Annotated in this window: 51 protein-coding genes and 2 pseudogenes; 29 read left to right on the plus strand and 24 right to left on the minus strand. The window is 70.5% G+C overall.

Going from position 1 to position 57,296, the window contains the following annotated elements; genetic code table 11:
- The 3 genes from CRP55_RS25270 to CRP55_RS25280 all read left to right on the plus strand — a co-directional run.
- Nucleotides 1-280 (plus strand): integrase core domain-containing protein (locus tag CRP55_RS25270; RefSeq protein ID WP_143234871.1); only part of this gene is annotated, 280 nt, incomplete at its 5' end.
- Nucleotides 281-443: 163 nt separating this feature from the next.
- Nucleotides 444-962, plus strand: coding sequence for a helix-turn-helix domain-containing protein (locus tag CRP55_RS25275; protein ID WP_218854699.1), 519 nt, complete (start codon nt 444-446; stop codon nt 960-962).
- Nucleotides 962-1,525, plus strand: a complete 564-nt coding sequence (locus tag CRP55_RS25280; protein WP_097322630.1) for a DUF6036 family nucleotidyltransferase — start codon at nt 962-964, stop codon at nt 1,523-1,525. Before CRP55_RS25275 ends, CRP55_RS25280 begins: the two co-directional genes overlap by 1 nt.
- A 46-nt stretch (nt 1,526-1,571) precedes the next feature.
- Here CRP55_RS25280 and CRP55_RS53220 read toward each other — a convergent pair whose 3' ends face one another.
- The 9 genes from CRP55_RS53220 to eno all read right to left on the minus strand — a co-directional run bounded on the left by CRP55_RS53220 (nt 1,572) and on the right by eno (nt 8,643).
- Nucleotides 1,572-2,351 (minus strand): LppU/SCO3897 family protein, encoded by a 780-nt coding sequence (locus CRP55_RS53220; protein WP_097322631.1) that lies wholly within the window; start codon nt 2,349-2,351, stop codon nt 1,572-1,574.
- Nucleotides 2,352-2,450: 99 nt separating this feature from the next.
- On the minus strand, nt 2,451-3,653 hold the full coding sequence (locus CRP55_RS25290) for an HAAS signaling domain-containing protein (RefSeq protein ID WP_101536214.1): 1,203 nt from the start codon (nt 3,651-3,653) through the stop codon (nt 2,451-2,453).
- The gene (locus tag CRP55_RS25295; RefSeq protein ID WP_097322856.1) at nt 3,650-3,979 is read right to left on the minus strand and encodes a PadR family transcriptional regulator; all 330 of its coding nucleotides are present in this window, start codon (nt 3,977-3,979) and stop codon (nt 3,650-3,652) included. The genes CRP55_RS25290 and CRP55_RS25295 overlap by 4 nt, the downstream gene beginning before the upstream one ends.
- 33 nt (nt 3,980-4,012) lie before the next feature.
- On the minus strand, nt 4,013-4,837 hold the full coding sequence (gene nadE, locus CRP55_RS25300; protein ID WP_097322632.1) for an NAD(+) synthase: 825 nt from the start codon (nt 4,835-4,837) through the stop codon (nt 4,013-4,015).
- Entirely contained in the window at nt 4,834-5,742 is a 909-nt protein-coding gene (locus CRP55_RS25305; protein WP_097322633.1) for a Ppx/GppA phosphatase family protein, read from the minus strand. Before CRP55_RS25305 ends, nadE begins: the two co-directional genes overlap by 4 nt.
- Nucleotides 5,739-6,233: an amino-acid N-acetyltransferase gene (locus tag CRP55_RS25310; RefSeq protein WP_245923367.1), complete on the minus strand. Its 495-nt coding sequence runs from the start codon at nt 6,231-6,233 to the stop codon at nt 5,739-5,741. The genes CRP55_RS25305 and CRP55_RS25310 overlap by 4 nt, the downstream gene beginning before the upstream one ends.
- Nucleotide 6,234: 1 nt before the next feature.
- Nucleotides 6,235-6,720, minus strand: a complete 486-nt coding sequence (locus CRP55_RS25315; protein WP_143234873.1) for a DUF501 domain-containing protein — start codon at nt 6,718-6,720, stop codon at nt 6,235-6,237.
- Nucleotide 6,721: 1 nt separating this feature from the next.
- Nucleotides 6,722-7,270, minus strand: a complete 549-nt coding sequence (locus CRP55_RS25320) for an FtsB family cell division protein (RefSeq protein ID WP_097322635.1) — start codon at nt 7,268-7,270, stop codon at nt 6,722-6,724.
- An 89-nt stretch (nt 7,271-7,359) separates the two neighbouring features.
- Nucleotides 7,360-8,643 carry a phosphopyruvate hydratase gene (eno, locus tag CRP55_RS25325; protein WP_097322636.1) on the minus strand — a complete coding sequence of 428 codons (1,284 nt, stop codon included), beginning with the start codon at nt 8,641-8,643 and terminating at the stop codon, nt 7,360-7,362.
- An 86-nt stretch (nt 8,644-8,729) separates the two neighbouring features.
- Between eno and CRP55_RS25330 the strand changes: the two genes are divergently transcribed.
- From CRP55_RS25330 to CRP55_RS25340, 3 genes are read left to right on the plus strand one after another with little or no spacing between them, the layout of a single operon-like run.
- Nucleotides 8,730-9,419 carry a PilZ domain-containing protein gene (locus CRP55_RS25330; RefSeq protein WP_245923368.1) on the plus strand — a complete coding sequence of 230 codons (690 nt, stop codon included), beginning with the start codon at nt 8,730-8,732 and terminating at the stop codon, nt 9,417-9,419.
- A 38-nt stretch (nt 9,420-9,457) separates the two neighbouring features.
- Nucleotides 9,458-10,096: a hypothetical protein gene (locus CRP55_RS52260; RefSeq protein WP_143234875.1), complete on the plus strand. Its 639-nt coding sequence runs from the start codon at nt 9,458-9,460 to the stop codon at nt 10,094-10,096.
- Entirely contained in the window at nt 10,096-10,488 is a 393-nt protein-coding gene (locus tag CRP55_RS25340; RefSeq protein ID WP_097322639.1) for a hypothetical protein, read from the plus strand. The genes CRP55_RS52260 and CRP55_RS25340 overlap by 1 nt, the downstream gene beginning before the upstream one ends.
- 54 nt (nt 10,489-10,542) lie before the next feature.
- Here the strand turns inward: CRP55_RS25340 and CRP55_RS25345 are convergent, their stop codons facing one another.
- Nucleotides 10,543-11,685, minus strand: a complete 1,143-nt coding sequence (locus tag CRP55_RS25345) for a serine hydrolase domain-containing protein (protein ID WP_097322640.1) — start codon at nt 11,683-11,685, stop codon at nt 10,543-10,545.
- A gap of 159 nt (nt 11,686-11,844) precedes the next feature.
- Here CRP55_RS25345 and CRP55_RS25350 point away from each other — a divergent pair, with 159 nt between their 5' ends.
- Together CRP55_RS25350 and CRP55_RS25355 are read left to right on the plus strand one after the other, a co-directional pair.
- A complete protein-coding gene (locus CRP55_RS25350) occupies nt 11,845-12,372 on the plus strand; it encodes an RNA polymerase sigma factor (protein ID WP_097322641.1) in 528 nt (175 codons plus the stop codon).
- Nucleotides 12,369-12,794: a transmembrane transport protein gene (locus tag CRP55_RS25355; RefSeq protein ID WP_097322642.1), complete on the plus strand. Its 426-nt coding sequence runs from the start codon at nt 12,369-12,371 to the stop codon at nt 12,792-12,794. Before CRP55_RS25350 ends, CRP55_RS25355 begins: the two co-directional genes overlap by 4 nt.
- A 99-nt stretch (nt 12,795-12,893) precedes the next feature.
- Here CRP55_RS25355 and CRP55_RS25360 read toward each other — a convergent pair whose 3' ends face one another.
- From CRP55_RS25360 to mfd, 7 genes and pseudogenes are all read right to left on the minus strand, one after another.
- On the minus strand, nt 12,894-14,156 hold the full coding sequence (locus CRP55_RS25360; RefSeq protein WP_097322643.1) for an RICIN domain-containing protein: 1,263 nt from the start codon (nt 14,154-14,156) through the stop codon (nt 12,894-12,896).
- A 119-nt stretch (nt 14,157-14,275) separates the two neighbouring features.
- On the minus strand, nt 14,276-14,971 hold the full coding sequence (locus CRP55_RS25365; protein ID WP_097322644.1) for a hypothetical protein: 696 nt from the start codon (nt 14,969-14,971) through the stop codon (nt 14,276-14,278).
- Between the two features lie 230 nt (nt 14,972-15,201).
- A complete protein-coding gene (locus tag CRP55_RS25370; protein ID WP_097322645.1) occupies nt 15,202-16,818 on the minus strand; it encodes a DUF885 domain-containing protein in 1,617 nt (538 codons plus the stop codon).
- A 10-nt stretch (nt 16,819-16,828) separates the two neighbouring features.
- Nucleotides 16,829-17,772, minus strand: a pseudogene (locus tag CRP55_RS25375) (nucleoside triphosphate pyrophosphohydrolase).
- Between the two features lie 481 nt (nt 17,773-18,253).
- Nucleotides 18,254-18,418, minus strand: a pseudogene (locus CRP55_RS25380) (nucleoside triphosphate pyrophosphohydrolase); the annotation flags it as partial.
- Nucleotides 18,419-18,438: 20 nt separating this feature from the next.
- Nucleotides 18,439-19,137, minus strand: coding sequence for a hypothetical protein (locus CRP55_RS25385; RefSeq protein WP_097322646.1), 699 nt, complete (start codon nt 19,135-19,137; stop codon nt 18,439-18,441).
- Nucleotides 19,138-19,220: 83 nt separating this feature from the next.
- On the minus strand, nt 19,221-22,817 hold the full coding sequence (mfd, locus tag CRP55_RS25390; protein ID WP_097322647.1) for a transcription-repair coupling factor: 3,597 nt from the start codon (nt 22,815-22,817) through the stop codon (nt 19,221-19,223).
- Nucleotides 22,818-22,955: 138 nt separating this feature from the next.
- Between mfd and CRP55_RS25395 the strand changes: the two genes are divergently transcribed.
- The 6 genes from CRP55_RS25395 (at nt 22,956) to CRP55_RS25420 (ending at nt 31,491) form a co-directional block, all read left to right on the plus strand.
- Nucleotides 22,956-24,689 carry an enoyl-CoA hydratase-related protein gene (locus CRP55_RS25395; protein WP_097322857.1) on the plus strand — a complete coding sequence of 578 codons (1,734 nt, stop codon included), beginning with the start codon at nt 22,956-22,958 and terminating at the stop codon, nt 24,687-24,689.
- Between the two features lie 120 nt (nt 24,690-24,809).
- Nucleotides 24,810-27,605 (plus strand): phosphoenolpyruvate carboxylase, encoded by a 2,796-nt coding sequence (gene ppc, locus CRP55_RS25400; RefSeq protein ID WP_097322648.1) that lies wholly within the window; start codon nt 24,810-24,812, stop codon nt 27,603-27,605.
- A gap of 117 nt (nt 27,606-27,722) precedes the next feature.
- On the plus strand, nt 27,723-29,060 hold the full coding sequence (locus tag CRP55_RS25405) for a cellulase family glycosylhydrolase (RefSeq protein WP_097322649.1): 1,338 nt from the start codon (nt 27,723-27,725) through the stop codon (nt 29,058-29,060).
- Nucleotides 29,061-29,158: 98 nt separating this feature from the next.
- A complete protein-coding gene (locus CRP55_RS25410; protein WP_097322650.1) occupies nt 29,159-30,346 on the plus strand; it encodes an MFS transporter in 1,188 nt (395 codons plus the stop codon).
- 2 nt (nt 30,347-30,348) lie between these two features.
- Complete coding sequence (locus CRP55_RS25415) at nt 30,349-31,086, plus strand: GntR family transcriptional regulator (protein WP_179855333.1); 738 nt, start codon at nt 30,349-30,351, stop codon at nt 31,084-31,086.
- 21 nt (nt 31,087-31,107) lie between these two features.
- Nucleotides 31,108-31,491 carry a hypothetical protein gene (locus CRP55_RS25420; RefSeq protein ID WP_097322652.1) on the plus strand — a complete coding sequence of 128 codons (384 nt, stop codon included), beginning with the start codon at nt 31,108-31,110 and terminating at the stop codon, nt 31,489-31,491.
- A gap of 21 nt (nt 31,492-31,512) precedes the next feature.
- Here CRP55_RS25420 and CRP55_RS25425 read toward each other — a convergent pair whose 3' ends face one another.
- A complete protein-coding gene (locus CRP55_RS25425) occupies nt 31,513-31,905 on the minus strand; it encodes a hypothetical protein (RefSeq protein WP_143234878.1) in 393 nt (130 codons plus the stop codon).
- 275 nt (nt 31,906-32,180) lie between these two features.
- Nucleotides 32,181-32,825 (minus strand): GNAT family N-acetyltransferase, encoded by a 645-nt coding sequence (locus CRP55_RS25430; RefSeq protein ID WP_097322654.1) that lies wholly within the window; start codon nt 32,823-32,825, stop codon nt 32,181-32,183.
- A 103-nt stretch (nt 32,826-32,928) separates the two neighbouring features.
- Here CRP55_RS25430 and CRP55_RS25435 point away from each other — a divergent pair, with 103 nt between their 5' ends.
- From CRP55_RS25435 to CRP55_RS25455, 5 genes are read left to right on the plus strand one after another with little or no spacing between them, the layout of a single operon-like run.
- Nucleotides 32,929-33,843 carry an ABC transporter ATP-binding protein gene (locus CRP55_RS25435; protein ID WP_097322655.1) on the plus strand — a complete coding sequence of 305 codons (915 nt, stop codon included), beginning with the start codon at nt 32,929-32,931 and terminating at the stop codon, nt 33,841-33,843.
- The gene (locus CRP55_RS25440; RefSeq protein ID WP_097322656.1) at nt 33,836-34,702 is read left to right on the plus strand and encodes an ABC transporter permease; all 867 of its coding nucleotides are present in this window, start codon (nt 33,836-33,838) and stop codon (nt 34,700-34,702) included. Before CRP55_RS25435 ends, CRP55_RS25440 begins: the two co-directional genes overlap by 8 nt.
- Complete coding sequence (locus CRP55_RS25445; protein WP_097322657.1) at nt 34,699-35,610, plus strand: ABC transporter ATP-binding protein; 912 nt, start codon at nt 34,699-34,701, stop codon at nt 35,608-35,610. The genes CRP55_RS25440 and CRP55_RS25445 overlap by 4 nt, the downstream gene beginning before the upstream one ends.
- Nucleotides 35,610-36,320 (plus strand): ABC transporter permease subunit, encoded by a 711-nt coding sequence (locus tag CRP55_RS25450; protein WP_097322658.1) that lies wholly within the window; start codon nt 35,610-35,612, stop codon nt 36,318-36,320. The genes CRP55_RS25445 and CRP55_RS25450 overlap by 1 nt, the downstream gene beginning before the upstream one ends.
- A gap of 55 nt (nt 36,321-36,375) precedes the next feature.
- Nucleotides 36,376-36,918 (plus strand): DUF4352 domain-containing protein, encoded by a 543-nt coding sequence (locus CRP55_RS25455; protein WP_179855334.1) that lies wholly within the window; start codon nt 36,376-36,378, stop codon nt 36,916-36,918.
- Here the strand turns inward: CRP55_RS25455 and CRP55_RS25460 are convergent.
- Nucleotides 36,911-39,049, minus strand: a complete 2,139-nt coding sequence (locus CRP55_RS25460) for an MMPL family transporter (protein WP_097322660.1) — start codon at nt 39,047-39,049, stop codon at nt 36,911-36,913. The two genes, CRP55_RS25455 and CRP55_RS25460, sit on opposite strands and share 8 nt — an antisense overlap.
- Before the next feature lie 176 nt (nt 39,050-39,225).
- On the opposite strand from CRP55_RS25460, the gene CRP55_RS25465 reads away from it, so the two are divergent.
- Together CRP55_RS25465 and CRP55_RS25470 are read left to right on the plus strand one after the other, a co-directional pair.
- The gene (locus CRP55_RS25465) at nt 39,226-40,383 is read left to right on the plus strand and encodes a sensor histidine kinase (protein WP_097322661.1); all 1,158 of its coding nucleotides are present in this window, start codon (nt 39,226-39,228) and stop codon (nt 40,381-40,383) included.
- Nucleotides 40,358-41,035 (plus strand): response regulator, encoded by a 678-nt coding sequence (locus tag CRP55_RS25470; RefSeq protein ID WP_097322662.1) that lies wholly within the window; start codon nt 40,358-40,360, stop codon nt 41,033-41,035. The genes CRP55_RS25465 and CRP55_RS25470 overlap by 26 nt, the downstream gene beginning before the upstream one ends.
- Here the strand turns inward: CRP55_RS25470 and CRP55_RS25475 are convergent.
- From CRP55_RS25475 to CRP55_RS25485, 3 genes are all read right to left on the minus strand, one after another.
- A complete protein-coding gene (locus CRP55_RS25475; protein ID WP_097322663.1) occupies nt 41,032-42,744 on the minus strand; it encodes an MOSC and FAD-binding oxidoreductase domain-containing protein in 1,713 nt (570 codons plus the stop codon). The two genes, CRP55_RS25470 and CRP55_RS25475, sit on opposite strands and share 4 nt — an antisense overlap.
- 759 nt (nt 42,745-43,503) lie before the next feature.
- Nucleotides 43,504-44,361: a hypothetical protein gene (locus CRP55_RS25480; RefSeq protein ID WP_097322664.1), complete on the minus strand. Its 858-nt coding sequence runs from the start codon at nt 44,359-44,361 to the stop codon at nt 43,504-43,506.
- A 9-nt stretch (nt 44,362-44,370) separates the two neighbouring features.
- Nucleotides 44,371-45,693: a glycoside hydrolase family 26 protein gene (locus tag CRP55_RS25485; protein ID WP_097322665.1), complete on the minus strand. Its 1,323-nt coding sequence runs from the start codon at nt 45,691-45,693 to the stop codon at nt 44,371-44,373.
- Nucleotides 45,694-45,839: 146 nt separating this feature from the next.
- Between CRP55_RS25485 and cysC the strand changes: the two genes are divergently transcribed.
- From cysC to CRP55_RS25525, 8 genes are all read left to right on the plus strand, one after another.
- The gene (cysC, locus tag CRP55_RS25490) at nt 45,840-47,345 is read left to right on the plus strand and encodes an adenylyl-sulfate kinase (protein ID WP_097322666.1); all 1,506 of its coding nucleotides are present in this window, start codon (nt 45,840-45,842) and stop codon (nt 47,343-47,345) included.
- A 94-nt stretch (nt 47,346-47,439) separates the two neighbouring features.
- Entirely contained in the window at nt 47,440-49,185 is a 1,746-nt protein-coding gene (locus CRP55_RS25495) for a Wzz/FepE/Etk N-terminal domain-containing protein (RefSeq protein WP_097322667.1), read from the plus strand.
- Complete coding sequence (locus tag CRP55_RS25500) at nt 49,182-50,549, plus strand: hypothetical protein (RefSeq protein ID WP_097322668.1); 1,368 nt, start codon at nt 49,182-49,184, stop codon at nt 50,547-50,549. Before CRP55_RS25495 ends, CRP55_RS25500 begins: the two co-directional genes overlap by 4 nt.
- Nucleotides 50,546-51,775, plus strand: a complete 1,230-nt coding sequence (locus tag CRP55_RS25505; RefSeq protein ID WP_097322669.1) for a hypothetical protein — start codon at nt 50,546-50,548, stop codon at nt 51,773-51,775. Before CRP55_RS25500 ends, CRP55_RS25505 begins: the two co-directional genes overlap by 4 nt.
- A gap of 2 nt (nt 51,776-51,777) precedes the next feature.
- Nucleotides 51,778-52,656, plus strand: a complete 879-nt coding sequence (locus CRP55_RS25510; RefSeq protein WP_097322670.1) for a sulfotransferase — start codon at nt 51,778-51,780, stop codon at nt 52,654-52,656.
- Entirely contained in the window at nt 52,653-54,188 is a 1,536-nt protein-coding gene (locus CRP55_RS25515) for a lipopolysaccharide biosynthesis protein (protein ID WP_245923369.1), read from the plus strand. Before CRP55_RS25510 ends, CRP55_RS25515 begins: the two co-directional genes overlap by 4 nt.
- Entirely contained in the window at nt 54,185-54,919 is a 735-nt protein-coding gene (locus tag CRP55_RS25520; RefSeq protein WP_097322671.1) for a methyltransferase domain-containing protein, read from the plus strand. Before CRP55_RS25515 ends, CRP55_RS25520 begins: the two co-directional genes overlap by 4 nt.
- Nucleotides 54,912-55,910 (plus strand): glycosyl hydrolase, encoded by a 999-nt coding sequence (locus tag CRP55_RS25525; RefSeq protein WP_097322672.1) that lies wholly within the window; start codon nt 54,912-54,914, stop codon nt 55,908-55,910. Before CRP55_RS25520 ends, CRP55_RS25525 begins: the two co-directional genes overlap by 8 nt.
- Here CRP55_RS25525 and CRP55_RS25530 read toward each other — a convergent pair.
- Nucleotides 55,900-56,274, minus strand: coding sequence for a VOC family protein (locus CRP55_RS25530; protein ID WP_097322673.1), 375 nt, complete (start codon nt 56,272-56,274; stop codon nt 55,900-55,902). The genes CRP55_RS25525 and CRP55_RS25530 overlap by 11 nt on opposite strands.
- Between the last annotated feature and the right edge of the window lie 1,022 nt (nt 56,275-57,296).

A 57,296-nucleotide genomic window follows, 5' to 3' on the forward strand; every position in this document is an offset into this window, starting at 1 on the left:
CGCCCGCCTCGCCAAACGACACCACGTCCGGCTCTCCGTCGGCCGGCGCGGCCAGTGCTGGGACAACGCCGTCGCCGAATCGTTTTTCTCGACCATCAAAACCGAACTCATTCACCGGCAGGCCTGGCCCACCCGGGCTGCGGCCCGACAGGCGATATTCGAGTACATCGAAGGTTGGTACAACATCCGCCGCCGGCACTCCAGCCTTGGCTACCAAAGCCCAGCCGCCTACGAGACTGGCACCAATACCCGGCCGCTAACCGTTCTCAAGGTAGCTTGAGGATCAACACATCGACCCTGTCCGTCGAATCGGGTCAGGCCCAAAGATCTCCAGGAAGTGCTGACCCTGCTGCGGACGGAAGGGCCGGTTCATGGGCGGCAGCCGGTGCAGTGAGGGCCTAAACGCGGCGGTCGACCATAGCAATTTTTGCTATAGTCGAATCATGACGAACCGTGGCGAGGTTCTGCGGGACGTGATGCGGGATACCGGCATCACTCAGTCCGAGCTGTCCCGGATCAGTGGGGTCCGTCAGCCGAGCATCAGCCAGTACCTCTCCGGGCACGGGCACCTGAGCGACGACATGCTCGATCGCCTCCTGTCCTGCATGGGATACCGGCTAGAGGTCATTCGGCGCCCCGTCAGGCAGGAGCTGGGCCGCTCACCGAGACGCTCCTGGGAGCTGCACCGCCGGCTCAGCAGCCATCTGACGTCCACAACGTTGGATGAGTGGCGGCCCATCATGCTGCACAATCTCGAACGCTTGCGAGAGGGCACCCGCGGCCAACCCCACCTGCGGAATCTGGACCGATGGCAACACCTCGTCGACGAGGGCGACCTGACAGGGTTGCACCGCGTGATGACAGGACTCGACACCGACTCGATAGAGATGCGCGAGGTCTCGCCGATGCGCGGTCTGCTGCCTCAGTCCGAGCGCTCCGCGGCTCTGAAGCTGGCGAGCTGATGCGACGCGATCAACTCGAACATGCAATCCGGACCGCTTGTCAGATCATCGGACACGACGCTGTGGTCGTCGTCGGTTCCCAATCCATCCTCGGATCCTTCACCGAGGACGAGCTTCCCGCCGAGGCCACCATGTCGACCGAGATCGACATTCTTCCGCTCGGCGACGACGGCGGGGACGTCGCAAGACTCGCCGACCTGATCGAAGGCGTCGCCGGTGAATGGTCACCCTTCGAGGAGCAGCACGGCTTCAGCATCGACGGCGTCGACCTCGACACGGCGATCCTGCCGACCGGCTGGCGGGAGCGGCTGGTCAAAGTCCAAAACGCGAACACCGCTGCGCTGACCGGAAACCCTCAGTACACGGGCTGGTGCCTCGACAAAGAGGACCTATGTGTCGCGAAGCTGTGCGCTCTCCGCGAGAAGGACCGGAACTTCGTGGGCGCACTACTCGACGCCGGGCTCGTCGACGCCGACGTCATCGGAGTACGGCTCTCCGAGGTGCCGGCGAAGCACCAGGCCTCCGCCGGTCACGCGATCGCATGGCTGGCGGCGAGGTCCTGAAGAAACAGACCGGCGAGGACCTGGGAAGGTCCTCGCCGGGGATGCCTCAGGACGCCTTGGTGGGGCGCAGGCAGAGGAGGTAGCCGCCGTCGCTGGCGCTGCCCAGGACGAGGAAGCGCTCGCCCTCCTTGAAGAACTTGTCGCAAGACGTGGACTTGGGGTCGCTTTCGCCCTCTACGCGGGCCACGACCGAGTAGGCGGCGTCGGAGTCGGCGCAGTCGACCACGTTGGCCTGGGTGCGTTCGGTCTTGTCCTCGGGGATGTCGGTGTCGGCGGAGATGCAGTCGCCGGCCTTGGCCTCCTTGGCGTCGTCGCCGCCGAAGAGGGCCGAGCCGATGCCGACCTTCAGGGCGATGACGATGATGCCGACGACGATCGCGCCGAAGACGCGCAGGAGCACCTTGCCGGCGCCGCCGCTCTTCTTCTCGACCGGGAAGGCCACGTAGTTGGGCGGGGCCTCGCCGCTGTTCGGCGGCGGGAAACCGCCGGCGTTGGGCGGCGGGAAACCGCCGGGCTGGGCGCCGGGCGGCGGGAAGCCGGGCTGCGGCGCGCCGCCGGGCTGGGCACCCGCGGGCGGGAAGCCGGGCTGGGCTCCGGCCGGCGGGTAGGCGGGCTGGGTGCCGTCGGGGGTGTAAGCGGGCTGGGCCGGCTGGCCCTGGGGGGCCGGCGGGTAGCCGGGGTGGTTCTGGGCAGGCGGCGGGAAGCCGGGCTGGCCCTGACCCGCGGGCGGGTAGCCGGGCTGGGGGCCGCCTGCGGGCGGGTAGCCGGGCTGGCCCTGGCCGGGCGGCGGGTAGTCGCCGCCGAACGGCGGGACGGGGTTGCTCACTGGGGTGGTTCCTTTCCGGGGGCCGGTCGAGGGGGTCGACCGATCGCAGAGGGACCCTAACGATCGGCCGGACCCGGCCGCGACCCCGTTACCCAGCTTTTATCGGCCGCCCGCGCCGGTCGGCGAGGGGGCGCCGGCCGAAGCGGAGGGCGCCGGCCGGCCCGAGGAGGCGCCGTTGGCGGCGGACGACGACGGCGCGGCAGCACCCGACGGCTTGGCCGCGGCACCCGAGGGCGAAGCGGCGCCGGCCGAGGGCGCGGCGGCGTCGTCTGCGGGCGTAGCGGCGTCGCCCGCGGAAGGGGCGGCGTCGCCCGCGGAAGGGGCGGCGTCGCCCGCGGAAGGGGCGGCGTCGTCCGCGGAGGGGGTGCCGTCCTCCGAGAGCGCCGGGGGGATGAGCTCCGACGGAGTCGGGCGGGCGTCGGCCGACGGGGTGGGGCCGAAGGGTGCGTCCTGCGGGCAGTACGGGTAGCCCAGGTTGCGGGTGTGCCAGGTCTCGCCGGTGTTCGGGTCGGTGCAGTAGCCGCCGCCGAACTGCAGGGGGTTGCCGTTCTGGTCGAAGACGCGCGCGTTGCGGACCAGGTTGCCGTCCTCGTCGTACACGAATAAGTCGTTGACCGTGTCGTAGGGGTTGCTGGGCTCGTAGCTGCCCACGTCGCTGAAGCCGGGCTGCCGGACGTTGTTGTCGGCCGTGGTGAAGCCGGCCAGGCCGAAAATCACCAGAACGGTCGTCGCTGAATAGAGCGCCCACCGCGGCCACTGCGACAGCCGGACGCCGCGCTTGCCGAGCAGGATCGAACCGGCGATGCCGCCCGCCAGCAGGGCCAGGGCGATGATGTCGCTGCCGCCGACGCGGGGCAGCAGGCCGGGGTTGCCCGAGCTGTCGTCCAGGATCATCGCCACGGCCATCGCCACCAGGTAGCCGCGCAGCACCCACCAGGCCGGGCGCAGCAGCACCAGGAAGTCGCTGGCCTTGGGGTAGCCGATCAGCGGGCCGACCTTGACGTCGGCCTTGTCGAGGACCGGCTGCACCTTGGCCCTGATCTCGGCCGGGGTCACCCACTTGCCGCGCGGCGGGTCGGGGAAGCCGCCGACGAAGCCGGCCGTGGCGCGCAGCTCCGCCGCGTACGCCGCCGGGGTCCCCAGCCGGTCGATCAGCGTGCCCGAACCCTCGGCCCGGACCTCCGCCAAGTGTTCCGGCAGATCTTCCAGCAGCTCGTCGCGGGTCGGGCCGGGCAGGTCGGCCAGGGCCTCCCGGACCGCGGCCACGTAGTCGGCAATCTCGTCCTGCGCCGTGATGTTCACGCCGTCCCCCGCTCGCGAAGAAGATCGTCCATGGTGGATGCGAAGCCGCTCCAGGTCTTGGCGGACCGTTCCAGCTCGGCCCGGCCGGCGGGGTTCAGGCCGTAGTACTTGCGATGGGGGCCTTCGTCGCTGGGCACGACATACGTGGTCAGGAAGCCGGCCGCGAACAAGCGGCGCAGCGTGCCGTAGACCGAGGCGTCACCGACGTCGTCGAGGCCGGCGGCCCGGAGCCTGCGCAGGATGTCGTAGCCGTAGCCGTCCTCGTCGCGCAGCGCGGCGAGGACGGCCAGATCCAGCACGCCCTTGAGGAGCTGGGTGGTATCCACGCGGTGCACAGTACTGCGCACTGCGAAATACCGTCAAGAACGCCACCACGCATCGAGCGGCGTCACCGGCACCGTCCGCTTGTGCCGGGTCGCGAGAAACAGAGACTCGACGCGCTCCGCCACCGCGGCGGAGACGTCAGCGCCTTCCAGGTAGTCGTCGATCTCGGCATAGCGAACGCCGAGCGCCTCCTCGTCCGGCAGGGCCGGGCGATCGTCCTCGAGATCGGCTGTCGGCACCTTCTGCCAGCAAGAAGCCGGGGCGTCCAAATGACGCAACAGAGAAGCCCCTTGGCGCTTGGTCAGGCCGGTCAGCGGCGTGATGTCCACACCACCGTCGCCGAACTTGGTGAAGAAGCCGGTCACCGCCTCGGCCGCGTGGTCGGTGCCGACGACCAGCATGTTGAGCTGGCCGGCGACCGAGTACTGGATGACCATGCGCTCGCGGGCCTTGATGTTGCCGCGGACGAAGTCGCGCACCGGCTCGCCCAGGCCTGCCGCCGTCTCCGCCGCCACCGCGTCCGAGCTGGGCTTGACGTTGACCGCGATGGACCGGTCGGGCTCGATGAAGCGCAGCGCGATCTGCGCGTCGTCCTCGTCGGCCTGCACGCCGTACGGAAGCCGGACGGCCACGAACGTCGCGTCGTGTCCCTCGGCCCGCAACTCGGCCGCGGCCGTCTGGCAGAGCTTGCCGGCCAGGGTGCTGTCCTGTCCGCCGCTGATGCCGAGCACGAAGCCCTTGGCCGGTGTCGACCGCAGGTAGTCCTTGAGGAAGTCGATCCGCTGCCGGATCTCGGCGGCCGCGTCGATGGACGACTTGACGCCGAGCTCGGCGACGATCTGCTGTCGAAGGTTGGTCATCCCACCAGTTTGTAGGCGATCCCGTCGAGAATGTCGTGTTCGGAGGCGATCACCGAGGTCTGCCCGGCGCGTTCCATGATGATCCGCAGGATCAGCGCTCCGCCGCCGATCACGTCGGCCCGGCCCGGGTGCATCACGGGCAGTGACCGCCGCTCGGCCACGGACATGGCCAGCACGTCGGAGGTGACCGCGGCGACCTGCTCGTAGGTCACCCTCGCGTGGTGGATGCGCGTGGGGTCGTACGAGGGAAGGTCCTCGGCCAGAGCAACGACGGTCGTGACCGTCCCGGCCAGCCCGACCAGCGTCTTCGCTTCTTTCCCGGGCACCGCGGCGAGCGCGACGTCGACCGCGGCCTCGATGTCCCGCTCGGCCGCGACGATCTCGGCGGCGGTCGGCGGATCACCGTGCAGGTGACGCTCCGTCATCCGGACGCAGCCGATGTCCATCGAGATGGCATGATCGACGCTTTCACTGCCCGTGACGAACTCGGTCGAGCCGCCGCCGATGTCGACGATCAGGTAGGGCTGCTCGGCCTTGAGGCCGGCCACGGCGCCGGCGAACGACAGCCGCGCCTCCTCGTCCCCGCTGATCACCTCGGGGTCGACGCCGAGCACGCCGCGGACCATGGCGCGGAAGTCCTGCGCGTTGTCGGCGTCCCGCGACGCCGAGGTCGCGCACATGCGCACCTTCGCCACGTCATGCGACGTGATGGAAGCGGCAAAACCGGCAAGAGCTTTCCGCGTACGGGCGATGGCCGCGTCCGACAGCCGTCCCGTCCGGTCGACGCCCTCGCCGAGCCGGACGATCTCCATCTGGCGCGTCACATCGGTCAGGCCGCCTTCGATCACGTCCGCGATGAGCAGGCGGATCGAGTTCGTCCCGCAGTCGATCGCCGCGACTCTCATAGGTGCAGCAGCATTCTCGTGTTTCCCAACGTGTTCGGCTTGACCCGTTCCAGATCGAGGAATTCGGCCACACCCTCGTCGTACGACCGCAGCAGTTGCTCATAGACGGCGTGCGGCACGGGCGCGCCGTCGATCTCGGTGAACCCGAACGAGCCGAAGAAGCGGGTCTCGAACGTGAGGCAGAAGACGCGGGCCACGCCGACCTCGCGGGCCACGTCGAGCAGCTGCTCGACGATCCGGCGGCCGATCTTCTGGCCCCGGGCCGCGGGGTCGACGGCGACCGTGCGGATCTCGGCCAGGTCCTCCCACATGACGTGCAGGGCGCCGCAGCCGTACACCCGGTCGCGGTCGTCGACGGCGACCCAGAACTCCTGGACCGACTCGTACAGGGTGACCGTCGCCTTGCTCAGCAGCCGGCGGTCGGTGGTGTAGGTGTCGACGAGGTCGCGGATGGCCCGCACGTCCTTGGTCCTGGCGCGACGGATCTCCACGCTAGGAATCCTTGCGCACACAGGGCCCGTCGGCCCACCACGGCTCCACCGCGTCGCGCACCTCGTCACCGAACGGGTTGATGCCACGGCCCACGGCGAGCGCGTGCCCGAGGTGCACATGCAGGCATTTCACCCGATCGGGCATGCCGCCGGCGGCCACGTGGGCGATCTCGGGCACGTCCTGGATGGCCTTGCGGCGGGTCACGTAGTCCTCGGCCGCCTTCTTGTACTGCTCGGCGAGCTCGGGATCGGTGGACAGGCGCTCCTGCATGTCGCGCATGACACCGGCCGACTCGAGCCGGCTGCACGCGGCCGTGGCGTGCGGGCAGGTCAAGTAGTAGAGGGTGGGGAACGGGGTGCCGTCCTCCAGGCGGGGCGACGTCTCCACGACGTCGGGATTTCCGCACGGGCAGCGGTGCGCGATGGCACGGGTGCCCCGGGGACGGCGGCCCAGCTGGGCCTCGACAATGTCCAGGTCGTCTTGCATCTTATTCAGAGGACTCCGTGTCAGCGGCTCGAACGCTGTTCCACATGGTGTCGTACCAGGGGCCGGATGCGGCCGCCGGATCTTTCTCCCCGGCCTCGGCGGCGGCGCCGGCCGGGTCGTTCAGCACGAGCAGGGGAGTCTCCCCCGGGCGTACATAGAAAAGCTTTTCCCGGGCCTGGGCCCGCACATATTCCGGGTCGTTCCATTTCTGGAGCTCTTGCGACGTCTGTGCGATCTTTTCGCGCTGGGTGGCCTGGTCGGCCTCGAGCTGCTCGATCTGCGACCGCTGCGCGAGATAGACCCGCAAGGGATAGGTGTACGCCAGGGCCAGCGCGATCAACACGATGATGAGCACGGTGGCCCGGCCGGTGAGCGCGCGCGGGCGCGGCGCCACCGTCCGTTTCGTGGTGCCCCGGCTGACCGTGACCGTGCGCCGCGAGGCGGAGGGCCGGTTGCGCTGGATGCGGGTGGAGCCGGTGGTCCGCACGCGCGCCGAACCGGGGCGGCGGGCCGGGCCCTGACCGCTCGGTGCTCGTCGCTGTGTCGTCACCCTGCTCCCCCGCTCGCTGTGCCGCCCGCTTCCGGAAACCTATGCCCCGGAAAGCGGGCGCCACAACTCCATGATCTAGCGGGCGCTCGTCACGCCGTGCGGTAACGCGGGAAAGCGCCCGCACCGGCGTACCGGGCCGCGCCCTCCAGCTGCTCCTCGATGCGCAGGAGCTGGTTGTACTTGGCGACGCGGTCGGAACGGGCCGGCGCGCCCGTCTTGATCTGTCCGCTGCCCACCGCGACGGCCAGGTCGGCGATCGTGGTGTCCTCGGTCTCGCCCGAGCGGTGGCTCATCATGGTCGTGAAACCGGCCCGGTGGGCCAGGTCGACCGCGTCGAGCGTCTCGGTGAGCGAGCCGATCTGGTTGACCTTGACGAGGACCGAGTTGGCCGCGCCCTCGGCGATGCCCCGGCCGATGCGGGTCGGGTTGGTCACGAACAGGTCGTCGCCGACGATCTGGATCTTGCTGCCGAGCTCCGAGGTCATCGCGCTCCAGCCGGCCCAGTCCTCCTCGGACAGCGGGTCCTCGATCGAGACGATCGGGTAGTCGGCGGCCAGCTTGGCGTAGTAGGCGATCATCTCGTCGGTCGACTTCGGGTTGCCCTCGAAGACGTACGAACCGTCGGAGTAGAACTCGGTCGCCGCGACGTCCATGGCCAGCACGATGTCGGTGCCCAGGGAGAAGCCGGCGGCCTGCACGGCCTCGGCGATCAGGTCGAGCGCGGACGCGTTGGACGGCAGGCTCGGCGCGAAGCCGCCCTCGTCGCCCAGGCCGGTCGAGAGGCCCTTCTTCTTCAGCACCGACTTGAGGGCGTGGTAGACCTCGGCGCCGGTGCGCAGCGCCTCGCGGAAGGTGGGCGCCCCGATCGGGGCGATCATGAATTCCTGCACGTCGACGTTCGAGTCGGCGTGGGCGCCGCCGTTGAGGATGTTCATCATCGGCACCGGCAGGACGGCCGCGTTGGGCCCGCCGACGTAGCGGAACAGCGGAAGCTCGGCCGAGAGCGCGGCGGCCTTGGCCACCGCCAGCGACACGCCGAGGATGGCGTTCGCGCCCAGCTCCGACTTGTCGGCCGTGCCGTCCAGGTCGAGCATCTTCTGGTCGATCAGCCGCTGCTCGCTCGCCTCGTAGCCGAGGAGCTCGTCGGCGATCTTGTCTTCGACGTTGGCGACGGCCTTCTCGACACCCTTGCCGAGGTAGCGGCCCTTGTCGCCGTCGCGCAGCTCGATCGCCTCGAACGCGCCCGTGGAGGCACCCGAGGGGACCGCGGCGCGGCCGACCGTGCCGTCGTCGAGCCCGACCTCGACCTCGACGGTCGGGTTGCCCCGGGAGTCCAGGATCTCGCGGGCGACGATCGCTTCAATGGTGGCCATGTGTCGTGTCGCTCCCTTTGTGTAACGCTGCCGTTCACCGACCGCGACCCTGCGGCCGACCACGACAATGAGCGTATCGAGCCCAAGTGGCGGGCGTACGCGCGGTGGGTGAAAACGCTAAGGTCGCCGGCCGGCCTGCCGATGACACCGGCACTATGAGCGCACCCTTGCTTCCCGCCGACGGCTCGTACGTGGAGTTGACCTCCTTCGGCGAGACGATGCCCGAAGTCCGCGTCGTACAGGCCTCGGGGACGGTGATCACGCTGTCCCTGGCCGTGGCCGACCTCCCGCCGGCCAACTCGACGGTCACGCTGCGCTGGGCGGCGGCTCCGCGCGGTCGCTACGCGCTGTCCGCGCAGGTGGTGGCGATCGACGGAAACCGGGTGGAAGTGCGGTTTTCGGGCGAGCCGGCGATCGAGCAGAGCCGCGACTACGTCCGCGGCGGTGGCGGGGAGCCGATCGTCCTGCTCCTCCCGTCTGAGGAACCGGCGCAGGGCCAGGTGCACGACCTCAGCGAACACTCCGTGCGGGCCCGCTTCACCGACGTCACGGTCCGCCCCGGCGATGACATCACGCTGCGCATTCAGTTGGACGACGAGATCGTGTCGTTCCCGGCGCGGGCCACCAAGGTCAGCTCGATGCGCCAGCAGGTGCCGTCGCGGGGACCGCTTCAGGTGGAATTGGTAGCGGTTTTCCCGGAAATCGACGAACATCAGGCGAAAATCGTGCGGCACTACATCCTGCAAGCCCAATTGCGGGCGCGCCGCCAATACTGATTTGCGGCGGGTTGCGCGCGTAGGACATGGTGTCAGTCGTGCCTGTTCCGCGCCTTACCGCCGCCGCTGCCGCGTTAGCCGCCGGCGCGCTGCTGCTCGGCACGACCGCCTGCACCGGCCTCGACGAGGCGAGCGCGGCCGGCCCGACCCGCGACGACCTGATCACGGAGACGGCCGCGCAGCTCGCCGCCGGTGGCGCACTGACCTACACGGCGACCTACCACCTGGCCGGCGGCGCCACGGCGACGATCACGCAGGAGCCGTCGCGCTCCAGCTACGTCTATCCCGGCGGCCGCCTCATCGTCACCCCGACAGCGACGATCAGATGCCAGGGCGTTTCCTGTACGAGGTCAGCGCCCGACCCGACCGCGGCCGCCACCCTCACCGGGGCGCTGGTGACCCCCGAGGCCGCCGAGTCGATGCTGACCACGGCCGCCCTCGACCCCGAGGTCGTCTCCACCCAGCGCGACACGACGATCGCCGGCCGCCACGCCACGTGCCTGTCACTGAAAGAGGTCTCGGGCACCCCGGCCAGCGCCTTCGACCTGTGCGTGACCAACGAGGGCGCCCTGGCCAGCTTCGCCGCCACGATCGCCGGCAAAAAGGCCGACATCACCCTGACCTCCCTCACCGACGACACGGAGGCCGGCGCTTTCCTCGAGCCCACCAAGCGCTGATGCCCGAGCCGTTCCAGGTCGTCTCGACCTACTCAGCGCACGGCGACGCCCGCGGCCGCGGTGGCCTCGCGATCCTGATCCCGGACATGACGCCGGACGGACTTCACCCCGCTGACGCCCGGGTCGAGACGACCGAGGGTGAACTGCCGTGGCCGGCGCTGATCTCACTCCTCGACCGGGTGGGATCGGAGAGCGACCTCTGGCCGGCCGCTCCTCCGCCCGGCGGGGGCCGCCTGGAGGTACGCATTCCGGACCGCAAGCCGCGCCTGGCTCCGTTCCGCCCTGAGCCTCTCGACAAGGCGACCCTGCACATCCACGGCGCGCCGGCCCTGCCCTGGCTCGTGTTCCAGCATTTCGTGACCGCCGTCCTTTCGGCGGGTGAGCGGGCGTGAAGCGGTGCGACCCCGGCGCGGTCGGCGCCGGGGTCGCGGGCTGTCGGTTGTGGACTACTTCGATCCGCAGATCACGTCGTCCGCCAGCTGGTTGATGCGGCCCTGGAGGGCCTGCTGTGTCTCACCCGAGGCCGGCTGGGTGGTCAAGGACAGCACGACCACCCGCTTGCCGTTCGGGCTCACGGCGTTGGCGGTGTGGGAGCCGGGGACGTCGCCGCCGTGCGCCCAATAACCGCCGCAGCGGTTGGGGATGAACTCGATGCCCAGGCCGTAACGGGTGCCGTCCTGCCAAGTCTCGGCGGGAACCGTGCGGTGCATGTCGGCCATCTGGCGCGGCGCGAGCAGGCGCCCCTGTTGCAGGGCCTGCCAGAAGCGGGCCAGGTCGGCGGGCGTGGTGATCAGGCCGCCGGCCGAGGCGGCGACCGTCGGGTTGAGGATCGTGGTGTCGTACAGCGGACCGTCCGGGGTCCACTGCTGGTGGGCCTTGGCGTGCGGGGCGGGCAGGGTGGCGCGGTCGCCCGGGTACGACGTGTGCCGCAGGCCGAGAGGGCGGATGATCCGATTGGTGACCTCGGCCGGCCACGGACGGCCGGTGGCCTTCTCGACGATCATTCCGGCCAGGATGTAGTTGGTGTTCGAGTAGTCCCAGCTCGTGCCGGGCGCGAAGACGGGCTCGTGCTTCATCGCCAGGGCCACCAGGTCGGCCAGGTCGTAGTGGTCGCGGCGGTGCGCCAGATAGCCCTCGTACGAGTCCAGGCCCTCCAGGGTGTTCGTGTAGTTGTACAGGCCGCTGGTGTGTTGCAGGAGCTGGCGGAGCGTGATGCGGCGGCCGTCGTTGCCGTTGCCGGAGACGACGCCGGGCAGCCAGTGGTCGACCGTGTCGTCGAGCGAGAGCCGCCGCTCGCCGGCCAGCTGGAGAACGACGACGGCGAGGAACGTCTTGGTGTTGCTGCCCATCCGGAAATAGCCGTCGGCCGGCGCGTCACCGGCCAGGGCCCGGCCGGTTCTTCCGTCGACCCGGCTCAGGGCCTGCACCCCCGTGATGCCGAGCCGGTGCAGGTCGTCGGCGGCGGCCTGCAGGCGTTGGTCTCCATGTCGGTTCTGGCTGGCCGCGGCGGCGGCTGGGCCGGCCGCCCCGGCTACGAGCGTCGCCACCAAGGCGGTGGCGACGCCCCACTGGGCCAGACGTTTGCGCATGGTCGAAACTCCCCCCGTCGGGACAAAACATGGACAACTCGACGGTATGAAGCTTCTCGATGCGAACCCAGCCGGTAATCCCCCGTAACGGGAGGGGACCTAGCACTACTGCGTCAGGCGGAATGAACCTTCGGCGCCCCCACAACGACTGACTAAGGCATGAGCGACGAGTCGCTGGTGGTTCGCTGCCAGCTGGGTGAGCGGGAAGCCTTCGCCGAGCTGGTGCGGGTCTGGCACGGGACGGTGGAACGCTACGTGCGCCGAATGCTGTCGCGAGCCGACGACGATGTGGTGCAGGAGATCTGGCTGGCGGTGGTGCGGCAGTTGCCCCGGCTGCGGCAACCGGGTCTTTTCGCGCCCTGGCTCTTCGCCATCGCACGGCGGGCGGTGATGAATCAATTGCGTCAGTCGTACGCGTCCCCCGACACCGGCCCGCTCGACGAGTCGGCCGCCGAAGCGGCCGGCGACCCGCTGCCCGACCTTCTCGACCGCGAGCTGATCGACGGGGCGCTGAGTGCGCTGCCGCCCCGCGACCGTGAGGTGCTGATCCTGTTCTACCTGTCGGACCTGCCGCTGGAGGCGTGCGCCCAGATCTGCGCCGTGCCGGTGGGGACGGTCAAGTCGCGGCTCCACCGAGCGCGGCGGCTGCTGCGCGCGGAACTTCTCCGAAAGGGCTACGAGGCATGACACCCGAGGACGTCCTCAAAGGACTGACAGGTCCGCTCTCGTTGCGCCGGCGCCTCTTCTACGTGGCCGTGGGGCTCGCCGGGCTGACCGGCAGCGCGCTGATCGCGCTGCTGTGGGCCACCGAGGCGGCGCTTCCCGCCCGTACACAAATCGCGTTTGCCGTTCTGATCGTCATCGGAATCGCGTGGGCCGGATTCGGCGGATGGGCCGTCACCCGGCGCGTGCCTTTGTTCGCCCGGGACCGCGTGGTGGCGGCCTGGCTGGGGATGGTGGCGTGGCTGTTGTTCGCCGCCGGGGCCCTGGCCATCCAGCGATCGCCGGGGGTGGCCGTCGTCGTCGTGCTGCTGGGCACGATCGGCGCGATCAATGTGGGTTTCGCCCGGCGTGCCCGAGCAACACTGCGACAGTCCCTACCGGACTGACCGGGCGGACGACGGACACACGTCGCCGCCGCCGACGCGGCTCAAGCCCAGCACCCCCGTGATGCCGAGCTTGTGCAGATCGCCGGCGGCGGACTGCGCCTACCTTGTCAGGCGGAAGCTCTGAGCCGCGGTGCCGTTGCAGGCGTACTGGACCAACTGGACGCTGTCAGCCTGGGAAGCGGCGGGGACGTCCAGGCACTTGCCGCTGTTGCGGTTGACGAAGTGGTAGTAGCCGCCGCCCTCGCTGACCGGCTGCCACTGCTGGTTCGCTCCCCCGCCGTACAGCCAAGTCTGAATTCTGGCGTTGTCCGCCGTGGACACATCGGTCACGTCGAGAACCTGGGCGGTGTTGCCGCGGTTGGCGATGCGGACGTAGCCGCCGCTGGTCGGGGTGAACTGGTACTGCTGCGCGGTGCTCGTATTGCAGGCGTACTGCTGAATCGCGGTGCCGTTGACCGTGCCGGCCGAGCGGGCGTCGACGCACTTGGCGCTGTTCTTGTTGACGACCGGGTACCAGCCGGCGGGGTCGATGGGCTGCTCGGCCGGGGGCTCACCGCCGCCGCTCTCGCCGGCCAGCCACAGGATGCTGTTGATGAGCCATTGGTTCTGCTGAGGGCTGGCAAAGGTCGAGGACGTACGAGTATTGGTCTCGTAGTTCATGCCGTTGTGCCCGAAGTTCGTGTAGATCATCTTGTAGTTCCGGTTCGACCAGATCAGCGGGTAGTAGCCGGAGCGCCACTGCTGATTGGGGTCGGTGCCGACCGGGAAGCTGGACGCGTCGATCGAGGCCAGGATGTCGATGTCGGGGTTCTGGCGCAGGTCGCGGCTCCACGAATACCACTCGCTGACCGCCGACGGGATGGTGGCGGGCAAGGTCGAAGTCGTGGGGTGTGTACGGTCGTCGATCCGCAAAGTCTCGGCGGTGGGGCCCCACGTGTTGGTCGCGAAGTTCCCGGAACCCAGGAACGTGTTGTAGTACCAGCTCCAGCTGTTGGCATCAGTGGTGAAGGCGCTGACGTGGAAACCGAGCCAGGCGCCGCCGTTCTGCATGTACTGCTGGAAGGCGGCCCGCCGATCGGCCGGCGGCGCGTCGTCCAGAAACATGATGACCTTGTAGCCGGCCAGGCCGGTCGCGCTGAGCCGGCTCCAGTCGGTGGTGGCCTCCCAGGTGAAGCCGTTCTGGGCGGCGGCCTGCGGGAACCATTCCCGCGCTTCCTTGTCGAAGTCGATGTGCGCGGCATCCCACGTCCCGTTGTAGAACGCGAGCACTTTGAACGGCGCCGCCGCCGCGGCGGCGGTAGGCACGACGAGCACAGCGGCGGCCGCCAGAAGGGCGACGAGGACACGTCTGAGCAGACTCATGTCAGCTACCTCAGGGATCTCGGGGATTTCGGGGAAGCGGCGCCGCTGGCACCCATCCTGAGGCATCGACATAGGTTGATTCAAGCAATAGTTAATGTAATTTCCAGATAGGCCTCGATCTAGTCGAGTGCCCTGACCTGCTGCGGCTTGACGATCGAGACGGCCTGGCCGTGCGTGGTGAACTTGGTGGCCGACTTGAAGGTGCGCGCGGTCAGGCCGGCCGTCACCTCTTTCGCCTCGACCGCGATGTCGATGGACGTGACGTTGCCCGCGGCGTCGGTGGTGGCGGTGAAGTCGCCGCCGGCCGGGCCGTAGAGGTCGAGGGCGGGAACTCCCAGCGGGAGGAAGCTCGACTTCTCAGAAAGCCAGAAGTAGCCCTTGTAGCCGTGCGGACCGCGACGCTCCACAAGGGTCACGTTCTCGGTGAAGCGGGCCAGGCCGTTGGGGTCGACCGGGTCGGACTTGACGAAGAGGACACCACTGCTCAGCTCGTCGAGATCGGCGTGGATCCACGGCCCTTCACCGTCGACCCGGCTGTAGGAGTCGGCGCCGATGACGATCGACTGGCCGGGCCGGCCGCCGGAGAGACTGACGGTACGGGTGAGCTTGCGCGCCTTCGGATCATGCGCGCCGGAGGCGGTGAGTCGCAGAGAAGCGGACACGTCACCGGTGACGCTGAACTTGTAGGGAGCAGATTGAAGCCGCCGCAGTGCCGCCCGAAACTCCTCCTTGGCATCGGGCCCACTGGCCGACGGCACCGGCTCGGCCGCGGGCTTGCCCTCACCTGCTCCGCAGCCGGCGACGAGCAGCACCATCAACGGAAGCAGCCCAAGAACCAACCATCTCGGACACCCCGCCGCCACGGAGATCCTCCACGCCGCCCGAGATCGTAGGGCTCGGCCGAGCTTGCGCCCAGCCCGGGCCAGCCGCGCCCGAGCCCCTCACACCAACAAGGCAGGCGCGCCCGGCGCTCACGCCGAGGACGGCGGGCGCCTCCACGCACGCCGGGGGCGCCACGATGGGCCAGGGCGCACGCCGGGGCCGGTCAGACGCCGAGGAGGGTGCGCAAGTGGCGGGGCGGTGGGGAGCCGTGGGCCAGCATGGCGTCGTGCCACGCCTTGGGGGTGGCGCCGAACGGGCGGGCGGCGGCCAAAGCGGACACCTCGGTGTAGCCGACAAAGTACGTGGACAGCTGAGTCGATGTGAGCAGGGCGCGGCGCCACTTGCCGGCGGCCTCGCCGTCCTCCTGGAAGCCGGGGCCGGTCATCAGCGCCATGGCCTCGGACTGTGGGAGGTCTTCACAGTGGACCAGCTGGTCGATGATGGCGTTCAAGCTCATCCGGAGCTGCATCTTGAGCTGCTGCAAGCGGACCGGCAGGCCGCCGAAGCCCAGGTCGGCCATGACCTCCTCGGCGTACACGGCCCAGCCCTCGACGAACGGGCCCGACCAGCCCATCGAGCGGACCCGGGTGGCGGCGCGGAAGCGGCGGGCGTGTGCCAGCTGGAGGAAGTGGCCGGGCATGGCCTCGTGGACCGTGAGGTCCCTGATCATGTGGTCGTTGTACTCGCGGTAGAACGACTCGACGCGCTCGGCCGGCCAGTCGGCGGGCGTGGGCGAGATGCAGTAGAAGGTGGGGACCTCGGCGGTCTCCAGGGGGCCGGGCGGATCGCAGTACGCCACGGCGACGCCCCGGGCGAACTCGGGCATCTCCTCGATGACCAGCGGGTCGTCGAGCAGGGTGAGGACGTCGTGTTTGCGGACGAACTCGGTGGCCTCCTCCATGGTCACGCGGGCCAGGCCGACGATCGTGTCGTCGGCCGGATGCTGCGCGGCCAGGCTGTCGAGGGCACGGCGGACGGTCTCGTCGGTGGCCGGGCCGCCGACCAGCTCGGCCGAGGCCTGGCGGAGCTGCTCGCCGACCCGGGCCAGGTTTTCGCGGGCCCGGGACAGGACCTCGGCCGCCGGCAGCTCGGTGTCGAGCGTGTGCCAGAGGCGGGCCTCCCACAGGCGGCGGCCCAGGCGGGGGTCGCGGCCGGGCTCGTTGCTGTCGAGCCGCGCGCGAAGCCAGCCGTCGAACTCGGACAGAGCGGCCAGGGCGGTGGCGGCGGCGGGCTCGACGGCCGCGGCCATGCCGGGCTCCTGCTCGAGCAGAAGGGGCAGCTCGTCACGGATCAGGCCGGCCGTGCCGGCGAACTGGCCGACCGCGGTCTCGGCGTGGATGCGAGGGACGTCGCGCAGGACGGCACGGGCGGTGGCCAGGGCGTCGGGGATGGCGGCGAGCCGGCCGGCCAGGCTGGTGAGGCGCTCCTCGGCCGGGGCGAACTGGCGCGAGAGAAGAGCGTGCAGCAGAGGGCCGGGGTTGTGGTGCAGCGGGTTCCACTCGTGCTCGCGAACGTCGGTGGCCTCGAACAGGCCCCGCTCGACGATGGCGGCGAGGATCGCGTGGTCGACCTGCTCCTCGGGCTCGAGACCGTCGGCGTCGACACCGGACAGGGCGTCGGCGGCATCGCGCAGCATGGCGACCTTGGCGGTGACGGCGCCCGGCGAGAGGTCGGGCATGCGGTCGTCGAAGCGGTGGTCACCCGTCTCGGTGGCGAGCCCCGGCTCGGCCTCGAGGATGGCGTCGACGATGCGCTCGGCTAGCGGTACGAACTCCGGCATGTCGTGAAACCTACTCGGGGGGTCGGACATTTTCGCGCGCTCGCACCGTGTCGGCGTAGGCGAGGGCAGCCTGGCGCAGAAGGTGTTCGGCGTCGGGCGACTCGGCGACGAGGCGGAGCAGCCGGGATCCGACGTCGTCGCCGGTGGGCAGCGGCACCTCGAGGCCCGCTCGTCGCGTACGGGAAAGAATCTTGGCACTCAGAGCGAGAGCCGGCTGAGAGAGAGCAATGCCGTCCAGCGCGGATTGGCGGGATTTCTCGGCTTTTTTGATGCGCTCCCAGTTGGCGGTGATCTCTTCGATGTCGGCCACGGCCTCACCCGCGAAAACATGCGGATTCCGGCGGATCATCTTGTCGACAAAGCCGCCGGCCACGTCGTCGATGCTCCAGCGCTCATCCTCGGGATGCTCCTCGGCCAGACGAGAATGCAAGAGAATTTGCAGCAGTACGTCCCCGAGCTCCTCCCGAAGAGCATCGGTGTCATCGGCTTCGATTGTGTCGTACGCCTCGTAGGCCTCTTCGAGAAGATATTGCGCAAGGGTTTGATGGTTCTGCTGCCGCTTCCAGGGATCCCCACCGGGCGAGACCAGCTGATCCATCACCGCCACGGCGTCGAGCAGGCGGGCACCGGGCGGATCCCACGACCCATACATGAGCTCAAGCTCGGCGAGACCAGGCTCCCGCGCAAGCCGAAGCCCAAGAGAGCGGGCAAAGCTTTCATCGCCATCAGGCCCCGCAAGCCAGACAACGACCCGCTGCTCGGCCACGTCGCCGCGCCCGGCCACCTCACCGCGGCCGGCGAACTCGCCTCGTTCCGCCAACTCACCCAGCCCGACCACCTCACCGCGGCCGGCCACCTCGCCCAGCCCGCCCCCCTCGCCGCGACCGGCGACCCCACCACGTTCCACCACCTCACCCAGCCCGACCCCCTCGCCGCGGCCGGCGACCCCACCACGGCCCGCCGCCTCGCCCAGCTTGGCCATCTCGCGGCGGTCGGCGAGCGCGCCTCGTTCCACTGCGCTGTCGTCGTCGGAAATTTCGGAAATGTTCGGAGATGGGGGAAGGGGGTCGGCGGCGCCCGCAGCAGTGGGGGCAGGAACGGCACCCGCGGAAGTAGGAGCGGGATCGGTGCCCGCGGAAGCAGGAGCGGAGGTGGCGCCCGCGGAAGAAGGAGCGGAGGTGGCGCCCGCAGAAGAAGGAGCGGAGGTGGCGCCCGCAGAAGAAGGAGCGGAGGTGGCGCCCGCGGAAGCAGGAGCGGAGGTGGCGCCCGCGGAGCTAGGAGTGGGGGTAACGGCCGTGGAGCTGGGAGCGGAAGGCGCGCCCGTGAAATTAGGGACGGCCGCGGAGATGGGGGTGATCGGGACGCCCATGAAAGTGGGGGCGCCGGTCGGGGAAGGCGTGATGCCCAGGGTGGCGAGCAGCGTCTCCGGGTTGGGGTCGATGACCGTTACCGGGACGCCGCTCGCTCGTAGGGCGGCTGCCTGTGGGGACTCGGCGGCGGTGTAGACGGGGTGGGCGCGGAGCGTGTCCCACGCGGCGGCCGTCAGCAAGCCCGCGGGCAGGCGTGGTGACGTGACGAGCAGGACGATCCGAGCGGTCATGCCGCCAACTCTGCCAGGGGTCAGGGCACCTCGATCACGGGGGCACCGGCGTCGGCCGCGCCCAGCGGGACCGTGACCAGCGGGCGCAGCTCGCCGTTCTGGGTCTGGAAGTCCAGGACCGAGATCTGCAGCGGCTGGTAGCGCGGGTTCACCTTGATCTTCAAGTCGCCCGCGGCCGAGGCCACCTCGTCGCGGACCGCGGCCGACGTCGTCACCAGTTGCTGGTTCTCGGCCGGCAGCTGGGTCTTGAACTGGTCGAACGTCATCGCCGGGTCGACTTCCCCGGCCGCCTTCAGCGTGTCGTAGACCGTCTGGAGGTCTTCGTCGCTCGGCTTGGCCGACGAGGAGCCGGCCCGCTCGCGGAGCAGGCGGATCAGCGCGTCCGACTCCGCGTAGAGCCGCACGTACTCCGCCTTCTCCGGCAGCTTCAGCTGGGTCGCGTAGTCGCCCAGCGGCAGGTTGGCCGGCAGGGTGACGTTCTCGTTTTTCGCCACCCGGCTCATCACGTCGGCGCTGACCAGCGTCTTCACGATGTCGCCGCGGGAGATCGGCACGGCGCCCTTGGCCCCGGCGTCGGTCAGGGCCGTCCGCGCGTCGTCGTAGATCTGCTGGACGCGCTTCTCCGTGATGCGGCCGGAGTCGCCCACATAGGCGGCCACGGAGGGCTCGCTGCGGCAGGCGGAGAGTCCGGCCACGGTCAGAGACGCGACGACAACCATGGATGCGAGTCGGCGGGCACGCTGCATGGCCATGACTCTCTCACGCCCCGTATGACACACGTCACCCGGCCCGCCGCTCGTCGTCAAACTGAAGCCCGCACCGGCTCGCCCAGCACGTCGGTCAGGAGTTGGGCGCACCACTCCAGCAGGGCCTGGTCGCGCAGCGGCTCGCCGCCCAGGCGGCGGGTGCTGGGGCGGGGGACGCTCACCTGGTCGTTGGCCGACTTGTAGACCGAGTCGGGGTGGTAGCGCTTCAGCCGCATCTGCTTCGAGTCGGGCAGCGGGAGCGGGGAGAAGCGGATGTGCTTGCCCTGCATCGAGACGTCGGTCAGGCCGTACGCGCGGGCGCGCTGGCGGAAACGGGCGACCGCGATCAGGTTGGCCACCTGGGCCGGGGGCTCGCCGTAGCGGTCGGTCATCTCGGCCACGACCTCGCGCAGTTTCTCCTCGTCGCGGGCCTCGGCCAGTTTGCGGTACATCTCGAGGCGCAGGCGCTCGACCGCGATGTACTCGACCGGCAGGTGGGCGTCGACCGGGAGGTCGATCTTGACCTCGGGCTCCTCCTCGGGGCGTTCGCCCTTGAAGGCCTGCACCGCCTCGCCGACCATCCGCACGTACAGGTCGAAGCCGACGCCCTCGATGTGGCCGGACTGCTCGCCGCCGAGCAGGTTGCCGGCGCCGCGGATCTCCAGGTCCTTCATCGCCACGTACATGCCGGCGCCGAGCTCCGTGTGCTGGGCGATGGTCGCCAGGCGCTCGTGGGCCTGCTCGGTGAGCGGTTTCTCCGGCGGGTAGAGGAAGTAGGCGTACGCCCGTTCCCGGCCCCGGCCGACCCGGCCCCGGATCTGGTGGAGCTGAGCCAGGCCGAGCAGGTCGGCCCGCTCGACGATCAGCGTGTTGGCGTTCGGGATGTCGATGCCGGACTCGACGATCGTGGTGCAGACCAGGACGTCGAACTCCTTCTCCCAGAAGCCGACCATGACCTTTTCGAGCTGTTCCTCGCTCATCTGGCCGTGTGCCACCGCGACCCGGGCCTCGGGGACCAGCTCGCGCAGCTTGCGGGCCGCCTTGTCGATCGACTCGACCCGGTTGTGCAGGTAGAAGACCTGGCCGTCGCGCAGCAGCTCGCGGTGCACGGCCGCCGCCACCTGCTTCTCGTCGTGGGCGCCGACGAAGGTGAGCACCGGGTGGCGCTCCTCGGGCGGGGTGGCGATGGTCGACATCTCGCGGATGCCGGTGATGGCCATCTCCAGGGTGCGCGGGATCGGCGTGGCCGACATGGTCAGCACGTCGACCGAGGCGCGCAGGGCCTTGAGCTGCTCCTTGTGCTCGACGCCGAAGCGCTGCTCCTCGTCCACGATGATCAGGCCGAGGTTTTTGAACTTGGTGGAGTTGGCCAGCAGCCGGTGGGTGCCGATCACGATGTCGGCGGTGCCGTTGGCCGCCTCTTCGAGGGTCAGGCGGGCCTCGGTCGGCGTCTGGAAGCGGGACAGCTGCTTGATGGCGAGCGGGAACTGCGACATGCGCTCGGTGAACGTGTTGTAGTGCTGCTGAGCCAGCAGGGTCGTCGGCACCAGCACGGCCACCTGCTTGCCGTCCTGCACGGCCTTGAAGGCGGCCCGTACGGCGATCTCGGTCTTGCCGTAGCCGACGTCGCCGCAGATCAGGCGGTCCATCGGGACGGACAGCTCCATGTCGTGCTTCACCTCGGAGATGGCGGCGAGCTGGTCGGGCGTCTCCTGGTAGGGGAAGGCGTCCTCCAGCTCGCGCTGCCACGGGGTGTCCGGACCGAACGAGTGGCCCTTGGAGGCCTGCCGCGCCGCGTAGAGCTGGATGAGCTGGGCGGCGATCTCCTTGACCGCCTTGCGGGCGCGGGCCTTGCTCTTCTGCCAGTCGGCGCCGCCCATCTTGTGCAGCGCCGGCGACTCGCCGCCGACGTAGCGGGAGAGCTGGTCGAGCTGGTCGGTCGGCACGTAGAGCCGGTCGCCGGGCTGGCCCCGCTTGGACGCGGCGTATTCGAGCACGATGTATTCGCGGTCGGCGCCGTTGACCGTGCGCTGGACCAGCTCCACGTACCGCCCGATGCCGTGCTGCTCGTGCACCACGAAGTCGCCCGGCTTCAGCTCGAGCGGGTCGATCGTGTTGCGCCGCCGCGACGGCATCTTGCGCATGTCCTTCGTGGACGCGCCGCGGCCGCCGGTGATGTCGTTGCCGGTGATGACGGCGAGCTGCGAGGCCTCGTCGACGAAGCCGTGGTTGAGCCCGCCGCAGGTGACGATGAGCTGGCCGGGCTCGATCGGCTCTTCCAAGGACTCGACCGGGGTGACGCCCAGGCCGGCGTCGCGCAGCACCTCGGTGGCCCGCTGGGCGGTGCCGTGCCCCTCGAAGACGAGCGCGATGGCCCAGCCGGCGGCGGCCCAGTCGTGCAGGTCGGCCGCGAGCTTGGCGGTGTCGCCGTGGTAGAGCGGCACGGGCTGGGCGGCCAGCGCGATGGCGTCGCCGGCGTCGGGCGCGACCTCGACCGCGGGCGTCTCCAGCCACGGTTGATCGTCGGCGGGTTCGTCAGCGGAGGCGAGGCCGAACGGCGACACCGTCCACCAGGGCTGACGCAGGGTCGCGGCGTGGGCCCGTACATCAGCGAGGGTCTTGAAAGCGGCGGCGCCGACATCGATCGGCGCCTGGCCCCCGACGGCGGCCGCGGCCCAAGAGGCTTCCAAGAATTCCGCGGATGTACGGGTGAGGTCGTGCGCCCTCGTGCGAATGCGCTCGGGGTCGCAGAGCAGCACGTGGGTGTCGGCGGGCATGCAGTCGAGCAGGAGCTCCATGCTGTCGGTGCCGTCGAGCAGCGCCGGCGCGAGGGACTCCATCCCTTCGACCGGGATACCCTCTGCCAATTTGTCCAGAATTTCCGACAATTCCGGATGGGCGGCCGCGAGGGAAGCGGCCTTCGACCGAACGTCAGGCGTCAACAGCAGCTCACGGCACGGCGGCGCGAACAGCGACTGGACCGGGTCGATGGTGCGCTGGTCGGCGACCGCGAAGGTGCGGATCTCCTCGACCTCGTCGCCCCAGAACTCGACCCGCGACGGGTGCTCGTCGGTGGGCGGGAAGACGTCGAGGATGCCGCCGCGGACGGCGAACTCGCCGCGCTTGGTGACCAGGTCGACCCGGGCGTACGCCATGTCGGTGAGGCGGCGGGCGACGCCCTCGAGCTCGGCCTCACCGCCGGTGGTCAGCTCGACCGGCTCGAGATCGCCCAGGCCCTTGAGCTGCGGCTGGAGCACCGAGCGGACCGGCGCGACGACGACCTGGATCTCCTGGCCGACCGCGGGGTGGGCGAGGCGGCGCAGCACGGCCAGGCGACGGCCGACCGTGTCGGAGCGCGGGGAGAGCCGCTCGTGCGGCAGCGTCTCCCAGGAGGGGTAGACCACGACCCGGTCGGCCGGCAGCAGGCAGCCGAGCGCGTCGGCCAGGTCGTCGGCCTCGCGGCTGGTGGCCGTCACGGCCAGAACCGGGCGGCCGGCATTACCGGCGACGGTGGCGACCAGGAACGGCCGCAGCGAGGCGGGCGCGGTCAGATCGAGCGAATCGGAGTCGACGAAGCCCTTGCGCGCCAGGTCACGGGCGCGCGCGAGGCCGCGATCGCGGAGGGCGGCCGGGATCAGACCGGAAAGCTGCATGCGAAAACCCCACGTCGAAAAACCCCAACGCCCGGGAGGGGCGGGGGTACGACGCCAAGTCTAGTCCGGCCCTCTGACATTCGACGGACGCACAGGATGTCCGACATAAACGTCTATGCCAGGTAAAGAGTGGCCAACGTGCGAATCCTGCTGCTCGTCACGGCGTTCAACGGCCTCAGCCAGCGTGCCTGGTGTGCGCTGCGCGAGGCCGGACACGATGTCGGTGTGCAGCTCGCGACCGGCGCGGCCGACATCATCGACGGCGTCCGCCGGGCCGAGCCCGAGCTCATCATCTGCCCCTTCCTCAAGGACAGGGTGCCCGCGGAGGTCTGGCGGCACTGGCGCACGGTGATCATCCACCCCGGCCCGGCCGGTGACCGGGGGCCGTCCTCGCTGGACTGGGCCATCGCCGAGGGCGCGCGGTCCTGGGGCGTCACCGCGCTCCAGGCCGTCGACGAGATGGACGCCGGCCCGGTCTGGGCCACCCGCACCTTCGCGATGCCGGCCGCCCCGCCGCGCAAGTCGTCGCTCTACAACGGGCCGGTGGCCGACGCCGCCATGGAGTGCGTCCTCGAGGTCGTGGCCAAGGCGGCCGACCCTTCGTTCCGGCCGACGGCGCAGAAAGAGTCGCAGACGCGGCCGCTCATGACCCAGAAGGACCGCGCCTTCGACTGGAGCGACCCCACCGAGCGGATCCTCCGCACGATCCGGGCCGCCGACGGCGCGCCGGGCGTGCGCACCGAAGTCGGCGGGCTGGACGTCTTCGCGTACGACGCCACGCCGGGCCTCGGCCGCCGCTTCGACAAAAAACCGGGCCAGATCATCAGCCGCCGGCAGGGCGCCGTCCTGGTCGGCACCGGCGACGGCAGCCTCTGGCTCGGCCACCTGCGCGCGGCCGGCCCGCAGCATCCGCGAGCCAAGATCAAACTGCCCTCGACGACGCTGCTCGGCGCCCGCCTGCGCGGCGTGCCCCACTCCCCCCTGCCGGTCGACGTGGAGCCCGAGTCCCCGGCCGCCTATCGCCAGGTCCGCTACCGCCGGGCCGGGCGCGTCGGCTGGCTCAGCTTCGACTTCTACAACGGCGCGATGGCGCCCGGGCACTGCCGACGGCTGCTGGCCGGGCTGCGCCACGCCGCCGCCCAGGACACCAGCGTGCTGGTGCTGCGGAGCGGGACCGACGCCTTCAGCAACGGCATCCACCTCAACGTGGCCGAGGCCGCGCCCGACCCGGCCGGCACCGCCTGGGCCAACATCCGGGCCATCAACGACGTGTGCCGGGAGATCGTCACCTGCACGAAGCAGGTGGTCATCGCCGCCTACGCCGGGAGCGCCGGCGCCGGCGGCGTGATGCTCGGGCTGGGCGCCGACATCGTGGCGGCCCGCGACGGGATCGTTCTCAACCCTTATTACGACATCGGGTTGTACGGGTCGGAGCTGCACACCTTCACCCTCCCGCGCCGTGTCGGCGGCGACCGGGCCCAGGAACTGGTCGACGGCAAGCTGCCGGTCAGCGCCGCCCGGGCGGTCACGCTCGGACTGGCCGACGAAGTCGGCCCGCGCCACCCCGACGCGTACGGCGAATGGCTGACCGCCCTGGCCGAGCGCGAGAGTGACCCGCGCGCCGCCCGCCGTCGCCGCCAGGCGAAGGCGAGGCGCCTGGCCGCCGAACGTGTGCCGCTGGAGGTCTACGAGGCGCGTGAGCTGGCCGAGATGAGCCGCGACATGTACGCCGACCGCTCCGGCTTCGCCGCCGCCCGCCACGCCTTCGTGCACAAGACGCGGGCCACGGAGACACCCGCGCGGCTGCTCTTCGAGTCGGTCAGCCGCCCCCGCCGCCACCTCCTGCGCCCCGCGATCCCGGTCTCCGCCTAATTCCGCCGGGCGGAGGTGAGACTTCCCTCAGTTTGCCCGGGGATGGGGCGGCGCCGATACGATCGGCGAAGTCGGGACAGCGCTGTCCTGGAGCACCTTGAGGCGAAGGAGCGCCCCCCGATGACAGACCAGCACGGCTACCTCGATCCCGACGGGCCCGACGCCGCTTTGCGCGCGGACATCCGCCGGATCGGCACGCTTCTTGGCCAGACTCTGGCTCGCCAGGAGGGCCGTCCCCTTCTCGATCTGGTCGAGGAGGTACGCGCCCTGGTCCGCCAGGACGCGCAGGCCGCGGCCGACCGCCTCGCCGCGATGGACATCACCACCGGCACCAAGCTGGCTCGCGCCTTCTCGACGTACTTCCACCTGGCCAACATCACCGAGCAGGTGCACCGGGCCCGCGACCTGCGCCGGCGCCGCGCCCGCGACGGCGGCTGGCTCGACCAGGCGGCCAAGCTGATCGCCGAGAAGGGCGTGCCGTCCGACGAGATCGCCGCGGCCGCCCGCCGGCTCGCGGTGCGGCCGGTCTTCACCGCGCACCCGACCGAGGCGTCCCGGCGCTCGATCCTGTCGAAGCTGCGCCAGCTGGCCGACACCCTGGACGCCGAGGCGTCGGCCGCGATCCTCTACGGCCAGGCCGACACCACCGCCTCGACGCGCAAGTTCGCCGAGCTCATCGACCTGCTGTGGCAGACCGACGAGCTGCGCCTGGACCGGCCCGAGCCGACCGACGAGGCCCGCAACGCCGTCTACTACCTGCGCGACCTCTACGCCGAGGCCGCCCCTCAGGTGCTCTCCGACCTGGCCGAGACGCTGCGCCAGCTCGGCGTCGAGACCGCGCCGACGGCCCGGCCGCTCACCTTCGGCTCGTGGATCGGCGGCGACCGCGACGGCAACCCGTTCGTGACGCCCGCGGTCACCCGCGACGTGCTGCTGATCCAGCACGAGCACGGCATCCAGGCCACCGAGGCCGCCATGGACCAGCTGATCGACGTGCTGTCGGTGTCGCGCCGGCTGCGCGGGGTCTCCCTCGACCTGTCGGCGTCGCTGGCCAAGGACCTGGACAACCTGCCCGAGGTGGCGCCGCGCTTCCGCCGCACGAACGCCGAGGAGCCGTACCGGCTCAAGGTCCGGGCGATCAAGGCGAAGCTGGCCAACACCCGCGAGCGGCTGCGCAACGGCACCGCCCACGTGCCGGGCCGTGACTACCTGGGCAGCGACGAGCTGATCAGCGACCTCGAGCTGATGCGGGCCTCGCTGGCCCGCAACTCGGGCCAGCTGACCGCGGTCGGCGTGGTCGCCACGACCATCCGCACGGTGTCGGCCTTCGGCCTGCAGCTGGCCACGCTCGACGTGCGCGAGCACGCGGAGAAGCACCACGAGGTGCTCCAGCAGATGTACGCGCAGGTCGGCGAGGTCGACGACTACGCCGCGCTCGACCGGGCGGACCGGACCAAGCTGCTGGCCACCGAGCTCACCGGGCGGCGGCCGCTGGCCAGCGCCGACACGCCGCTCACGGACTCGGCCCGCAAGACGTTCGACGTGTTCAACACGATCCGCGACGTGCAGGACCGCTTCGGCGCCGACGTCATCGAGACGTACATCATCTCGATGACCCTGGGTGTCGACGACGTGCTGGCGGCGGCCGTGCTGGCCCGGGAGGCCGGCCTGGTCGACATCCACACCGGACGGGCGCGGGTCAACATCGTGCCGCTGCTGGAGACGCCGGCCGAGCTCGACGCGGGCGGCGACCTGCTCGACGAGATGCTGTCGCTGCCGGCCTACCGCGAGATCGTGCGGGCGCGGGGTGACGTGCAGGAGGTCATGCTCGGCTACTCCGACTCGAACAAGGAAGGCGGCATCACCACCAGCCAGTGGGGCATCCACAAGGCGCAGCGCAAGCTGCGTGACGTGGCGGCCCGGCACGGGGTGCGGCTGCGGCTCTTCCACGGCCGGGGCGGCACGGTCGGCCGTGGTGGCGGCCCCACCCACGAGGCGATCCTGGCCCAGCCGTACGGCACGCTCGACGGCGCGATCAAGGTGACCGAGCAGGGCGAGGTCATCTCGGACAAGTACACGATCCCGGCTCTGGCCCGCGAGAACCTCGAGCTGACGGTGGCCGCGGTGCTGCAGGCGACGCTGTTGCACACCGAGCCGTCGGTCGATCAGGACCGGCTGGCCCGGTGGGACGCGACCATGGACTGCGCCTCGGACGCGGCCTTCGGCACGTACCGCAGCCTGGTCGAGAACCCCGACCTTCCGGCCTACTTCTGGGCGGCCACGCCGACGGAGTTGCTGGGCGCGCTGAACATCGGCTCCCGTCCGTCGAAGCGGCCGAACGCGGACGCCGGTCTGGGCGGCCTGCGGGCCATCCCGTGGGTGTTCGGCTGGACGCAGACCAGGCAGATCGTGCCGGGCTGGTTCGGTGTCGGCTCGGGCCTCAAGGCGGCCCGCGAGGCGGGCAAGACCGAGGTTCTGGCCGAGATGTACGGCGACTGGCAGTTCTTCAAGACGTTCCTGTCGAACGTCGAGATGATGCTGTTCAAGACCGACCTGTCGATCGCCAAGCGGTACGTCGAGACGCTGGTGCCGGAGCACCTGCACCCGATCTTCGAGAAGATCCAGGCCGAGTACGAGCTGACGGTGCGCGAGGTGCTCGCCATCACCGGCACGTCGGAGCTGCTGGAGAGCCAGCCCGAGCTCAAGCGCACGCTGGGCGTCCGCGACACGTACCTGGAGCCGCTGCACCACCTCCAGGTGGCGCTGTTGCGGCAGTACCGCGACCTGAACGAGGCGGACCGCCAGCTGCAGGTGGGCCCGGGGGCGCGGCGGGCGCCGTCCGACTCAACGGCGCTGGAGCGGGCGCTGCTGACCTCGGTCAACGGCATCGCGGCGGGCATGCGCAACACCGGCTGATCGTCGTTCGACCGATGGCCGGGCACTCCTCGCGGGGTGCCCGGCCATATTTACATGGGTAACTTTCCGTGCCATTGTGGGAGCGCTCCCAAATCCCCTCACTGGAAGCGAATCCCCATGCGCAAACTCCTCCTCACCTCCGCGGCGGTTCTCGCCGCCGCCGCGACCGCCCTCGCGGTGGCCCAACCGGCCAGCGCCGAGACCGCCGCCTTCACCGTGGTCAGCTCTTGGAGCAACGGCTACCAGGGACAGGTCGCGGTCACCAACACCACGTCGTCGACGATCACCACCTGGCGGGTCGAGCTGACCTTCCCCGCCGGCACGACCGTCGCCCAGTCGTGGAACGCCACCCAGTCCGGCACCGTGTTCACGCCCGCGAGCTGGAACGGGACCCTGGCGCCGGGCGCGTCGACCAGCTTCGGCTTCATCGCCAACGGCAGCGGGCGGCCCACCGCCTGCCGGATCAACGGCGTCTCGTGCGACGGCTCGACGCCCCCGCCGACCACTCCCCCGGTCACCACACCTCCCCCGACGGGCACCACCCCGGTGGCGATCAACGGGCAGCTCCGCGTCTGCGGCGTGCACCTGTGCAACTCGTCCGGGCAGGCGATCCAGCTCCAGGGCATGAGCACGCACGGCCTCCAGTGGTTCGCCGACTGCTACAACGACGCCTCGCTCGACGCGCTGGCCACCGACTGGCGGGCCGACCTGCTGCGGGTCTCGATGTACGTGCAGGAGCAGGGCTACGAGACCAACCCGTCCGGCTTCACCTCGCGGGTCAACAGCCTGGTCGACGAGGCGTCCGAGCGCGGCCTCTACGCGATCATCGACTTCCACACGCTGACGCCGGGCGACCCCAACTACAACCTGGCCAACGCCAAGACGTTCTTCGCCAACGTGTCGGCCCGCAACGCGGCGAAGCCGAACGTCATCTACGAGATCACCAATGAGCCCAACGGCGTCAGCTGGGCCGGCATCAAGTCGTACGCCGAGCAGGTCATCCCGGTCATCCGGGCCAACGACCCGGACGCCGTGATCATCGTGGGCACCCCCGGCTGGTCCTCGCTCGGCGTCTCGGAGGGCTCGAACTCGAGCCAGATCATCGCGAACCCGGTCAACGCCTCCAACATCATGTACGCGTTCCACTTCTACGCGGCCTCGCACAAGGACAACTACCGGGCCGAGGTGCAGCGGGCGGCCGCCTCGCTGCCACTGTTCGTCACCGAGTTCGGCACCGTCACCTACACCGGCGGCGGCGCGGTCGACCTGGCCAGCACGACCACCTGGCTCGACCTGCTCGACCAACTCCAGATCAGCTACGCCAACTGGACGTACTCGGACGCCGACGAGAGCAGCGCCGCCTTCAGGCCGGGCACCTGCGGCGGGCCGACCTACGCCGGCACCGGCGTCCTGACCGAGTCGGGCACCTACATGCGCAACCGCATCCGCAACTGACCTTCCAAGGGCTCCGAGCGATCGCGCTCGGAGCCCTTCTGTCTGACCTGCGTGTAACATTAGCTTGTATAACAACTAATGATCTTGGCAGGTACGGCATGACGGTGATCGAGCGCGAGGCCATGAGCCCGGCACAGATCAGGCTTTCCTCGACGCTTCTGACGTCGTCGCTGATCGGGCGGCTGCCGCAGGCCATGTCCTCGCTGGCGCTGCTGCGCGTCGTGCTCGACGCCGGTGGCTCGTACGCCTTCGCCGGCGCCCTGACCTCGATCTACATTCTTGCCGGTACGGTCGGAGCACCGCTGATCAGCCGCACGATCGACCGCACCGGGCGGGCGCGGCAGACCCTGGTGGCCGCGGCCGCCGCGTCCGGGCTGGCCTTCCTCGGCATCGCGGTGACCGCACCGGGCCATCCGGCCGCGGCCGTCCTCCTCACCCTGATCGCCGGCATCGCGGCCCCGCCCCTCGAACCGGTCCTGCGCAGCCTGTGGCCCCGGTTCATGCGGCCCGGCGACCAGCTCACCAAGGCGTTCAGCGCCGACGCGGCCGTACAGGAACTGATCTTCGTCCTGGGTCCGCTGTTCAGCGCGATCAGCATCGCCGTGCTGGGCGCGCCGGGCGCGGTCGCCGTCATGGGCGTCATCGGACTGGCCGGCACCGCGCTGTTCTGCGCGCACGGCATCCTCGAGCGCACGGCCCCGGCCGAGCACACCGGCCGGCGCGGATCGCCGCTGCGCTACGCGGCCATCCGCACCCTGGTCCTGGCCCAGGTCGCGGCCGGCGTACCGGTCGGCGTGCTCGCCATCACGGCCACCGCCCACGCCACCAGCGCCGGCAACGCGGCCCTGTCCGGCTGGGGCCTGGCCGTGAACGGCATCGGCGCGTTCGCCGGCGCGGTCCACATCAGCCGCCGCCCCTTCCGGGCCGCCCCGGAGCGTCTCGTCCGGCCCGGGCTGCTGCTGGTCGCGCTCTTCTACGCGCCCACCGCGTTCGTGCAGACGCCGCCGGCGTACTGGCTGACCGCCGCTTTTGTCAGTGGGATCTGCCTGGCCCCGTACCTCACCCTGGTCTTCCGGGCCACAGAAGCGAGCGCCCCGGCCGCGGTGGCGACGGAAGCGAACGCGTGGATCGTCAGTGCCTTCAGCGTGGGCATCGGCGCCGGAACCTATCTGGCCGGCCTGTCGACCGACCATTGGGGACTCGCCGGCACCACCGTGGCCGTCCTCGGCGCGTCGGCGATCGCGGCGCTGGGCGCGCTGAACACCCGGTTGCCTACGATGCGATGACTATGACCGACCGTCTCTCGTTCCTGGCGGCGCCGCTGGCCCGCGACGCCGGCGTCCCGCTGCGCGTCCAGGTGCACAGCCGCATCCTCGACGGCATCCGCACCGGCGCGCTGACCCCCGGCTCGATGATCCCGACCGAGACCGAGATCGGCCGCCTCCTCGGCGTGAGCCGCACGGTCGTCCGCGAGGCCCTGATGCTGCTCGACGAGGACGGCTTCATCGTCTCCCGCCGCGGCATCGGCCGCTTCGTCGCCGACGCCGTCCCCGAGGCCGGGCTGGAACGCCTGCGCCCGCTGGAAGACCTGCTGAGCATGCCCGGCAGCGTGCTGGAGCTGCGCCGCACGCAGGGCGAACTCCAGGAGACCACGTCGACCTACATAGCCGAGGAGCTGGCCATCCCCGCCGACTCGGCGGCGTGGTTCTTCGAGACGGTCGTACTGCGAGACGGCCAGCCGATCGCCCTGAGCCAGGAACACCTCCCGGCCGACGCCCCGGTGGCCTCGCTCTCGGCCGGCGAAACGGCCCTGTCCGCCCTGCTCGACCGCCTCGGCTCGGGCGTCGTCCGTTTCACGGCCGGCCTGCTCGGCGAGTCCCGGGCGGCGCCGCTCGACGCCGACCCCGGCGAGCCCGTCCTGATCGTCACCCAGACGGCGAAGCTCGACGGCCGCCCCATCTACCTCGCCAAACACATGCTCCGCGCCGGCGCCGGCCAGCTATCCGTTCGCCAGCCGGGCCAGTAGCAACCTTGCGATACTCGGCGCATGATCCGGTCGGCGCTGCTCCCTGTCTGCCTGATCCTCGGCCTGGCCGCCTGCACGGCCGATGACAGTCCTTCGCCGGCGCCCAGCTCACAGGGCACCGGCACCATCGAACTGGTCCCGGACGACACGAACCCCGACGACCGCGTCGCGGAAATCCTCACCGGCGAAGCCACACTGGTCTCCCACGCCTTCAACAACGGCGTGATCCAGGTAGGTGTCCGATCCTCGGTCGACGAGCGCCTGCGCCTGTGCGACCGCCTGGCCGACGAGTTCCGCGACAACCAGGCCGTCGACCAGATCCTGGTCACCGCCGTGCCGGCCGCCCCACTGGTCCACTGGAACAGCTCAGACGCCCAGTGCACGGCCGACCCGGCGACTCCCTGACCTCAGGTGCCTTCCCCGCCCTCACCGACCAGCGGGCTGATCCCGGGTCAAGGTGTTGTACTCGATGTGGAACGCCGGGTTGGATCCCCCACCGAAACCACACTTGATCCACACGCCGTCGCCGGCGGGCTCACGCTCGGCCGTCGTGTCCACGGTCATACCGGTCGCCACCGCCTGCTCGCCGGTGTTGGCGGTCAGCACGATCTGCTGGGCGAGATCCGGGAAGTAGATCTCCGGCTGGGCTCGCAGCCAGTCCCACCAGTCGTTGCACGGCTCGTTCGTCGACGTGTAGCGCGGCGGCTTCACCTGCAGGAGTTTCGACGCCGGCCCCTTGAAACAGACGTAGCTGACGGACTCGTGGTCCGCCTCGACGTTCACGAGCGACGGCCCGGCCCCCTCATTCTGGCTCTCCAAGAACGCCGCGATTCCAAGACCTGAACTACGCTTCCTGCCGTGAGTTGGAAGGCCAAGCTGCTGAGCGCGTCCTGGCGGTCGTGAACGGTATTGGCCAGGCCAACAACGGCAGCTTCCGCCCGGCGGCTCTGGTCGGCCGATTTCAAGATGGTGACAGCAACCAGCATCATGTCGTCCTCGCCGGCTCGGCAGAGGCACGCGGCGTGATCCGGACGTCGCCGAGGCACTTCAGATCATGGGTAAGACCGGCGCTTCTAGGTTGCAGTAGTCGCTTTTCATAGGCCGAGGACGGGCTTGCACTCCTCGACGCCGGTGAGGGTTATGTCGGGGCGGCGGTGGGGGAGCCAGTCGGCTCGGGGCAGGCGCCAGCGCTGGAGTTCGGCGGGGGCGCCTTTGCGGGTGGCCCAGTCGGAGCCGTTTCGGGTGTAGCCGAGGGACTCGGAGACCCGGTTGGAGGCGTGGTTGTCGGTGAAGGCGTCGCTTGCGGCCTCTCGGGCGCCGAAACCCTCGAAGGCCAAGTGCAGGATCGCCGCCCGGGACTCCTTGCCCAGGCCGCGGCCGCGGGCGGCGGGGGCCAGCCACGAGAACGTCGTCACCGTGCCCAGGGCGGCGAAGTCGCGGCCGACCATGTCCTGCATGCCCAAGGGCTCGCCGTCGGCGACGATGACGAAGTACAGGCGCCAGAAGTCCTCGCTGACCTTGGAGCGGCCCGACCAGATCCGGCGGAGCCAGTTCCACTCGCGGGCGGGACTTTCGTCGTACAGCGACATCGGATCGTCGAACGGCAAGGGGGCGCCCTCGGTGACCACGCCCGCCCGGACCACCGGGACCAGTTGTTCCAGCAGGTCGTCGGTGGCGGCGGCGAGGGTCAGCCGCGGGGTGTGTACGGCCAGGTTCAGCGGTGGATACGTGGACGGCACCGGCGCACCGTACCTCAACCTGAGAGTGAGCTGAGAGACCCTGTAGGTGCTCTCAGGGTTCCACCGGATCCGCGTGGGTGCGCAGGCTTCCTAGGCTGAGCCCGTGACCATCATCGCGACACAGTCATTGACGAAGACGTACGGGGGCGGGGTGACCGCCCTCGGCGATCTCACCGTCGACGTCGAGGCGGGCGTGATCGGGCTGGTCGGCGCCAACGGCGCCGGGAAGAGCACGTTCATCAAGATCATGCTGGGGCTCATCGCGCCCACGAGCGGCAGCGTGCGGGTGTTCGACCTCGATCCGGTCGTGCAGACCGATCAGGTGCGGGCGCGGGTCGGCTACATGCCGGAGAACGACTGCCTGCCGCCGGACGTGTCCGCGGCCGAGTTCGTCACCCACCTGGGCCGGCTCAGCGGGCTGCCGAAGACGGCCGCGCGGGAGCGTGCCTCCGAGACGCTGCGGCACGTCGGGCTCTACGAGGAGCGCTACCGGCAGATCGGCGGCTACTCGACCGGCATGAAGCAGCGGGTCAAGCTGGCCCAGGCGCTCGTGCACGATCCCGACCTTCTCCTGCTCGACGAGCCGACAAACGGCCTCGACCCGGCCGGCCGGGACGCCATGCTCGCCCTGGTGCACCGGATCGGCACCGAGTTCGGCATCTCGGTCGTCGTCTGCTCCCACCTGCTCGGCGAGGTGGAGCGCATCTGTGACTCGCTCATCGCGATCGAGGCCGGCCGGCTGCTGCGGGCCGACCGCATCTCGGCGATGACGGCCGCCTCCGATGTGCTCGCGGTCGAGGTCTCCGAGGGTACGGACGAGCTGTTCGACGCCCTGACGCGGTTGCAGCTCACCGTCACCCGTGAGGGGCGGCAGCTGCTCGTGCCGCTCGAGTCGGAGAGCTCGTACGACGAGATCCTGCGGGCCGTCGCCGAGCTCGACCTGCCGCTGCACCGCCTGGACCAGCGACGCCACCGGGTGGCCGAGCTCTTCACCACGAAGGAGACCGCCGATGTCTGACGCCGGCGTCATTCACGACATCGGATATCAGCGGTACGAGGGCCCCCGTCTGGGCCGCGCCGCGGTGTTCGGCGCGCTCTACCAGCACGGGCTGCGGGCTTCGTTCGGGCTCGGCCGCTCGATCAAGGCCAAGATCTTCCCGTGGCTGGTGGTCGGCATCGTGCTGCTGGTCGCGGTCATCAACGCGGCCGCGCGGGCGCAGTTCGACGTGATCCTGTTCGACTACTTCGAGTTCGACGACACGATGAGCTGGCTGATCATCTTCTTCGTGGCGATCGTGGCGCCGGAGCTGATGTCGCGGGACATGCGCGCCGGTGTCCTGCCGCTCTATTTCAGCCGGCCGCTGCGGGCCTCCGATTATGTGGGGGCCAAGGTCGCCTCGCTCATCACCGCGGTGTTCCTGCTGCTGGGCGTGCCGCAGTTCATCATGTTCCTGACCGCCGCGTTCACCCTCGACGGTGGGATCAGCAAGGTGTGGGAGGAGTTCTACGGCGCGCTGCTGCCCGGCTGGGCGTACAGCCTGCTCTGGGCCGTGCTCTTCGCCTCGATCAGCCTGCTGGTCGCCTCGCTGACCGGCAAGCGGGCGTTCGCGGCCGGCGGCATCGTCGCCTTCTTCCTGATGACCGCCCCGGTGGTCGCCGTGCTGACCATCCTGCCCTCGGAGACCGCGCAGGACCTGGCCGGTCTGGCCAGCCCCATGTCGCTGATCAGCGGCGTGCAGATCTGGCTGCGCGACGGCGTCGATCTCGGGCTGGACGTGGGCCGCTTCGGCCCGATCTACGGCATCGAGGCGTTCTGCCTGGTCGCCGCCGCCCTGCTGCTGTTGCTGGCCCGCTACCGGAAGGTTGCTGCGCTGTGAGCGTCGTCGAGCTTCAGAACGTCTCCCGCTGGTACGGCAACGTGGTCGCGGTCAACGACATCAGCATGACCCTGCAGCCGGGCGTGACCGGCCTGCTCGGGCCGAACGGCGCCGGCAAGACCACGGTGCTGCACATGATGGCCGGCTTCCTGGCCCCCTCGAAGGGCGCCGTCTCCATCGACGGGGCGCCGACCTGGCGTAACCCGTCCATCTACGGCACGCTCGGCCTGGTCGCCGAGCGGGAGGCCGTGCACGGCTTCCTCACCGCCCGCGAGTTCGTGGTGGCCTGCGCCAAGATGCAGAAGCTGAGCGACCCGGCCGGCGCCGCCAAGCGCGCGCTGGAGCTGGTCGAGATGACCGGCGCCCAGGACCGCCGGATCGACACCTTCTCCAAAGGCATGCGCCAGCGCACCCGGGTCGCCGCCGCTCTCGTCCACGAGCCGCAGGTGCTGCTGCTGGACGAGCCGTTCAACGGCATGGACCCGCGCCAGCGCATGCACATGATGGAGCTGCTGCACTCGCTCGGCGACCGGGGCCACACGATCCTGTTCAGCTCGCACATTTTGGAAGAGGTCGAGCAGCTCTCCGGCCTGGTCCAGGTGATCGTCGCGGGCCGGCTGGCCGCGTCCGGCGACTACCGGCGGATCCGCCGGCTGATGACGAACCGCCCGCACGTGTTCGCCGTGCAGAGCTCCGACGACCGCAAGCTGGCGGTCGCGCTGATCGGCGAGAAATCGGTCAGCGGCGTGGAGATCGAGGCGAGCGGGCTGACCGTGCGCGCCTCCGACTACGGCAGCTTCACCCGCGCGCTGCCGCGCATCGCCCTCGGCGAGGGCATCCGGCTGCGCAAGTTGCTGCCGTCCGACGAGTCGCTGGAGAGCGTCTTCTCCTACCTGCTGGAGGCATGATGTCCACGGTCGCCTACATCACCGCCCGCGGCCTGTTCGGCCGCCGCCGGGCGCTGCTCCTGCTGCCGCTTCCGCTGCTGCTGGTCGGTCTCGCGCTGATCTGCAAGGCGTACGACGTCAGCCCGTCGGACTGGGGTCAGCCGGTCGTGGTCGGTCTCGGCCTGGCCGTCGTGCTTCCGGTGACGGCATTGATCGTCGGTACGGGCGTTCTCGGCTCCGAGGTCGACGACGGCACCATCATCCACATCCTGACCAAGCCGCTGCCGCGCCGCGACATCATCCTGGCCAAGCTGCTGGTGGCGTCCGGGGTGACCGCGCTGACCGCCGCGATCCCGCTGTTCGTGGTGGGCGCGCTGGCCGAGTCGGTGAACTTCGGATTCGCTCTGGTGATCGGCGCGGTGGCCGGTGCGCTCGCCTACTCGGCGCTGTTCCTGCTGCTGAGCCTGCTGACCCGGCGCCCGGTGCTGGTCGGTCTGGCGTACATCCTGGTCTGGGAAGGTCTTCTGGGCCGTTTCATCAGCGGCACCCGGGTGCTCTCGATCGAGCAGTACGTCATCGGCATCGCCGACAAGATCGCGCCGAGCGGCGTGCTCGACGGCAAGGTGTCGCTGCCGGTGGCCGTCGTGATGAGCGCGATCTTCCTGATCGGCGGCACGCTCTACGCGATCAACCGCCTGGGCTCCTTCAGCATGGCGGGCGAGACGAGCTGAAGTATGGCTGAACGGGCCACTGCGGACCGTGACGGTCATCGTTTGGATGTGTTGCGTGATCGCTCCCGCGCAAGCACCCGCAAAGTCGCGATGGCCGCGGATCCTCGGTGGTTTCGTCGTCCTCGCCGTCGTCGCGGCCGCCGCGCTCTTGGCCTACGCCAAGTGGCGTGAGCGCGACGACGGCGAGGTCCTCACCACCGAGGGCGGCCAGCTCAACATCGCTGTGGTCGACGGCCGGTTCATCTTCCGGGTGACGGCCGTGCGCTGCCGGGTCGGCTCGGTCGGCGACGGCTCGGTCGACCTCGAGCCCAAGGGCTCCTACTGCCTGGTCGACATCGTCGCCCGCAACGGCTCCTCCAAGCCGGTCGGTTTCGACACCACGGCCCAGAAGGGCTACGACGCCGACGGCGCCGAATACTCCACCGACATGCAGGCCGAGGTCATCGCCAACCCCGACCGGAACTTCGTCAACCCGATCGCCCCGAGCTCGGAGGCGAAGGGGACCCTCGTCTTCGACCTGCCCAAGGGCGGGACCTTGGCGTCGGTGGTGCTGCACGAGTCGTTCCACACCATCGGCGCCAAGGTCGCTCTCACTTAGCGGCGCCCACCAGTTCCGGGGTCTCCTCGCGAGCAGCCAACTTCTCGCCCTCGATGTCGACGTTGGGCAGGGCCCGGTCGAGCCAGCGCGGCAGCCACCAGGCCGACCGGCCGAGCAGGGACAGCACGGCGGGCACGATCGTCATCCGTACGAGGAAGGCGTCGACCGCGACGCCGAAGGCGAGCGCGAAACCGAGCGACTTGATGATCGCGTCGTCGGCCAGGATGAAACCGGCGAAGACGCTGATCATGATGAGGGCCGCGGCCGTCACCACCCGGGCGCCGTGCTTCACGCCGGAGACGACCGCCTCGTCCGGTGCGGCGCCGTGCACGAACTCCTCGCGGGCCCGGGTCACCAGGAAGACCTCGTAGTCCATGGCCAGGCCGAACAGCACGCCGATCAGGAAGATCGGCATGAGGCTGATGATCGGCCCGGTGCTGTCGAGCCCGAGCAGCCCGGACAGCCAGCCCCACTGGAAGACCGCGACCACCGCGCCGAACGTGGCCGCCACCGAGAGCAGGAAGCCCAGCGTGGCCTTGATCGGCACCGCGATACTGCGGAAGACCACCATCAGGAGCAGAATCGCCAGACCCACGACCACGGCCAGGTACGGGATGAGCGCCTCATCCAGCTTCTCCGACACGTCGATGTTGATGGCCGTGGTGCCGGTGACCGCCAGCGTCGCCCCGGCCACCGAGTGGCTCCGGATGGCCGTGACCAGGTCCTGGGTGGCCTCGCTGCTCGGCCCGCTGCCCGGGATCACGGTCAGCAGGGCGGTGTCGCCGGCCTTGTTGACGGTCGCCGGGGTCACCGCGACGACGTCGTCCAGACCGCCGATCACCTTCGTGGCCTGCTGGGCGGCGTTGGCGGCCTGACCGGCGGGCGCCTCGACCACGATGATCAGCGGACCGTTGAAGCCGGCCCCGAAGCCCTCGGCGAGCTGGTCGTACGCCTTGCGCTGGGTCGAGTCGACGGCCGCGGTGCTGTCGTCGGGCAGGGCCAGCCGCAGGCTCGTGGCCGGAATGGCGATCACGGCCAGCACGCCGGCCGCCATCAGCAGGGCGGGCACCCGGCGGCGCACCACGAGCCGGGCCCAGCGCTCGCCCAGCGCCATGCCGGTGACGACCCGCCGGCGCTTCTTGGCCAGGATCTTGTCGCCGGCGAAGCCGAGCAGGGCCGGCAGCAGCGTCAGGTTGATCAGCACGGCGACCGCGACGGTGCCCGCGGCGGCCAGGCCCATGCTGGTGAGGAAACCGATGCCGACCACCGAGAGCGCGGCCAGCGCGATGATCACGGTGAGGCCGGCGAAGACGACAGCCGAGCCGGCGGTGCCGAGCGCGCGACCGGCGGCTTCTTCCTTCTCGCGGCCCTCGGCCAGCTCGTGCCGGTAGCGGGAGACCACGAACAGCGCGTAGTCGATGCCGACGGCCAGGCCGAGCATCGTGGCCAGGGCCGAGGTCGAGCCGCTGAGGTCGAAGAAGCCGGTGGCGATCTGGATGCCGAGCATGCCCACGCCGACGCTGAGCAGGGCGGTGAGCAGCGGCAGCCCGGCCGCGACGAGGGCGCCGAAGGTGATGACCAGGACCACCGCGGCCACCACCACGCCGATCGCCTCGGTCGCCCCGCCGGCCTCGGCGGCCTGGGTGGCGGTGCCGCCGTACTCGACCTCGACGCCCGCCGACTCGGCGGAGTTCCCGGCCGCGTAGAGGGCCTCCCGGTCGTGCTCGGTCACGTCGCCGGCGCTGACCTTGTAGGTGACGGTCGTGTACGCGGTCTGCTTGTCGGCCGAGACCGTCGGCTCGGCGACCGCGGCCACGTCGGGCGCGCCGCGCAGCGCGGTCACCGCCCGCTTCAGGGCCGCCTGCTGGTCGGTGTCGGTCAGCTTGGTGGCCCCGTCGACGGTGAAGACGACCTGGGCCGAGGCGGTGTCCCCGCCGCCGCCCATCTTCTCCTTGATGACGTCCAGGGCGCGGGACGACTCCGTACCGGGAATGGAGAACGCATTGCTCGTCGGCCCGGACAGCGTGGCCGCGCCGACGCCGAGGAGGGCGAACAGCAACAGCCACATGACGGTCACCCGGCGGCGCCGCCGGAACGAGAACCGGCCGAGCCGGTAGAGGAGAGTCGCCACCTGAGATGCCCTCCGAGAGGTAGAAGAAGTGACCTCTTCACGGTCCCGGGAAGCGGCGGAAATAGCGTCGTCCGAGCGCGGTCGGCCCGTACTGCGGCCGCGGTATTCCGGCCGCCCGGTGGCTACTACGCGGAGACGACGCCGGGGCGGGACAGCTGCGCCTACCGTCGAGGGTGATGATGACCAAGGTCGAGGCGTGGGCCCGCCGGCGCCAGTCCCTGCTGTGGGATCTGCTGATCGCCGTCATGCTCGGCTGGGCCACGATCAAGCTCGAGGAGGCGCAGGGCCAGCGGCGCTACGTCGTGCTCACCACGATCGCCGTCCTGGCGGTCTTCGCCCGCCGCCGGTGGCCGCTGCCGACCCTCGCGGTGGTCACCGTGGCCACTCTGGTGACCATCGCCATCAAGGCACCCTCGGGCGGTCTTCTCCTGGCCGCCGGCGTGGTCATGTACGCCGTGCCGTTCCGGCCGCGCGAGTACGCCTGCGCGGTGTCCGCGGCGATCTTCGTGACCGGGCTGATCGCCGACACCCACAGCTGGTGGAACATCCAGTCCCTGGCCGCCTTCTCGTGGATCTTCGGCGGCGCCGGCCTCGGGCTGGGCGTGCGCTCCCGCCGGGCGTACATCCTCGAAGTGACCGAAAGGGCCCGCCAAGCGGAACAGACCCGCGAGGAGGAGGCCCGGCGGCGCGTGATGGACGAGCGGTTGCGCATCGCGCGCGAGCTGCACGACGTGGTGGCCCACCACATCGCGGTGATCAGCGTGCAGGCCGGCGCGGCCGGTCACGTGCTGCAGAAGCATCCCGAGCAGGTCTGGCCGGTGCTCGGGCACATCCGCGACGCGGCCGACACCGTGCTCCGCGAGATCCAGTCGGTGATCGGCGTGCTCCGCGACCCCGACGAGGTCGACAGCACGGAGCCGACCTCCGGCCTGGACCGGCTGCCGGACCTGCTGAGCGGTCTGGGCGCGGCGGGTTTCCGCGTACGCCTTCTTCAGAACGGCTCGCCACAGGAGCTGCCCGCGATGACGGACCTCGCCGCGTACCGGATCGTGCAGGAGGCGCTGACCAACGCCCATCGGTACGGCGACGGGACAGCCCATCTGGACATCTCGTACGAAGCGGAGGCGATCACCCTCGACGTCACCAACACGATCGTCCCGTACCGGGTGAACACCCGCTCGGGCTCCGGTTTCGGCCAGATCGGCATGCGGGAACGGGCCGCGGCCGCCCACGGGACTTTGACCACCGGGCCGGACGGCGACGGGCGCTACCGCGTCCACGCCGTGCTGCCTCTGAAAGGACACACCGGTGACCATCCGCGTGCTGCTTGCTGACGACCAGGCGCTGATCCGCGCCGGCTTCAAGATGATCCTCGACGCCGAGGACGGTCTGGAGGTCGCGGGTGAGGCCTCCGACGGCGAGGAGGCGGTCGCGCTGGCCCGCTCGGCCCGCGTCGACGTGGTGCTGATGGACATCCGGATGCCGCACATGGACGGGCTCGAGGCGACGCGGCGCATCTGCGCCGACGACCATTTGGCGGGTGTACGGGTCCTGGTGCTCACCACGTTCGAGAACGACGACAACGTGGTGCTCGCCCTGCAGGCCGGCGCCAGCGGCTTCCTCGGCAAGAACGTGGCGCCGGCCGACCTGGTCAACGCGATCCGCGTCGTGGCCGGTGGCGAGGCCCTGCTCTCCCCGCGCGCCACCCAGGGCCTGGTCGGCCGCTTCCTCGACCAGCTGCGCCCGCCACCGGCGCAGGCGCTGGCCGCCCTCGACGTCCTCACCGACCGCGAACGCGAGATCCTCGTCCTGGTCGCCCACGGACTGTCCAACGAGGACATCGCGACCCGCCTCTACGTCTCCCCGCTGACCGCCAAGACCCACATCAACCGCGCGATGGCCAAACTGGGCGCCCGCGACCGCGCCCAGCTGGTCGTCCTGGCCTACCAGAGCGGCCTGGTCCGGCCGGGCGACCCCCTGCCCTAGAGATCGAGGACGACGTCGCCGCGCGGGCGGGCGGAGCAGATCAGGACGTTTCCCTCGGCCGGTGGGTCGACCGGGTCGGTGGTGTAGGTGACCTCGCCGGAGAGCAGGCCCGACTCGCAGTTGTGGCAGACGCCGACGCGGCACGACCAGCGGACCGGGACGTCGCAGGCCTCGGCCAGGTCGAGCAGGCTGGTCTCGCCGTCGGGCCAGGGGACGGTCAGGTCGCTGCGCACGAACGACACCGACGGGCCGGTGCCCTTTTTTCCGTCCGGTTGGTGCGGTGGCCGGGCCGGTGGGGCGCTGATGCCGGGGGTCAGGGCGGCCCGCGCTCCGAAGACCTCGGTGTGGACCCGGCCGGCCGGGAAGGCGGCGGCGACGGCCTCCTCCATGGCGGTGGGGCCGCACAGGTAGACGTCGGCGTCGTCCGGAAGGTCGAGCGTGCGCAGCAGGCCGGCCGACAGGTGCCCGGCGACGTCGTAGTCCGTGTCCTGCGGCCGGGGGCGGCTGTAACAGACGTACGACCGGGCCTGGGGTAGTTGCCGGAGAAGCTCCTCGGCCTCGGCCGCGAACGGGCGCTCGCCGCCGTCGCGGGCGGCCTGCACCCACCAGATCCTCCGCGTGGAGCGCTGCTCGGCGAGGGCGTGCAGCATGGCCAGCACCGGCGTCGCGCCGACACCGCCGCTGATCAGCACGACCGGCGAGGTGCCCGGCGCCAGCACGAACGAACCGCGCGGCGCGGCGACATCCACCAAGTCGCCGGCGCGGACATGCGTGTGCAGATATTCGCTGCCCACCCCGTGCGGCTCGCGCTTGACGCTGATCCGGTACGCGGCGTCGCCCGGCCGCCCGGAGAGCGAGTAGCTGCGGACGAGGCCGTCCCGCAGGCGTACCGTCAAGAACTGCCCTGCAAGTGCGGCCGGCAAAGGGATCCCGTCCGGATCGGCCAGCCGCACCGACGTGATCGTGCTGCTCTCCCGCTCGACCGCGGTCACCCGCAAAGCCCGGAATCCACCCCAGGCGGGCGGCGGCGCGGCGTCGACCAGCCCGGCGTTGCCGCTCGCCGAGTCAGGCTGGTCGAGCATCGCCCGGAACGACCCCTGCCAGCCCGGGCTGAGCGCCGGAATCCGCAGCGCCCGCTCGATCCGCTCCCGGTCATGACCCGGCAGATAGAGCAGACCATCCACCTCGGACACGGTGAGGCCCTCCGGCCCGTCAGCGACCTTGACGATCTCGTCGCCGGCCGTCACCTCGCCCTCTTCGAGCACCCGGAAGTAGAACCCCGGCCGCCGATGCTGGACGAGCAGCGCCGGCATCCGCGGGTCGTCCATCCGGATGCCGACCCGATAGCAGGTCACCCGAGGCTGCGTGACCTCGAACAGCGCCGCCCCGATCCGGTAGCGGTCCCCGACGCAGACCTCGTCGTCGGCCAGCCCGTCGACCGTGAAGTTCTCGCCGAACTGCCCAAATTCAAAATCGTCACGACCGAGGAACTTCTGCCAATAGACGTACGACTCGAGCTGGTACACGAACACAGCGCGCTGCTCACCGCCGTGCCCGCCGAGATCCCCCTGCCCGTCCCCGTCCAGGTTGAGCCGCCGCGCCATCACGGCCCCTTCGACGGGCGCCTTCCAGATGCCCGTATAGACGGTCCGCCCGCGCCACTCGACATCCTTGGGCAGCCCGACGTTGACCGACCGCAACATCGCCATCCCCACATCTTGCGACTGTCTTCAGGAGGTGGAGCCGCGGTGGTGACGCCGATCACTCCCGTCCGCGGGCCTCATGTGTGCGGATCCCCGGACCGTGGGGTCGGCGCCGTCCGGCGTCCGGAGGCGGTCGGTCGGCAGAAAGCCCGGCAGCGCGAACCGCTCCGCGTGTTCGGCCTCGGACAGCACGAATGTGCCGTCGCGAAGATGCGGCTGTCAGCCGTGCTTCAAGGCGTAGTCGATGGTCGCTCGAACGTCGGCGACGCGGGATAGGCACCGTCGGCGGCGTTGCACCCCACGGCGACGCGTGGCCGGAACGCCCCTTATTGTCCGCCTGGGCGATGCCGCCGACGCGATCGCGGCGCTTCCTCCCGGCCTGAGCGTCGAGCAGCGGGCGGCTTTCCTCGGCGTGCTGAAGGACGTGTTGCGGGAGGCCTCACCGGCGGACCGCGACGCGGTGGCGACCGGCTTCTTCGAGGCGCTGCTGCACAAGGGGCGACTCAGACTTCGACCTGCGGCAGGCATGGGACCTGCTCGGCCGCGAGACACGCGCTTACTGCCTGGCCTGGTTCCGACTCCCAGTCGATCAGGGAGATCGTCACGGTCCAGCGGCCCGGTGGCAGCGGGACCCGCACGCCCTCGGTCGGGTCTGCCTCGACATGTCGAAGGAGCCGGGCGCCCACAACGCGCCCACAGCCACGTCGGTGACCATCAGTCCGGAGATTTCCATCGGGGCGCGGTCTACGGGCGCGGTGGCGAGCTTCAGGGGGTGGCCCGGGCTCGGATGATCAAGGCTATCCCGAACAGGGCGGGTAGCAGCATCACCTGTGGGAGCAAGGCGATCAGGCCGTGGCCGGTCAGGTGCCAGGCGGTCCACAGGCCGATGGTGGTGGCTGCGGCGATGACGGTCAGGCCGATGGCGGTGTCCCGGGTGGCGGGGCGTGGGGTGGGGGCCGGCAGCGGGCGGTCGGGCTCGGCGGCGATGCCGGCGATCAGGCGGCGGTAGGCCTCCGGGGTGCCGATCTTGGGGCGTTCCGCGGGGTGGGCCGCGTAGAAGCGGAGGGCGGCCGCCACGAACGCGGCGGAGGTCTTGTCGAAGATCAGGGTGTCGTGGTTGGCGGGGCGGCCGGTTGTCTCGGGCTCTTCGAGAAACGCAACCGTGATCTCGCCGTCGAGGTCGTTGCGGGGCTGGGTCTCCGCCAAGGCCGACCACGGGTAGAAGAGCGTGCCGGCCAGCTTGTCCGCCCGTACACCTGTGGGGGTGAAAGTCACGCCCGTGCCGTGCCAGAGGCCGTACCCGTAAAACGGCAGTGGCGTGAGTGTGGCGATCAGAAGGACCACCCACGCCGTCCGGTCGGGCCCGGCGAGACCGAGGCCGAGCGACAGGCAGGCCGCGATCAGCGCGAAGTGGGCCAGGCCGGCCAGGATCAGCGCGGGGCCGCGGGGTGTCGTGAAGCCGGGCATCGACGGCGTGCGGGGGCGTTCGGCCAGGTACCAGGCCAGCAAGGTCAGGGCGACCGCCGCGGCGAGCAGGAGGGCGCCGCGGTGGGCCAGGGCCAGGATGACGAGAACCGCCGCGCCTCCGACGAGAGTGGCGCGGCGGTGCCGGACGATGAGCACGGGTGGAGGCTAGCGGCGCGGGGTGACGGCAACCTGAAAGATGGGCAAACGGCCGAGCTTGCGGTACGCGTCGAGCGCGGCCGGTGTGCTGTCCACCGAGGAGTCCTGACCTTTTTGGTTGCTCGGGGTCTCGAACTGCACCATCGCCTTGATCCGCGGGAACTTGCGGATGTCGTCGCCCATCCGGCGGTAGAAGTCGGCCTTGTAGCGGGTGTTCCGCTTCGACGACCAGACGCCCCACTCGGCCAGCATGAGCGGTTTGTTGGGGTGGCGGGCCACCGCCCAGCTGTAGAAGCCGGGCCAGGCACGCTTGCCTTCGAGGCGGCGGTTGAGGATCTCGGCGAAGTCGCCGTGGCCGTATCCGGGGTCGCTGTAGGCGTACGTGTCGAAGCCGATCCAGTCGACCACGTCGTCGCCCGGGTACATGTGGTTGAACCAGCTCTTCTGGGCGTGCGGCACGTACGCCATGTGCACGAGCACGGTGACGATGTTGTCGGCACCCTTGGCCCGCAGTCGCTTCACCACGTGGCGGTACATGGCGGCGTAGTCGCGGGCGGTGTAGCCGGAGCCGGCCCTCTCGCGGACGTCGTTCTCACCCTCGTGGTGGACGGCGAAGAAGAACTGCTCGGGAAAATTCTTCTTGATGTGTACGGCGAGCCGGTCGATGAACGCGTCGGTGCGGCGGTCGCCCTTCGCGATCTTGGCCCAGGACGCGGACTCCGGCTTCCAGTTGAGGAACAGGATGCGCTTGTTCCCCGGCTGGTGCGCGATCGCGATCTCCTGTTCGGTGGGGAACAGTTGCCGCGTGCCGCCGTGGTAGGCGTGGTAGATCGCCTGGTGGCGGCCGGTCTTGCGCTCGAAGCGGGAGAGGGCGGAGGCGCCGCGGCTCTCGGTGTGGGCGCCGGGAGCCACGCCCCAGAGGACGCCGCAGGTCGGCACCAGGTTGTGTCCGGTGTAGCAGCGTCCCCCGCGACGCTGCTGCTGTTGTTGCTGCGGCTGGGTGATGGCGGCGGCGAAGCCGGGCGCGGCGATGTTGGCGATCCGCGGGGCCGGGGCGGGCGCCAGGACCGAAGCAGCGGCGGCGGTGGCCGACGTGGCCGCGGCCGAAGGAGCGGCCGACGACGGCGCGCGGAAGACCGGCGGCACGACACCCGGCTCGGCCGTTTCCGGAGCTTCGGGCGGCGACATGGCCGGCACGGAGACGGTCGGATCGCTGAGCGAAAGTCCGATCTGGTCGGCGCCGCCGGTCCACGCCCAGGCGAGCGTGGCCGCGACCGAAAGTGCGAATGCCGTGGGTATCGCGGCGAACTGAACAAGCCTTCGTCGACTCACGATCAGCCAGTATTGAGGCTTAAGTCCGTTTTGTCTAATACCCGACGGGAAAAGGTGGAGGGGACACCGATCTCGACCACGATCACGCGGGCTGCCAAACTGTCCCCTTAGTCGGCCCGCAGGGGGATACGGAAGTGAATGGTTCGATGCTGCCCGAGGACGTGCTGCGCGACGCCCCGTCGTACACGCCGCACCCGCACGAGCTGGCGGACCTCGAACTTCTGCTCTCCGGCGCCTATGCGCCGCTCACCGGTTTCCTCGGCCGTGCCGATCTGCACGCGCTGCGCCGCCGCGGCCGCCTGGCCGACGGCACGCCGTGGCCGGTGCCGGTCACATTGGAGGTTCCCGAGGAGATCGCCGGCCGGCTGAACCTCGAGGACCCGCTGCACCGCACGGTCATCCTCACCGACCCCGAGGGCGCCCCGGTGGCCGCGCTCGAAGTCAGCGACGTCTGGCCGTCGCGGGAGCGCGAGTGGGGCGTCGGCGGCCGCGTGACCCGCATGGGCGACGGCGGCCACGGACCCTTCCAGCGGCTTCGGCGTACGCCCGAGGAGGTCCGCGCCCTGCTCCCACCCGGCCGGGTCCTCGGCGTGATCGCCGACCGGCCGCTGCACCGCCCGCAGCTCGCCCAGATCTCGCACGCCGCCCGCACGCTCGGCGCCCACCTGCTGATCCTGATCCCGGTGATCGGGCCCGGCCCGGACGGGCTGCCGCCCGAGGCGCTGGTCCGCACGATCTTCGCCGCCCGCGACCGGATGCCCCCGGCCACGATCGTCGCCGTGCCGCTGCTGCCGCGCGGTGACGAGCTGCGCGACGCCCTGCTGCGGGCCCGCGTGGCCGGGGCGTACGGCGTGAGCCACGTGCTCTCCACTGGCGACATGCTCACCGGCGGCAACCTGCGGGTGCTGGTGCCGCGCGAGCTGGCCTACGACAACCGGGACGGCCAGTGGCGCTGGCGCGACGACATCCCGCCGCGCAACCGCCGCCTCGCGATGACCCCGGCCGAGATCGACGACCTGCTCGACCGCGGCTTCCCGCTGCCCGAGTGGCACACTCCCCCGGCCGTGGCCAAGGAGCTCGTGCGGGTGCGGCCACCGCGCCGGCACCGCGGCCTGGTCGTCTTCTTCACCGGCTTCTCCGGCTCGGGCAAGTCGACCATCGCGCGCGGCCTGGCCGACACGCTGCGAGAGAGCGGCGACCGCACGATCACCCTGCTCGACGGCGACGTGGTGCGCCGCGAGCTCTCGGCCGGTCTGGGCTTCAGCAAGGCCGACCGCGACCGCAACGTGCGCCGCATCGGCTGGGTCGCGGCCGAGGTCGGCCGCCATCGGGGCATGGCCGTGGCCTGCCCGATCGCGCCGTACGAGAACGCCCGCGCGGCGGTGCGGGCGATGGCCGTCGAGGCCGGCGCCGGCTTCGTGCTGGTGCACGTCAACACGCCGCTGGAGGTCTGCGAGCAGCGCGACCGCAAGGGCCTGTACGCCCGGGCCCGGGCCGGTCAGCTGCGCGGCATGACCGGCATCGACGACCCGTACGAGGAGCCGGCCGACGCCGAGCTGACCATCGACACGACGACCATGTCGGTGGCCGAGGCCATCGAGATCGTCATCGCCTACTTGGTCGAAAGCGGCTGGGTGGAGCCGAAAATGTAAGGCACCCATCACGTCGGCGGGAGTGAGGCGTTGAGCCCTTGGGGGCGAAACGCCCAAAAGATCCTCACTCCACCCCCGAAAGGGCCGCCAACCGATGGAAGCGTCACGCCCCGCGGATGTCTCGCACTATCTCGGTGTCTTCCGCCGGCACTGGTGGATCGCGCTGATCGCGACTGGCGCCGGTCTGGGTGCGGGTGCGGGCCTGACCTCGGCCATGCCCAAGGTCTACCAGTCGTCGACGGCCGTGCTCGTGCAGGCCGTCGACCAGGACACCAACGCGCAGGGTGGCCGCACCAAGGGCTCGGTCAACCTCGACACCGAGGCTCAGCTGGTCGGCTCGGGCGCGGTCGCCACCAAGGCGGCGGCGCTGCTGCGCAGTGACCGCTCGCCGATCGAGCTGGCCAAGGACGTCTCGGTCGAGGTGCCGGCCAACACGACCGTCCTGATGATCACGTTCAAGGCGGACTCGCCGGAGGGCGCGCAGTCGGGCTCGCACGCGTTCGCCGAGGCCTATCTGCGCAACCGCGAGGAGACCGCGCAGAACGGCCTCGACCAGCAGATCAAGACCCTCACCGCGAAGATCAAGCAGCTCACCACGACGCTGACCGGCATCAACGCCCGGCTGGCCCGGGCCACCCGGGGCAGCTCGGACGAGAGCAACCTGCAGAGCCTGCGGCAGAACTCGCAGAACCAGCTCAACGGCATGACCGGCAAGCTGAACGAGCTCACCACGACCACCGTCGGCGCGGGCAGCATCATCAGCGACGCCCGCCTGCCGGAGCAGCCGGTCAGCCCGAACGCGATGATCAACATCGCCACCGGCGGCATGCTGGGCCTGCTGTTCGGCCTCGCCCTCGCCTTCGTCCGGGAGCGGTACGACCGGCGGCTGCGCTCGGCGGCCGACGTGCGCGACCGCGGCCGGATGAACGTGCTGGCCGCGCTCGACGAGCGGACCACGCCGCACTTCGACGACGTCCTGCAGCCGTACGGCGCCGGCGGCCGGGTCTTCAACCGGCTCCGCAACGAGGTGCTGGCGACCCTGCCGCCCGAGGCCCGGACGATCGTGGTGACCGGCGCCAGCCGCGGCTCGGCCAGCACCCTGGTCGCCGCGAACCTGGCCGCCGCCCTGGCTCGCACCGGCAGCGACGTCGTGCTGATCGGCGCCCACCTGCCGGACAGCGTCGTCGACGCCGCCCCGCTGGCCCGGATGCTGGGCGTCTCGGCCGTGCCCGGCCTCTCCGACCTGCTGGCCGGCCGGGTCGGCCTGACCCGGGTGCTCCAGCGCTGCCCGCGCATTCCGTCGCTGCGGGTGATCACCACCGGCGGCGCCGCCACCGCGGCCGGTCTGATGCAGTCGCAGCGGCTCCGGGACACCCTGGAGACGCTGCGCGGGCAGGGCGGCTATGTGGTCATCGAGGCCCCGTCGACCGCGAGCAGCGCCGACGCGCAGAGCCTGGCCAGCCTGGCCGACGCCGCGATCCTCGCGGTCGAGCTGCGCCGGGCCCGCCGCCCCGCCCTGATCGACGCGGCCGAGCAGTTGCAGCGCGTCGGCACGCCGCTGCTGGGCGCCGTCGTGCTCCCGCATCTGACCAACCTGCGTACGGCCGAGGCAGCCGCACCCGTCGTGACCCTGACGCCCGCGCCGGCGTCGTCGGAGGGCCCCCGGCCCGACGAGACGGCCGTGCTCACCGCGCCCCAGCGCTTCCCGACCAACACGGTGTCGTCGGCCGAGAAGGCAGCGCTGCGCCAGCGCGACGCCAACCACGCGGACGAGATCACCGCGGTGATCGACATGTCGGGCAAGATCAAGAACATCGCCAAGGACGGCGACAAGAAGTGACCCAGACGGCCCCCACCCCGGCGCGCGTAGCGGGCGGGGCGGCTCACGGTGCGCCGAAGCGGAGGGATCTGCCGGCCTGGCCGGTGGCGAGCATCCTGGCGTTCTACCCGATCTGGTGGGCGCTCGGCCTCGGCGTTCTGATCTTCGCGCTGATGGCCGTGCCGATGCTGTTCCTGCTGATCCGGCGCCGCGCCGCCGGCCGCCCGCTGCGGCTGCCGCCCGGCTTCGCGTTCTGGGTGATCTTCCTGGCGGCCGTGGTGGTCAGCATCGGCGCGCTCGGCGCGGACCCGGCCGGGACGGTGGCCGAGCACGCGACGGGCCGCCTGCCCGCGGTGGCGTACAAGGCTTTGATGTACGCCTCGCTGACCGTGCTGATGATCTACGCGGGCAACCTGACCGAGGCCGAACTGCCAAAGCGCCGCCTGGTGAAGCTGCTCGGCTGGCTCTTCGTGGTCACCGTGCTGGGCGGGCTGCTCGGCATGGTGGCGGGCACGTTCGAGTTCACCTCGCCGGTCGAGTGGCTGCTGCCGCCGGGCGTGCGCAACAAGGGCTTCGTGCAGTCGCTGGTCCATCCGTACGCGGCGCAGATCATGGACATCGTCGGCGAGGGCCAGCCGCGCCCGGCCGCGCCGTGGGGTTACACGAACACCTGGGGCAACAACTTCTGCCTGCTGGTGGGCTGGCTGATCGTGGCCGCTCGTTCGTCCCGCGCGAAATTCTGGATGATCGTCTGCCTGGCCGTCTCGATCGTGCCGGCCGTCGTCTCGCTCAACCGGGGCCTCTGGATCGGCATCGGCGTGCTGGTGGTCTACGTGGCCGCCCGCTACGTACTGGCCGGCAAGCTCTGGATCATCGGCGCGGTCGCCGTGGCCGGGGCCATGCTCGCGGTCACCCTCGTCGCCACTCCCCTCGGCGACGTGGTCGGGGCCCGGATGGACAACGGCAAGTCCAACGGCGTCCGCTCGTTCCTCATCGACCGCGCCCTGGACGGCTTCACCGGCTCCCCCGTGATCGGATACGGCGGCACCCGCAACACCCTCGGCGGCCGCAACTCGATCACCGTCGGCGAGAGCGCCGGCTGCGAGCGCTGCGGCAACTTCACCGTCGGCGGCAACGGGCAGCTGTGGCAGTTGCTCTACGCACACGGCGCGGTGGGCACGGTGGGTTATCTCGGTTTCTTCGCGTACGGGCTGTGGCGGTTCCGCCGCGACCGCAGCGCGATCGGGGTGGCCGGCAGCGCCGCCATCGTCACCTCGTTCTCGGCGATGCTCTGGTACAACTCGCTCGTCACCCCCCTGGCCTTCACCGTTCTGGCGTTCGCGCTGCTCTGGCGCAATTCATCCGAGGGGGACACGACGACATGAGTCCGGTCAAGACGGCGCCGGCCGAGCTGACCGCGGGCGACGCGGAGCTGCGTACGCGGTACCTGACCGAGGTGCTCGACCTTCTCTACCCACAGCCGTGCCGTACGGACGGTTCGCCGGGCACCCCGATCGCCGAGTACCTCGTGGTCCCCGACGCGCGGCGGCCCCGCCTGCTGGTGCCCTCGATGTCGCGCCGGGTGGCGGCCGCGGCGGTACGCCGGTACGCCGAGCCGCAGTCCCGCGCGGCCCGGCTCAAGCGCGAGGCGGTGGTGGCCGCGGTCCGCACCGGTGCCTCCGGCGTGCTGCTGCGCGACCGGATCCGGGTCACCGGCCCGTACTCGCAATGCATCGACGGCTACCTGAGCGAGGCGCTGGGCCGCGAACTGGCGGTCAGTGTCCACATCGGCCCGGCCCGGGCCAACCGCAAGCCGGTGCTGCAACTGCTCAGCACGGACGGTGACACGTTCGGCTTCGGCAAGCTCGGCACCGGCCCGCTCACCCGGCAACTGGTGCGCGCGGAGTCGGCGGCGCTGACCGCTCTCGGCAACAGCGGCCTGACCAAGCTGACCGTGCCCCGGGTGCTGCACGCGGGCGAGTGGCGCGGGCTTCAGGTGCTGGTGCAGTCGGCGCTGCCGGTGTGGCTGCCGCGGGCGCCGCTGAGCCAGCGGCGCCTGGTCGCCGCGATGCTCGACATCGCCGGCTGCTGCGGATATACGACCGGGACGCTGTCCGGCAGCGCGTACTGGCACGAGCTGCGCGGGCGGCTGGCCGCGGTCAGCGACCGGCCCGAGGGCGTCAGCCTGGCCTCGGCGGCCGAGCTGCTGGTGCGCCGCGGCGGCGACTTCACCTTCCGCTACGGCGCCTGGCACGGCGACTGGGCGCCCTGGAACATGGCCAACCTGGCCGACGGGCTGCTGGTCTGGGACTGGGAGCGGTTCGCGACCGGGGTGCCGCTGGGCTTCGACGCGATCCACCACGAGCTCCAGAAGCGCATCCAATCCACAGGGGACGCCCGCGACGCGGTCGAGGCGACCGTGAAGCGCGCGGGCGAGCTGCTGGCGCCGTTCGGCGTCGTGCCCGAGGGCCGCGAGGTGACCGCGCTGCTCTACCTGGTCGACCTGGCCACCCGATATCTGACCGACCGCCAGGCCGAGGCCGGCGCCCGCCTGGGCGTGCTCGGCACCTGGCTGCTCCCGGTGCTGATCCGCCGGGTCGAGGAGCTGTGAGCATGGACGTACGCAAGATGCCGGCGCCGATGAAGCGCGTGGTGCACCTGGGCTCGCGCTCCTACGGACGGCTCACCGCGCCGGGCCGGATGACGCCGTCGTTCCTGATCTGCGGCGGGCAGCGCTGCGGCACGACGTCGCTGTACCGGGCCATGGCCGAGCACCCCGTCGTGCTCAAGGCCGTGCTGCACAAGGGCGTGCACTACTTCGACACCTCGTACGACCGCGGCATGGGCTGGTACAAGGCCCACTTTCCGCTGACCAGGAGCGCCGACAAGATCTCCGAGAGGTACGGGGTGACGGCGCAGACCTTCGAGTCGAGCCCGTACTACATGTACCACCCGCAGGCGGCGGCCCGGATCGCGCGCGACCTGCCGTACGCCAAGCTGATCGTCCTGGTTCGCGACCCGGTCGAGCGGGCGTACTCGCAGCACCACCACGAGGTGGCCCGCGACTTCGAGCCGGAGCGTGACTTCGGCGCGGCGCTCGCGCTGGAGGCGGCCCGCCTGCACAAGCAGGAGGAGAGGCTGGCCGAGGACCCGGAGTACTACAGCTTCAGTCACCAGCACCACGCCTACCGGGCCCGCGGGGAGTACGCCCGCTATTTGAGCGTGATGGCCCAGCACGTGGGCCGGGAGCGGATCCACGTGGTGGAGAGCGAGCGGTTCTTCAGCGAGCCGGAAGACGTCTACGACGAGGTCTGCGACTTCCTGGGGCTGCCCAACTATCTCGAGCGGCCGCCGTTCGAGCGGCACAACGCGCGGCCGCGCCAGGCCGACATGGATCCGGCGCTGCGGCGCGAGCTCACCGACTACTACCTGCCCCACGACGAGGCCCTCGCGCGGTGGCTGGGGCGCATGCCGATCTGGCGCCGCACGTGACAGCCGTTCTCGATCGCTCGGGGTCCACCAAGGCGGCGGCTCGGGGTGGGCTGGCCAACATGGTGGGGTCGGCCCTGGCCGGCGGCACCGGGGTGGTCGTCACGTGGGTGGTGGCCCGGTCTCTCGGCGCCGAGCAGGCGGGGGCGTTCTTCGCCGCGACGGCCGCGTTCGTGCTGGCCGGCGGGCTGGCCAAGCTGGGCACACAGACCGGGCTGGTCTACTGGCCGGCGCGGCTGCGGGCGACCGGACGGGCCCACCTGCTCGGCGCCTGCCTGCGGGCCGGGCTGGCGCCGGTCGTGGTGGTCTCGATCCTTCTCGCCGCGGCGATGTGGCTGACCGCGCCGGCGATCGCGCGGATCACGGCGCACGACGCGGGGCATGTCGTCGACGCGCACACCGCGGGGCTGCGGGTGCTGGCCGTGTTCCTGCCGTTGCAGGCGCTGACCGACGCGTTGCTCACCGCGACCCGGGGCTACCGGGCGATGCGGCCGACCGTGGTGCTCGACCGGGTGTTGCGCAACCTTCTGCAGGTCGCCCTGGTCGGCGTGGCGACATTGTGTACCGCCGGGTCGTTGCCCGGGTTCGCGCTGGCCTGGGCCGCGCCTTACCTGCCGGTCGCGGTGCTGGCCGCGTACGGCCTCAGAAAGGTCTATCTCGCCGGCAGACCGCCTGGAGTGACCACCCACCGGGCCGAGCGGATCGGCGTGCGCCGGGAGTTCTGGCGCTTCACCGGGCCGCGCGCGCTGGCCAGCGTGGCCCAGCTGGCCCTGCAACGGGTGGACGTGCTGCTGGTGGCGGCGCTGGCCGGTCTGGCGCCGGCCGCCGTCTACGCCGTAGCGGGGCGATTTGTCGTTTTGATTCAGTTCGCCAACCAGGGGATCTCGCAGTCGGTGCAGCCGCGGCTGGCCGAGGCGCTGGCCACCGGCGACCGGCGCGGCGCCAACCACCTCTACCAGACCGCGACCGGCTGGCTCGTGCTCGTCACCTGGCCGATCATCCTGCTGGTCATCCTGTTCGCGCCGCTGTGGCTGCGGCTCTTCGGCGAGCACTACGCGACCGAGGGACGGGTCGTGGTGGTCGTGCTGGCCGGCGCGATGCTGGTCGCCACCGGCTGCGGCATGGTCGACATGGTGCTGGCCATGGCCGGGCGCACCTCCTGGAACCTGGCCAACGTGCTGATCGCGCTGGTCATCACAGTCGGGCTGGACGTGCTGCTCATCCCGCGGCACGGGGCGCTCGGCGCGGCGATCGGGCTGGCCTGCGCGATGGTCGCCAACAACCTGCTGCCGCTGATCCAGGTCGGCCGGTCGGCCGGGCTGCACCCGTTCGGCCGCGGGACGCGGGCGGCGGCACTACTGGCGGTGGTGTGCTTCGGCGTACTGCCATGGGCCGTCACCGCGATCGCCGGAACCGGCGGCACCGGACTGACCCTCGCGGCGCTGGCCGCCGTTCCCGCCTACGCGGGCGGCGCCTGGCTGCTGCGCGCACACCTTGCTCTGGACGCCTTCAAACCTTCGAGGAGGACGAGTTGACCACCGACTACACCAAGGTGTTCCAGGACACCGACGCGGTCGAGAAGTACGAGAACGTCACCTACGCGCCGGACAGCTACGCCTCGCAGATCAACGAGCGGCAGCAGGACTACCTGCGCACGCTGGTGCGGCGCGAGTTCGGCCCGCTGGCGCCGGTGCAGCACGACTTCGCCTGCGGCACCGGGCGGGCCATCCGGATCCTGCACGGGCTGGTTCGCGAGGCGCACGGGTACGACACGTCGGCCGAGATGATGGCGAAGGCGGCCGAGGTCGGGTCGCGGGCCAACTGGCACCAGGTGGCAGCAGACGGGCCGGTGCCGCATCCCGTGCCGGCCGGTTTCCCGGCGATCGTGACGATGTTCCGGTTGTTGCTCAATGTGGACTCTGAGATCAGGGACCGGGCGCTGGCCTTCGCGGCCAAGGCGCTGCCGTCGCGCGACTCGGGGGTGCTCGTGGTGGAGAACCACGGGAACGCGGCATCGGTGCGGCATCTGCGGGCCCGCAAGCATCAGGGGCAGCGGTGGTTCGCGGAGTTGTCGCACGAGGAGGTGTCCTCGTTGTTCGAGCGGCACGGGTTCGAGATCGTCGAGCGGCGGGGCTTCTCGATGATCACGCCGTCGTTGCATGGGAATCCGGTGGCTCGTGCCGTGGACGCTGTCGGACGGCGGATGCCTGGTAGTGACTCGTATGCCGTGAACGTTCTCTACACCGCGCGCCGTGTCCATGCGTAAGGGTTTTCTGATCATTTTCTGCGTCCTTTTTGTCGCCGCCGGCTGTTCTTTTGGGCGCGACAAACCGGACGAAACGCCGCCCGCGCCGCCCGATTTGTCGGCGGCGCCGGCCGCGGTCGCCGTACAGCAAGGGCCCTTCGCGGCCGGACCGGTTCAGGCGCCGCGCCGGGGCGCCCTGGTCGGGGCGTGGATCAAGCCGGATGCGCTGACCCACGTCGGGCGGCTCGCCGCGGTGGACAGCCTGCAGGCCGACCTGGGGCGGCGGCTGAGCATCGTGAACACGTACCGCCGCTTCGAGCAGATGGTCGGCACCCCGTCCGACAAAGAGTTCCTGGCCCGCGGTGCGACGCTCATGGTGAGCTGGGCGACGGGCGACAACAGGTCCATCCTGGACGGTGAGCACGACGAGCTGATCCGCAAGCAGGCCAAGGCCGTACGCAAATTGAAGGTCCCGGTGTTGCTGCGAATGCGCTGGGAGATGGACCGGCCCAACCTGCGGGCGACGATGTGGTCGGGCGCCGACTACATCGCGGCCTGGAAATACGTTCGGAAGATCTTCGACGAGGAGCGGGCGAAGAACGTGTCGTGGGTGTGGTGCCCGACGGCCGAAGGCTTCATCCGGGGCGACGCGCCGGACTTCTACCCGGGCGACGATCAGGTCGACTGGACGTGCGTCGACGTGTACGCCGGCGAGAAGTTCGAGCCGATCGGGCAGCTGATGGGCCCGTTCCTGCAGTGGGCGGCCCAGCGCCCGAAACCCATCGTGATCGGCGAGTTCGGCGTGGCCAAGGCGTGGGGTTCGGCCGGGCGGGCGGACTGGCTGAAGGACGCCGGCCGCACCTTCAAGGCCAACCCGCAGATCAAGGCGATCGCCTACTTCGAGTCCGACCCGGAGGGCAACGGCCCGAACAAGCAGTTCCAGCTGACCGGGGACAAGGCAGCGTTCAAGGCCTTCCACAGGCTGGTTCGCGATCCCTATTTCAACCCGTGATCGCCTCGAGAAACTCGAGCCGGTTCCCGTGATCGTCCTGCGAGTAGAACCGCCGGTGCCCCGGAAAGTGGTGATCCCACTCCACCGGGCGCCCGGCGGTTTCCAGTTTCAGAGCCAAACCTTCAAGCCCATTGACGAGTACGCCCGGGTGAGCCCGCACAGCGGCAGCAAAATCCGCCACGGGACTGACGTGAATCTCCCACCCCCCACCCCGAAACCAGCACCCACCGCGGGCCGCGAGCGCGGGCGGTTTGGCGAACTCTTCCAGCCCAAGCACCCCCGCATAGAAACCACGGGCGACGTCCTCACCCCCGGGCGGGCAGAGGACCTGGATGTGGTGAAGGCGCTCAAACACAAAAGTCATGCGCGCAGACTACCTTGCAAACCGTACGTACGTCTTGCTTTGCTTGTGCCCCTTGAAGGCGATCGCAACCTCGTGCTCGCCACCGGGCGGTAACAACTCGCACCTGTCGCCCAGTCAGACTCAGCCCACCCCCGGGCGGGGGTAAGAACTCGCGTCTTTCGCCCGACCCGCGCCGGGCGGCCGGTCAGACTCAGCGGGCCATGGGGCGGCGGCACGAACTCACGCCCGTCGCCCGACTTGCGCTGGGCGGCCGGTCAGACTCGGCGCGCCACCGAGGCGGTGCGCGACCTTTCGCCAGTCGGCGGCTAGCGCTTTGGCGAACCGCCGGCCGCGCCATTCCTTTTATCGTGGCGCCGAATTTGGCATGATCGTCTTCAATTATCGATGGCTTCGGGGGCGTCATGGCGGGATAATTGGATATGCGATACCAACAGCTTGGACTCTTCACTCGCAAGCAAATGAACAGCATGCGCGATCGGACCCGGGCCCGCAGTTGGTCGCCCGAGATGGATGCTTTCCGCCGGGAGCACGAGCGCCACCGCGCATGGGGTCTCGCCCAGCGCCACGGCCTCAAGCTCATGCGGCTACGTTTCGAGCAGAGCACCGCGCCACAGATCGGCGCTCAGAGGCCCGACACCGCCGCCCGGTCCACATCGGAGCGTCTCCAGAGCCGAGCTCAGTCGCCGGAGCACTCACGGCCCGCCGCAGCAGCTGCCCCGCACCCGCAGGAAACCCCGAGCATCACCACAGCTCCGCAGCCACACGAGAGCCCAAGCAGCACCGCAGCTCCAAAGGAACAGGTGACGCCGCGCAATGCCGCAGCCCCGCAGCCCCAAGAGATGCCACGCAACGCCGCAGCCCCGGAGCCGCAGGAGGCGCCGCTCAACGCCGCAGCCCTCGCAACCACAAGAGGCGCCGTGCAATGCCACAGCTCCGCAACCACAAGAGATTCCGTGCATGGCCGCAACCCTGCAACCACAAGAGACGCCGCGCGATGCCGCAGCTCCGCAGCTGCAAGATAG

It is taken from the genome of Paractinoplanes atraurantiacus, assembly GCF_900215205.1.
Lineage (GTDB): Bacteria > Actinomycetota > Actinomycetes > Mycobacteriales > Micromonosporaceae > Actinoplanes > Actinoplanes atraurantiacus.

Excerpts from the sequence above, each read along its gene's own strand:
- CRP55_RS25275 (WP_218854699.1), top strand. The coding sequence starts at position 444 with ATGACGAACCGTGGCGAGGTTCTGCGGGACGTGATGCGGGATACCGGC.
- CRP55_RS25280 (WP_097322630.1), top strand. The coding sequence starts at position 962 with ATGCGACGCGATCAACTCGAACATGCAATCCGGACCGCTTGTCAGATC.
- nadE (WP_097322632.1), bottom strand. The coding sequence starts at position 4,837 with ATGACCAACCTTCGACAGCAGATCGTCGCCGAGCTCGGCGTCAAGTCG.
- CRP55_RS25305 (WP_097322633.1), bottom strand. The coding sequence starts at position 5,742 with ATGAGAGTCGCGGCGATCGACTGCGGGACGAACTCGATCCGCCTGCTC.
- CRP55_RS25315 (WP_143234873.1), bottom strand. The coding sequence starts at position 6,720 with ATGCAAGACGACCTGGACATTGTCGAGGCCCAGCTGGGCCGCCGTCCC.
- eno (WP_097322636.1), bottom strand. The coding sequence starts at position 8,643 with ATGGCCACCATTGAAGCGATCGTCGCCCGCGAGATCCTGGACTCCCGG.
- CRP55_RS25340 (WP_097322639.1), top strand. The coding sequence starts at position 10,096 with ATGCCCGAGCCGTTCCAGGTCGTCTCGACCTACTCAGCGCACGGCGAC.
- CRP55_RS25345 (WP_097322640.1), bottom strand. The coding sequence starts at position 11,685 with ATGCGCAAACGTCTGGCCCAGTGGGGCGTCGCCACCGCCTTGGTGGCG.
- CRP55_RS25350 (WP_097322641.1), top strand. The coding sequence starts at position 11,845 with ATGAGCGACGAGTCGCTGGTGGTTCGCTGCCAGCTGGGTGAGCGGGAA.
- CRP55_RS25355 (WP_097322642.1), top strand. The coding sequence starts at position 12,369 with ATGACACCCGAGGACGTCCTCAAAGGACTGACAGGTCCGCTCTCGTTG.
- CRP55_RS25360 (WP_097322643.1), bottom strand. The coding sequence starts at position 14,156 with ATGAGTCTGCTCAGACGTGTCCTCGTCGCCCTTCTGGCGGCCGCCGCT.
- CRP55_RS25365 (WP_097322644.1), bottom strand. The coding sequence starts at position 14,971 with ATGGTGCTGCTCGTCGCCGGCTGCGGAGCAGGTGAGGGCAAGCCCGCG.
- CRP55_RS25370 (WP_097322645.1), bottom strand. The coding sequence starts at position 16,818 with ATGCCGGAGTTCGTACCGCTAGCCGAGCGCATCGTCGACGCCATCCTC.
- CRP55_RS25385 (WP_097322646.1), bottom strand. The coding sequence starts at position 19,137 with ATGGTTGTCGTCGCGTCTCTGACCGTGGCCGGACTCTCCGCCTGCCGC.
- mfd (WP_097322647.1), bottom strand. The coding sequence starts at position 22,817 with ATGCAGCTTTCCGGTCTGATCCCGGCCGCCCTCCGCGATCGCGGCCTC.
- ppc (WP_097322648.1), top strand. The coding sequence starts at position 24,810 with ATGACAGACCAGCACGGCTACCTCGATCCCGACGGGCCCGACGCCGCT.
- CRP55_RS25405 (WP_097322649.1), top strand. The coding sequence starts at position 27,723 with ATGCGCAAACTCCTCCTCACCTCCGCGGCGGTTCTCGCCGCCGCCGCG.
- CRP55_RS25410 (WP_097322650.1), top strand. The coding sequence starts at position 29,159 with ATGACGGTGATCGAGCGCGAGGCCATGAGCCCGGCACAGATCAGGCTT.
- CRP55_RS25415 (WP_179855333.1), top strand. The coding sequence starts at position 30,349 with ATGACCGACCGTCTCTCGTTCCTGGCGGCGCCGCTGGCCCGCGACGCC.
- CRP55_RS25420 (WP_097322652.1), top strand. The coding sequence starts at position 31,108 with ATGATCCGGTCGGCGCTGCTCCCTGTCTGCCTGATCCTCGGCCTGGCC.
- CRP55_RS25440 (WP_097322656.1), top strand. The coding sequence starts at position 33,836 with ATGTCTGACGCCGGCGTCATTCACGACATCGGATATCAGCGGTACGAG.
- CRP55_RS25450 (WP_097322658.1), top strand. The coding sequence starts at position 35,610 with ATGTCCACGGTCGCCTACATCACCGCCCGCGGCCTGTTCGGCCGCCGC.
- CRP55_RS25465 (WP_097322661.1), top strand. The coding sequence starts at position 39,226 with ATGATGACCAAGGTCGAGGCGTGGGCCCGCCGGCGCCAGTCCCTGCTG.
- CRP55_RS25475 (WP_097322663.1), bottom strand. The coding sequence starts at position 42,744 with ATGGCGATGTTGCGGTCGGTCAACGTCGGGCTGCCCAAGGATGTCGAG.
- cysC (WP_097322666.1), top strand. The coding sequence starts at position 45,840 with ATGCTGCCCGAGGACGTGCTGCGCGACGCCCCGTCGTACACGCCGCAC.
- CRP55_RS25495 (WP_097322667.1), top strand. The coding sequence starts at position 47,440 with ATGGAAGCGTCACGCCCCGCGGATGTCTCGCACTATCTCGGTGTCTTC.
- CRP55_RS25505 (WP_097322669.1), top strand. The coding sequence starts at position 50,546 with ATGAGTCCGGTCAAGACGGCGCCGGCCGAGCTGACCGCGGGCGACGCG.
- CRP55_RS25510 (WP_097322670.1), top strand. The coding sequence starts at position 51,778 with ATGGACGTACGCAAGATGCCGGCGCCGATGAAGCGCGTGGTGCACCTG.
- CRP55_RS25525 (WP_097322672.1), top strand. The coding sequence starts at position 54,912 with ATGCGTAAGGGTTTTCTGATCATTTTCTGCGTCCTTTTTGTCGCCGCC.
- CRP55_RS25530 (WP_097322673.1), bottom strand. The coding sequence starts at position 56,274 with ATGACTTTTGTGTTTGAGCGCCTTCACCACATCCAGGTCCTCTGCCCG.